This window comes from Arthrobacter globiformis, assembly GCF_030817195.1.
Taxonomy (GTDB): domain Bacteria; phylum Actinomycetota; class Actinomycetes; order Actinomycetales; family Micrococcaceae; genus Arthrobacter; species Arthrobacter globiformis_D.
Genome location: NZ_JAUSYZ010000001.1, coordinates 56,119 through 112,754 on the forward strand (window position 1 = coordinate 56,119; position 56,636 = coordinate 112,754).

The 56,636-nt window shown below is 67.1% G+C and carries 53 protein-coding genes and 2 pseudogenes (2 of these 55 only partly in view); 29 read left to right on the top strand and 26 right to left on the bottom strand.

Annotated elements, in window-relative coordinates; translation table 11 throughout:
• The 9 genes from QF036_RS00275 to QF036_RS00315 all read left to right on the top strand — a co-directional run.
• A protein-coding gene (locus tag QF036_RS00275; RefSeq protein ID WP_307098160.1) for an asparaginase crosses the window boundary here: on the top strand, positions 1-67 show its end. 995 nt of this gene lie to the left of the window's left edge; the window shows 67 of its 1,062 coding nt (coding positions 996-1,062); its start codon lies beyond the left edge, outside the window; it ends in the stop codon at positions 65-67.
• Between the two features lie 12 nt (positions 68-79).
• Positions 80-1,531: an aspartate ammonia-lyase gene (locus QF036_RS00280; RefSeq protein ID WP_307098162.1), complete on the top strand. Its 1,452-nt coding sequence runs from the start codon at positions 80-82 to the stop codon at positions 1,529-1,531.
• A 110-nt stretch (positions 1,532-1,641) separates the two neighbouring features.
• The gene (locus QF036_RS00285) at positions 1,642-3,183 is read left to right on the top strand and encodes an amino acid permease (RefSeq protein ID WP_307098164.1); all 1,542 of its coding nucleotides are present in this window, start codon (positions 1,642-1,644) and stop codon (positions 3,181-3,183) included.
• Between the two features lie 188 nt (positions 3,184-3,371).
• Positions 3,372-3,620 (top strand): SCO4226 family nickel-binding protein, encoded by a 249-nt coding sequence (locus QF036_RS00290; protein WP_307098166.1) that lies wholly within the window; start codon positions 3,372-3,374, stop codon positions 3,618-3,620.
• Between the two features lie 243 nt (positions 3,621-3,863).
• Entirely contained in the window at positions 3,864-5,234 is a 1,371-nt protein-coding gene (locus QF036_RS00295; protein WP_307098168.1) for an MBL fold metallo-hydrolase, read from the top strand.
• 65 nt (positions 5,235-5,299) lie between these two features.
• A complete protein-coding gene (locus QF036_RS00300) occupies positions 5,300-5,788 on the top strand; it encodes a universal stress protein (RefSeq protein WP_307098170.1) in 489 nt (162 codons plus the stop codon).
• A 109-nt stretch (positions 5,789-5,897) separates the two neighbouring features.
• Positions 5,898-7,214, top strand: a complete 1,317-nt coding sequence (locus QF036_RS00305) for an ATP-binding protein (protein WP_003805722.1) — start codon at positions 5,898-5,900, stop codon at positions 7,212-7,214.
• Positions 7,215-7,346: 132 nt separating this feature from the next.
• Complete coding sequence (locus tag QF036_RS00310) at positions 7,347-7,964, top strand: transmembrane-type terpene cyclase (protein ID WP_307098172.1); 618 nt, start codon at positions 7,347-7,349, stop codon at positions 7,962-7,964.
• Between the two features lie 3 nt (positions 7,965-7,967).
• Positions 7,968-9,218: a low temperature requirement protein A gene (locus QF036_RS00315; protein WP_307098174.1), complete on the top strand. Its 1,251-nt coding sequence runs from the start codon at positions 7,968-7,970 to the stop codon at positions 9,216-9,218.
• A 9-nt stretch (positions 9,219-9,227) separates the two neighbouring features.
• On the opposite strand, the gene gluQRS is transcribed toward QF036_RS00315, so the two are convergent.
• Complete coding sequence (gluQRS, locus tag QF036_RS00320) at positions 9,228-10,109, bottom strand: tRNA glutamyl-Q(34) synthetase GluQRS (RefSeq protein ID WP_307098176.1); 882 nt, start codon at positions 10,107-10,109, stop codon at positions 9,228-9,230.
• 371 nt (positions 10,110-10,480) lie between these two features.
• On the opposite strand from gluQRS, the gene QF036_RS00325 reads away from it, so the two are divergent.
• Both QF036_RS00325 and QF036_RS00330 read left to right on the top strand, forming a co-directional pair.
• Positions 10,481-10,939 carry an Lrp/AsnC family transcriptional regulator gene (locus tag QF036_RS00325; protein ID WP_307105708.1) on the top strand — a complete coding sequence of 153 codons (459 nt, stop codon included), beginning with the start codon at positions 10,481-10,483 and terminating at the stop codon, positions 10,937-10,939.
• Between the two features lie 185 nt (positions 10,940-11,124).
• Positions 11,125-13,839, top strand: coding sequence for an FG-GAP-like repeat-containing protein (locus tag QF036_RS00330; RefSeq protein WP_307098178.1), 2,715 nt, complete (start codon positions 11,125-11,127; stop codon positions 13,837-13,839).
• 112 nt (positions 13,840-13,951) lie between these two features.
• Here QF036_RS00330 and QF036_RS00335 read toward each other — a convergent pair whose 3' ends face one another.
• The gene (locus QF036_RS00335; RefSeq protein ID WP_307098179.1) at positions 13,952-14,407 is read right to left on the bottom strand and encodes an Lrp/AsnC family transcriptional regulator; all 456 of its coding nucleotides are present in this window, start codon (positions 14,405-14,407) and stop codon (positions 13,952-13,954) included.
• 104 nt (positions 14,408-14,511) lie between these two features.
• On the opposite strand from QF036_RS00335, the gene QF036_RS00340 reads away from it, so the two are divergent.
• The gene (locus QF036_RS00340; RefSeq protein ID WP_307098181.1) at positions 14,512-15,159 is read left to right on the top strand and encodes a LysE family translocator; all 648 of its coding nucleotides are present in this window, start codon (positions 14,512-14,514) and stop codon (positions 15,157-15,159) included.
• Positions 15,160-15,192: 33 nt separating this feature from the next.
• Here QF036_RS00340 and QF036_RS00345 read toward each other — a convergent pair whose 3' ends face one another.
• The 6 genes from QF036_RS00345 to QF036_RS00370 all read right to left on the bottom strand — a co-directional run bounded on the left by QF036_RS00345 (position 15,193) and on the right by QF036_RS00370 (position 20,853).
• Positions 15,193-15,552: a nuclear transport factor 2 family protein gene (locus QF036_RS00345; protein ID WP_307098183.1), complete on the bottom strand. Its 360-nt coding sequence runs from the start codon at positions 15,550-15,552 to the stop codon at positions 15,193-15,195.
• A 63-nt stretch (positions 15,553-15,615) separates the two neighbouring features.
• Complete coding sequence (locus QF036_RS00350) at positions 15,616-16,578, bottom strand: tetratricopeptide repeat protein (protein ID WP_307098185.1); 963 nt, start codon at positions 16,576-16,578, stop codon at positions 15,616-15,618.
• Positions 16,579-16,604: 26 nt separating this feature from the next.
• The gene (locus tag QF036_RS00355; protein ID WP_307098186.1) at positions 16,605-17,108 is read right to left on the bottom strand and encodes a DUF456 domain-containing protein; all 504 of its coding nucleotides are present in this window, start codon (positions 17,106-17,108) and stop codon (positions 16,605-16,607) included.
• A 156-nt stretch (positions 17,109-17,264) separates the two neighbouring features.
• Positions 17,265-18,470 (bottom strand): NAD(P)-dependent malic enzyme, encoded by a 1,206-nt coding sequence (locus QF036_RS00360; RefSeq protein ID WP_307098188.1) that lies wholly within the window; start codon positions 18,468-18,470, stop codon positions 17,265-17,267.
• Positions 18,471-18,761: 291 nt separating this feature from the next.
• A complete protein-coding gene (locus tag QF036_RS00365; protein ID WP_307098190.1) occupies positions 18,762-19,343 on the bottom strand; it encodes a TetR/AcrR family transcriptional regulator in 582 nt (193 codons plus the stop codon).
• Between the two features lie 208 nt (positions 19,344-19,551).
• Positions 19,552-20,853, bottom strand: coding sequence for an MFS transporter (locus tag QF036_RS00370; RefSeq protein ID WP_307098192.1), 1,302 nt, complete (start codon positions 20,851-20,853; stop codon positions 19,552-19,554).
• 146 nt (positions 20,854-20,999) lie between these two features.
• On the opposite strand from QF036_RS00370, the gene QF036_RS00375 reads away from it, so the two are divergent.
• The 4 genes and pseudogenes from QF036_RS00375 (at position 21,000) to QF036_RS00390 (ending at position 26,118) form a co-directional block, all read left to right on the top strand.
• Complete coding sequence (locus QF036_RS00375; RefSeq protein WP_307098193.1) at positions 21,000-22,127, top strand: thermonuclease family protein; 1,128 nt, start codon at positions 21,000-21,002, stop codon at positions 22,125-22,127.
• Positions 22,128-22,165: 38 nt separating this feature from the next.
• Positions 22,166-22,654, top strand: a complete 489-nt coding sequence (gene rraA, locus QF036_RS00380; protein ID WP_307098195.1) for a ribonuclease E activity regulator RraA — start codon at positions 22,166-22,168, stop codon at positions 22,652-22,654.
• A 105-nt stretch (positions 22,655-22,759) separates the two neighbouring features.
• A complete protein-coding gene (locus QF036_RS00385) occupies positions 22,760-24,412 on the top strand; it encodes an MDR family MFS transporter (RefSeq protein WP_307098197.1) in 1,653 nt (550 codons plus the stop codon).
• A 268-nt stretch (positions 24,413-24,680) separates the two neighbouring features.
• Positions 24,681-26,118: pseudogene (locus tag QF036_RS00390) on the top strand (sugar porter family MFS transporter).
• 115 nt (positions 26,119-26,233) lie between these two features.
• Here the strand turns inward: QF036_RS00390 and QF036_RS00395 are convergent.
• The 3 genes from QF036_RS00395 to QF036_RS00405 form a co-directional block, all read right to left on the bottom strand.
• The gene (locus QF036_RS00395) at positions 26,234-27,460 is read right to left on the bottom strand and encodes an MFS transporter (RefSeq protein WP_307098199.1); all 1,227 of its coding nucleotides are present in this window, start codon (positions 27,458-27,460) and stop codon (positions 26,234-26,236) included.
• A gap of 43 nt (positions 27,461-27,503) precedes the next feature.
• On the bottom strand, positions 27,504-27,947 hold the full coding sequence (locus QF036_RS00400; RefSeq protein WP_307098201.1) for a MarR family winged helix-turn-helix transcriptional regulator: 444 nt from the start codon (positions 27,945-27,947) through the stop codon (positions 27,504-27,506).
• A 143-nt stretch (positions 27,948-28,090) separates the two neighbouring features.
• A complete protein-coding gene (locus QF036_RS00405) occupies positions 28,091-28,471 on the bottom strand; it encodes a winged helix-turn-helix transcriptional regulator (protein ID WP_307098202.1) in 381 nt (126 codons plus the stop codon).
• Positions 28,472-28,568: 97 nt separating this feature from the next.
• Between QF036_RS00405 and QF036_RS00410 the strand changes: the two genes are divergently transcribed.
• On the top strand, positions 28,569-29,441 hold the full coding sequence (locus tag QF036_RS00410; protein WP_307098204.1) for an SDR family oxidoreductase: 873 nt from the start codon (positions 28,569-28,571) through the stop codon (positions 29,439-29,441).
• 500 nt (positions 29,442-29,941) lie between these two features.
• Here the strand turns inward: QF036_RS00410 and QF036_RS00415 are convergent, their stop codons facing one another.
• The 3 genes and pseudogenes from QF036_RS00415 to QF036_RS00425 form a co-directional block, all read right to left on the bottom strand.
• Positions 29,942-31,105, bottom strand: coding sequence for a mannitol-1-phosphate 5-dehydrogenase (locus tag QF036_RS00415; RefSeq protein ID WP_307098206.1), 1,164 nt, complete (start codon positions 31,103-31,105; stop codon positions 29,942-29,944).
• A pseudogene (locus QF036_RS00420) lies at positions 31,105-33,127 on the bottom strand (PTS mannitol transporter subunit IICBA). The gene QF036_RS00415 and the pseudogene QF036_RS00420 overlap by 1 nt, the downstream one beginning before the upstream one ends.
• Before the next feature lie 53 nt (positions 33,128-33,180).
• Positions 33,181-33,909, bottom strand: coding sequence for a TetR/AcrR family transcriptional regulator (locus tag QF036_RS00425; protein ID WP_307098207.1), 729 nt, complete (start codon positions 33,907-33,909; stop codon positions 33,181-33,183).
• Between the two features lie 163 nt (positions 33,910-34,072).
• Between QF036_RS00425 and ptsP the strand changes: the two genes are divergently transcribed.
• The gene (gene ptsP, locus QF036_RS00430; RefSeq protein WP_307098209.1) at positions 34,073-35,758 is read left to right on the top strand and encodes a phosphoenolpyruvate--protein phosphotransferase; all 1,686 of its coding nucleotides are present in this window, start codon (positions 34,073-34,075) and stop codon (positions 35,756-35,758) included.
• Positions 35,759-35,851: 93 nt separating this feature from the next.
• Here ptsP and QF036_RS00435 read toward each other — a convergent pair whose 3' ends face one another.
• Positions 35,852-36,691, bottom strand: a complete 840-nt coding sequence (locus tag QF036_RS00435) for an alpha/beta fold hydrolase (RefSeq protein ID WP_307098210.1) — start codon at positions 36,689-36,691, stop codon at positions 35,852-35,854.
• Between the two features lie 48 nt (positions 36,692-36,739).
• Between QF036_RS00435 and QF036_RS00440 the strand changes: the two genes are divergently transcribed.
• The 3 genes from QF036_RS00440 (at position 36,740) to QF036_RS00450 (ending at position 37,955) form a co-directional block, all read left to right on the top strand.
• On the top strand, positions 36,740-37,174 hold the full coding sequence (locus QF036_RS00440; protein ID WP_307098212.1) for a helix-turn-helix domain-containing protein: 435 nt from the start codon (positions 36,740-36,742) through the stop codon (positions 37,172-37,174).
• A gap of 32 nt (positions 37,175-37,206) precedes the next feature.
• Positions 37,207-37,512, top strand: coding sequence for a winged helix-turn-helix domain-containing protein (locus tag QF036_RS00445; protein ID WP_307098214.1), 306 nt, complete (start codon positions 37,207-37,209; stop codon positions 37,510-37,512).
• A 143-nt stretch (positions 37,513-37,655) separates the two neighbouring features.
• Positions 37,656-37,955: a hypothetical protein gene (locus QF036_RS00450; protein WP_307098215.1), complete on the top strand. Its 300-nt coding sequence runs from the start codon at positions 37,656-37,658 to the stop codon at positions 37,953-37,955.
• A 9-nt stretch (positions 37,956-37,964) separates the two neighbouring features.
• Here QF036_RS00450 and QF036_RS00455 read toward each other — a convergent pair whose 3' ends face one another.
• Entirely contained in the window at positions 37,965-39,182 is a 1,218-nt protein-coding gene (locus QF036_RS00455; protein ID WP_307098217.1) for a PucR family transcriptional regulator, read from the bottom strand.
• A gap of 235 nt (positions 39,183-39,417) precedes the next feature.
• On the opposite strand from QF036_RS00455, the gene ald reads away from it, so the two are divergent.
• Entirely contained in the window at positions 39,418-40,536 is a 1,119-nt protein-coding gene (ald, locus tag QF036_RS00460) for an alanine dehydrogenase (protein WP_307105709.1), read from the top strand.
• Positions 40,537-40,606: 70 nt separating this feature from the next.
• Here the strand turns inward: ald and QF036_RS00465 are convergent, their stop codons facing one another.
• A complete protein-coding gene (locus QF036_RS00465; protein ID WP_307098219.1) occupies positions 40,607-41,671 on the bottom strand; it encodes a Gfo/Idh/MocA family protein in 1,065 nt (354 codons plus the stop codon).
• Between the two features lie 100 nt (positions 41,672-41,771).
• Entirely contained in the window at positions 41,772-42,404 is a 633-nt protein-coding gene (locus QF036_RS00470) for a TetR/AcrR family transcriptional regulator (RefSeq protein WP_307098221.1), read from the bottom strand.
• 123 nt (positions 42,405-42,527) lie between these two features.
• On the opposite strand from QF036_RS00470, the gene QF036_RS00475 reads away from it, so the two are divergent.
• On the top strand, positions 42,528-43,094 hold the full coding sequence (locus QF036_RS00475) for an NAD(P)H-dependent oxidoreductase (RefSeq protein ID WP_307098223.1): 567 nt from the start codon (positions 42,528-42,530) through the stop codon (positions 43,092-43,094).
• A 213-nt stretch (positions 43,095-43,307) separates the two neighbouring features.
• On the top strand, positions 43,308-44,255 hold the full coding sequence (locus tag QF036_RS00480; protein WP_307098226.1) for a GerMN domain-containing protein: 948 nt from the start codon (positions 43,308-43,310) through the stop codon (positions 44,253-44,255).
• 26 nt (positions 44,256-44,281) lie between these two features.
• On the opposite strand, the gene QF036_RS00485 is transcribed toward QF036_RS00480, so the two are convergent.
• Complete coding sequence (locus QF036_RS00485) at positions 44,282-45,172, bottom strand: isocitrate lyase/PEP mutase family protein (RefSeq protein ID WP_307098228.1); 891 nt, start codon at positions 45,170-45,172, stop codon at positions 44,282-44,284.
• 124 nt (positions 45,173-45,296) lie between these two features.
• Between QF036_RS00485 and QF036_RS00490 the strand changes: the two genes are divergently transcribed.
• From QF036_RS00490 to QF036_RS00500, 3 genes are all read left to right on the top strand, one after another.
• A complete protein-coding gene (locus QF036_RS00490) occupies positions 45,297-46,592 on the top strand; it encodes an aminotransferase-like domain-containing protein (protein ID WP_307098230.1) in 1,296 nt (431 codons plus the stop codon).
• A gap of 56 nt (positions 46,593-46,648) precedes the next feature.
• Complete coding sequence (locus QF036_RS00495) at positions 46,649-47,080, top strand: universal stress protein (RefSeq protein WP_307098233.1); 432 nt, start codon at positions 46,649-46,651, stop codon at positions 47,078-47,080.
• A 162-nt stretch (positions 47,081-47,242) separates the two neighbouring features.
• Positions 47,243-47,584, top strand: coding sequence for a hypothetical protein (locus tag QF036_RS00500; RefSeq protein WP_307098234.1), 342 nt, complete (start codon positions 47,243-47,245; stop codon positions 47,582-47,584).
• Between the two features lie 74 nt (positions 47,585-47,658).
• Here QF036_RS00500 and QF036_RS00505 read toward each other — a convergent pair whose 3' ends face one another.
• The 5 genes from QF036_RS00505 to QF036_RS00525 form a co-directional block, all read right to left on the bottom strand.
• Positions 47,659-48,288 carry a phosphatase PAP2 family protein gene (locus tag QF036_RS00505; protein ID WP_307098236.1) on the bottom strand — a complete coding sequence of 210 codons (630 nt, stop codon included), beginning with the start codon at positions 48,286-48,288 and terminating at the stop codon, positions 47,659-47,661.
• A gap of 78 nt (positions 48,289-48,366) precedes the next feature.
• A complete protein-coding gene (locus tag QF036_RS00510; RefSeq protein WP_307098238.1) occupies positions 48,367-49,884 on the bottom strand; it encodes a dihydrolipoamide acetyltransferase family protein in 1,518 nt (505 codons plus the stop codon).
• A gap of 85 nt (positions 49,885-49,969) precedes the next feature.
• On the bottom strand, positions 49,970-50,950 hold the full coding sequence (locus QF036_RS00515; protein WP_307098239.1) for an alpha-ketoacid dehydrogenase subunit beta: 981 nt from the start codon (positions 50,948-50,950) through the stop codon (positions 49,970-49,972).
• Entirely contained in the window at positions 50,950-52,176 is a 1,227-nt protein-coding gene (gene pdhA, locus QF036_RS00520; RefSeq protein WP_307098241.1) for a pyruvate dehydrogenase (acetyl-transferring) E1 component subunit alpha, read from the bottom strand. Before pdhA ends, QF036_RS00515 begins: the two co-directional genes overlap by 1 nt.
• A 148-nt stretch (positions 52,177-52,324) precedes the next feature.
• On the bottom strand, positions 52,325-53,443 hold the full coding sequence (locus QF036_RS00525) for a histidinol-phosphate transaminase (RefSeq protein WP_307098242.1): 1,119 nt from the start codon (positions 53,441-53,443) through the stop codon (positions 52,325-52,327).
• Positions 53,444-53,501: 58 nt separating this feature from the next.
• Here QF036_RS00525 and QF036_RS00530 point away from each other — a divergent pair, with 58 nt between their 5' ends.
• Positions 53,502-53,930 carry a phage holin family protein gene (locus tag QF036_RS00530; protein WP_307098244.1) on the top strand — a complete coding sequence of 143 codons (429 nt, stop codon included), beginning with the start codon at positions 53,502-53,504 and terminating at the stop codon, positions 53,928-53,930.
• On the opposite strand, the gene QF036_RS00535 is transcribed toward QF036_RS00530, so the two are convergent.
• Positions 53,884-55,416 carry a hypothetical protein gene (locus QF036_RS00535; protein ID WP_307098246.1) on the bottom strand — a complete coding sequence of 511 codons (1,533 nt, stop codon included), beginning with the start codon at positions 55,414-55,416 and terminating at the stop codon, positions 53,884-53,886. The genes QF036_RS00530 and QF036_RS00535 overlap by 47 nt on opposite strands.
• Positions 55,416-55,913: a hypothetical protein gene (locus QF036_RS00540; RefSeq protein WP_307098249.1), complete on the bottom strand. Its 498-nt coding sequence runs from the start codon at positions 55,911-55,913 to the stop codon at positions 55,416-55,418. The genes QF036_RS00535 and QF036_RS00540 overlap by 1 nt, the downstream gene beginning before the upstream one ends.
• 50 nt (positions 55,914-55,963) lie before the next feature.
• Here QF036_RS00540 and purB point away from each other — a divergent pair, with 50 nt between their 5' ends.
• Positions 55,964-56,636, top strand: partial view of an adenylosuccinate lyase gene (gene purB, locus QF036_RS00545; RefSeq protein WP_307098250.1) — the 5' end (the start) only. It continues 770 nt past the right edge of the window; 673 of the gene's 1,443 nt are visible here — the first part of the coding sequence; its start codon is at positions 55,964-55,966; the stop codon falls past the right edge of the window.

The window sequence follows — 56,636 nt, forward strand, 5'->3', positions numbered from 1 at the left end:
CCGCCAAGTGGGCCTGCTCCAGGCCGCAGACTTTTCTTCCCTGTCCCCGACCGACGACGTTCTTTAAGGACCGCACCACATGACCGAGACCCAAACCCTGCCGGATGCCCAATCCCTGTCCGACGGCCAGACTCTTCCTGGCGTCCGTTCCGAGCATGACCTGCTCGGGGACCGCGATATCCCCGCCGGCGCCTACTGGGGCGTCCACACGCTGCGCGCAGTGGAAAACTTCCCCATCACCGGGCAGCCGCTCTCATCCAACATGCACCTGGTCCGCGGCCTCGCCGCCGTGAAACTGGCGGCCGCCCGCACCAACCTGGAACTCGGGCTGCTGGACGCCGAACGCGCCGCGGCCATCGAACAGGCCTGCACCGATGTGATGAACGGCGAACTGAGCGAGCAGTTCGTGGTCGACGTGATCCAGGGCGGCGCGGGAACGTCGTCGAACATGAACGCCAATGAGGTCATCGCCAACCGCGCCCTGGAAATCCTCGGCCACCCCAAGGGCGACTACGCCCGGCTGCACCCCAACGACCACGTGAACCTTAGCCAGTCCACCAACGACGTCTACCCCACCGCGGTCAAGCTCGGCACCATCTTCGCCGCCCGCGAGCTGCTCGCCGCGCTGGCCGAGCTCGAGGAGGCGTTCGCGGAAAAGGCCATGGAGTTCCGCACGGTCGTGAAAATGGGGCGCACCCAGCTCCAGGACGCCGTACCCATGACCCTGGGCCAGGAATTCGGCACCTACGCCGTGACCATCGGCGAGGACCGGCAGCGGCTGGCCGAGGCGGACCTGCTCATCCACGAGATCAACCTCGGCGCCACCGCGATCGGCACCGGCCTGAACGCCCCCGCCGGCTACGCTGACGCCGCCTGCCGGCATCTGGCCGAAATCACCGGCCTGCCCCTGGTCACCGCCGTCGACCTCATCGAGGCCACCCAGGACGTGGGCGCCTTCGTCCACCTCTCCGGCGTGCTCAAGCGCGTGGCCGTCAAGCTCTCCAAGACCTGCAACGACCTCCGCCTGCTCTCCTCCGGACCGCGGGCCGGATTCGGCGAGATCAACCTTCCCGCCGTCCAGTCCGGATCCTCCATCATGCCCGGCAAGATCAACCCGGTGATCCCGGAAGTGGTCAGCCAGGTGGCCTACGAGGTCATCGGCAACGATGTCACCATCACCATGGCCGCCGAAGCCGGGCAGCTCCAGCTCAACGCGTTCGAACCGATCATCGTGCACAGCCTGCACAAGAGCATCTCGCACCTCGAAGCAGCCTGCCGCACGCTCACGGCCCGCTGCGTTCGCGGCATCACGGCCAACACCGAACACCTCCGCCTCACCGTCGAACAGTCCATCGGACTGGTGACCGCCCTCAACCCGCATCTCGGCTACGCCACCGCGACCGCGATCGCACAGGAAGCCCTCGCCACCGGCCGCGGCGTGGCTGAACTCGTCCTCGAACACGGCCTGCTCACCGAAACCCAGCTGCAGGAGCTCCTCAGCCCCGAACGCCTGGCAAACCTCAGCAAATAATCCCCGACCGCCCGACCGCAGATCTCGACAAGCTCGACCGGCGAGCACCGCTGGTTGAGCCTGTCGAAACCACCGCTGAACCTCCCAAACCGGAAACCAAAGGATCCCCCATGTCCAATTCCCCACAGGGCGCCGCCTCGAACGCGGCAGTCACTGACCATACGGTCCCGGCCCAGGCGCATGCCACCCAAAATCTTCTTCACGCCGAGGACAAGGGCTACCACAAGAGCCTGAAGCCGCGGCAGATCCAGATGATCGCCATCGGCGGTGCGATCGGCACCGGCCTGTTCCTCGGCGCCGGCGGCCGGCTCAACGCCGCCGGCCCGTCCCTGGTCATCGCCTACGCCGTCTGCGGCTTCTTCGCCTTCCTGATCCTGCGCGCCCTCGGCGAACTGGTCCTGCACCGGCCCTCCTCGGGCTCGTTCGTCTCCTACGCCCGCGAATTCTTCGGCGAAAAGGCAGCCTTCGTCTCCGGCTGGTTCTACTGGATCAACTGGGCCACCACCACCATCGTGGACATCACCGCCGCCGCCCTCTACATGAACTTCTTCGGCAACTACATCCCCTGGATGGCCGACGTCCCCCAGTGGGTCTGGGCCCTGACCGCCCTCATCGTCGTCCTGGGCCTGAACCTCGTCTCGGTCAAGGTCTTCGGCGAAATGGAATTCTGGTTCGCCATCATCAAAGTCGCCGCCCTCGTCGCGTTCCTGCTGATCGGCACCTACTTCGTCATCTTCGGCACCCCGGTCCCCGGCCAGGAAACCGGCTTCAGCCTGATCACCGACAACGGCGGCATCTTCCCCAACGGCCTGCTGCCCATGATCATCCTCATGCAGGGCGTCCTGTTCGCCTACGCCTCCATCGAACTCGTCGGCACCGCCGCCGGCGAAACCGAAAACCCGGAAAAGATCATGCCCAAGGCCATCAACTCCGTGGTCTTCCGCATCGCCGTGTTCTACGTCGGCTCCGTCATCCTGCTCGCCCTGCTCCTGCCCTTCACCTCCTACCAGAAGGGCGTCAGCCCCTTCGTGACGTTCTTCGGCTCCATCGGCATCCAGGGCGTGGACGTCATCATGAACCTCGTCGTCCTCACCGCCGCCCTGTCCTCCCTCAACGCCGGCCTCTACTCCACCGGCCGGATCCTGCGCTCCATGTCCGTCGCCGGCTCCGCCCCCAAGTTCGCCCAGCGCATGAACAAGGCCGGCGTCCCCTACGGCGGCATCGCCATCACCGCCGGCGTCTCCCTGCTCGGCGTCCCGCTGAACTACCTCGTCCCGTCCCAGGCATTCGAGATCGTCCTGAACATCGCCTCCGTCGGCATCATCGTCACCTGGGCCACCATCGTCCTGTGCCAGATCCAGCTCAAGCGCTGGGCCGACAAGGGCTGGCTCAAACGACCCTCGTTCCGGATGTTCGGCGCACCCTACACCGGCTACCTCTCCCTGCTGTTCCTGGTCGGCGTGCTGGTCATGGTCTTCATCGACTCACCCCTGACCCTTCTGGTCACCCTCATCGCCATCGCCCTCATGGTCGCCGGCTGGTACGCCTGCCGCAAACGCATCCACGAAATCGCCGAAGCCCGCGAAGGCTTCACCGGCATGTCCCCCGTCATCGCCAACCGCCCCGGCCCGGGCGCCGCGGACCGGATCTAGCCAGCCCTTCACCTCCGCAACATAGCGCGAACGGACACTTGGGCCCACTCCGCGGGGCCCAAGTGTCCGTTCGCGCTTTTGTCCGTTGCGCCTAGCCGCGCGCCTTTCCCTGCTTCTCTTGACGCCCGGTTGGGGCGGGTCTAGTCTCAAGCCGCATCCACCCACGAGCAGCTCAAGGGAGAGTCATCATGCCGGAATTCATGGACGTCCACCGCAACATGAAGGGGATCACCAAGGAGGATCTGCTGGCAGCCCACAATGCCGACCTCGCCATCCAAGACGACGAGAAGGTCAACTTCAAGTCAGCCTGGGCGGACCCGGAGTCAGGGCTCGTCTACTGCCTCTCGGAGGCGCCCTCTGCCGAGGCTGTGCAGCGCATTCATGAGCGGGCAGGGCACCGCGCAGATGAGGTGCACCCCGTTCCGCTCAGGGTCTGAGCCATAATCCCGGCGCATCCGTAGCCCTTGTCACGCATTTCTGCACCGCTTTCCCTCCTTGCGGACGCCGCCGCCGCGACAGCCCGGGCGCCAGCAGCTGAGCGCCCCGGGAAAGTGGCGCAGAACTGCGCAGAACTCAGGTTCAGCAGGCTACATCTGAACTCAATCGGCCTACCATGGAGGCATCCGGGGCGAGGCCCGCGATGAGCGGCGCCTCTCCGGTGCGTCGAAGGGGCCGGACCAGTGGACGTCGTTGTCATCGAAACCCCGCAACTCGGGGACCGCAGCTACCTGGTCCATGACGGCCGTGTGGCGCTGGTGGTAGATGCCCAGCGGGACACGGACCGCGTCGAGGAGGCCGCCCGGAAAGCCGGCGTGCAGATCACCCACGTGGCAGAAACCCACGTCCACAACGACTACCTCACCGGCGGCCTGATCCTCGCCCGCGCGCACGGCGCCAAATACCTGATAAACGCCGCGGACCATGTGGCCTACGAGTGTGAGCGGGTTGAGGACGGCCAAACCATGCAGATCGGCGCGCTCACGCTCCGCGCGGTGGCCACTCCAGGGCACACCCGCACGCACCTGTCCTACATCGTCACGGACGGACGGGTGCGGGCCGTGTTTTCCGGCGGCAGCCTGCTCTTCGGCTCCGTGGGCCGCACCGATCTCCTCGGCCCCGGAGACACCGCCGGGCTGACGCGGGACCAGTACGCGTCCGTCCACCGGCTCGCCGATGAAGCGGGGCCCGATGCTGCCCTCTATCCCACCCACGGGTTCGGCTCGTTCTGCTCGATCGGGCCCGCCACGCGTGCGGAGGCGTCAACCATCGCAGAGCAGCGCGAAGCCAACCACGCGCTCACGGACCCGGATCCCGAGCATTTCGCGGCCGAACTCATGGCTAATCTGTCCGCCTACCCTTCCTATTACGCCCACATGGCCCCCATCAACATGACCGGCCCCGAGCCTGCGGACCTGAGCATGCCGGAGTCCCTCGGCGCCGGTGAACTGACGGAGCGGCTGGCGAGGGGCGAGTGGGTGGTGGACCTGCGCCACCGCGTGCTGTTCGCCAGCAACCACCTGCAGGGCACCGTCAGTTTCGAATACGGATCGGGGCGAAGCTTCAGTTCCTACTTAGGCTGGGTCCTGCCCTGGGGCGAGAAGCTGACGCTCGTCGGCGGCCGCGAGGATCTGCAAAACGCCATCCGGGACCTTTCCCGCATCGGCGTCGACCGCCCAGATGCCGCGGTGGGAACGGAACCTGGCGAACTCGCGCCGGGAGCCCCCGTCGCCTCCTACCCCCGGGCGGGCTGGCCCTCGGTCGTTCATGAAAAGCCCGACGGCGACGCCGTACTGGACGTTCGGCGCTCGGACGAGTTTGCCGCCTCCCACGTCGCCGGCGCCATCAACGTGCCGCTGCACGAACTGCTGGACCGTCTGGGCGAACTGCCCGCGGGGTGCCTTTGGGTCCACTGCGCCACCGGCTACCGTGCCGGCGTCGCGGCCAGCCTGCTGCAGCGGGCCGGGCGGGACGTGGTGCAGATCGATGCCCGCTTCCGGGACGCCGCGGCCGCCGGCGTCACCCTGCAGATGCAGCCGCTGCAGCGGCGGTGACCGTCCTGTCCGTGACCGAAAATCCGGTCGAAGTTGCAAAGTCTAGGTGGCAAAGGAGAACAACAATGGATGGAGAAGGCAAAGTGGTTGTGGGCGTGGACGGTTCGGACTCCTCAGTGGAGGCCCTCCGTCTGGCGGCGCGGGTAGCACCGGGCCTGGGGGCCCGCGTCCATGCCGTGGCTTGCTGGCACTTCCCGGAAATGTACGCCGGGTACATCCCGCCGGATTTCGAGGCGTTCGAGACATCGACCGCCAAGAACCTTGCCGAGGCCATCCAGAAGGCGTTCGGGCCCGACGTCCCGGAGACCCTGACCAGTGAACTCGTGCGGGGCCCGGCCCCGGCCAAGCTGGTGGAGGCCGCCGCCGGAGCGGCGATGCTGGTGGTGGGGCGAAGGGGCCACGGCGGATTTATGGGCCTGCACCTCGGCTCGGTGAGCACCGCCTGCGTCGCGCACGCCGAATGCCCGGTCCTCGTGGTGCACACCAAGGATGACCACCACAACAACCATCACTTCCGCAGGGGCGCAGCGGCCAAAGACGCGGCCAAGGGCTGACCGCCGCACGTAACGCAACGCACCTGCAACCCCGTGCCGGCGCGCCATCGCCTATGCTCGGCTGAGCAGCTCAGAACTGGCTCAACGTCGAACCACGGGAGACAACCTCATGACCAACTGGCGGATCCGGGACTTCCACTCCGCGGACCTTGACGGCATCCTGCACCTCTGGGAATCGCTGAAGGCCACCAATGTCGAGCCGGTCTATGCGCTCTCCGAAGTGCTGGCCTCCTGCGAAAAGGACCACGCAGTGGTGGCCGTCCTCGGCGACCAGGTGGTGGGCGCCGCGGTCGGACGTGCAGCGCATGACCAGGGCTGGATCGTCTTCCTGGCCACGCTGCCCGAATTCCGCGGCCGGGGCATCGGCACTTCCCTGCTGGCCGCCGTCGAAAACCGGATGGCGCCGCACGGGCTGAACAAGCTATCCGCCCTGATGCCCGAGTCGGAGACCCGGGTGGAGGCCTTCCTGAGCCGCGGCTTCGTGCTCAAGAAGAACCTGCGCTACTTCGAGCGCACCATCCCCGTGCAGCGCCAGGAACTAGAGCCCCTGGGCCTGCTCGGCGGCCGCATCCTGGCCCGGGACCTGTGGGAGAACGTGGCCGGCATGCGCCGGGAGAAGGAGCTGCTGGAGCGCCGCCTGGTCCTGCCCCTGGCCGAGGCCGACCTCGCCGACGAGTTCGGCGTCGTGCCGCCGCGTGCCGTGGTGCTGTTCGGGCCGCCCGGCACCGGCAAGACCACCTTCGCCAAGGCCATCGCCTCCCGGCTGGAGTGGCCGTTCGTCGAGGTCTTCCCCTCCCGCCTTGCCGCCGACCCCAAGGGTCTGGCCGGCGCGCTGCGGGAGACCTTCCTGGAGATCTCGGAACTCGAGCACGCCGTCGTCTTCATCGACGAAGTGGAGGAGATCGCCTCCCAGCGCGCCGGGGACCCGCCGTCGCCGCTGCAGGGCGTCACCAACGAGCTGCTCAAAATCATCCCGGCCTTCCGCGAACAGCCCGGCCGCCTCCTGGTCTGCGCCACCAACTTCATCCGCGCCCTCGACTCCGCCTTCCTGCGGCACGGCCGGTTCGACTACGTCATCCCCATCGGCCTCCCCGACCGGCAGGCCCGCGAAGCAATGTGGCAGCGCTTCATCCCCGCCGCCGTGGTGGACGATGTGGACGTGGAGCAGCTGGTGGACCGCACCGCGGGCTTCTCCCCCGCGGACATCGAGTTTGCCGCACGGAGCGCCTCCCAGCGGGCGCTGGAAAAGGCAGTGTACGACGACGGCGGGCTGGCGTCCGGTGGCGGCGTGTCCGTCCGCGAGGCGGTACGGAAGGGACCCGCCACCCAGGACTACCTCGACGCCATTGCGGACACCCGCACCACCGTCAGCGACGAGGTGCACCAGGAGTTCCTAGAGGACATCGACGCCCTGGGCAGGGTGTAGCCGGCCGGTCCCGCGCGTTCGCTGGCCGAACTCGCCGGAGCGGTGCGGGTTCGCGGGAAGTTTACGGCGACCCCGCACCGTTCCGGCGAACTGGGCGGCGCATTGGGGCGGCAAGTCCGGGAAGGAAGAAACGTGATCCTGTTTCTCACGATCGTCAGCGGAGTGGCCTGGACCATCGTGTATGCCGAGGCGATCCGGCTGGGCATCCGGGAGCGCACCTACGCCATCCCCGCCGCGGCCCTGGCGCTCAACTTCGCCTGGGAAGCCATCTACGCCGCGCGGTCCGTGGCCACAGGAATATCGGCGCAGGGCGTCTTCAACGTCGTGTGGGGCATGGCGGACGTCCTGATCATCTACACCTTCTTCAGGTTCGGGCGGGCCGAGCTGCCGCCCTGGGTCACCCGGCCGCTCTTCCTGGCCTGGGCCGTGCTGCTGGGCATCACGTCGTTCACGGTGCAGTTGCTGTTCGTGGCTGAATTCGGCTGGGACGACGCCTCCAAGTACGCCGCGTTCCTGCAGAACCTGCTGATGTCCAGCTTGTTCATCGCGATGTTCGTCTCGCGCGGAAGCGGCCGGGGCCAGTCGCTCGTCATCGCGGTGGCCAAGTGGGTCGGCACCCTTGCCCCCACCATTGTCTACGGCGGGTACGGAAATACGGTCCTGATCCTTGGGCTCGGAGCGCTGTGCAGTGTGTTCGACCTGGCATACATTGCCCTGCTCTGGCGGGCACGCAGACGCGCTACTGTTTGACCCATGCCTTCTAATCCCCTCCGGCACGCCGTAGCCCGAATGGGCGGCCGGGATCCTCACCAGCCCCACCGGACAGCCACCCCGCTGGAGCTCTTCTTCGACCTCACGTTCGTGATCGCGTTCGGGGTGGCCGGCAGCCAGTTTGCCCATGAGATCGCGGAGGGACACTTCGGCGCCGGGCTGCTCGGCTTTTCCTTCGCGATGTTTGCTGTGATCTGGGCCTGGATCAACTTCACTTGGTTCGCCAGCGCCTACGATACCGACGACTGGGTATTCCGGGTGGTCACCATGGTCCAACTGGTGGGCGTCCTGATCCTGGCGATGGGGATCGAGCCCATGTTCCACTCCCTCGTGGAGGGGAAGCACGTGGACAACACCGTCATCGTGGGCGGCTACATCATCATGCGCCTGGCCCTGGTCTCCCAGTGGCTGCGGGCCGCCCGGCAGGACCCGGCCCGCAGGAAGACGTGCCTGCGCTACGCGGGATACCTGGCGGTTGTCCAGCTGGGGTGGATCGCGGTGCTGTTCATCCAGGCGGACGTGCCCACCACGTTCCTGATGATTGCACCGCTGTATGTCCTCGAACTGGCCACCCCGTATGCGGCCGAGCGGAATGCAACCACTCCCTGGCACGCCCACCACATCGCCGAACGCTACGGACTGCTGGCCATCATCGCCCTGGGCGAATGCCTGATCGGCGCCGTCGAGACACTCCGCGCCATCGTGGCCAACCATGGCTGGTCACTTGATGCCGCTCTGGTGGGCTTCGGCGGCACCGCGTTGGCCTTCGGCATGTGGTGGATCTACTTCATCCTGCCCGCCGGCCGGGCCCTGCACCTGCAGCGTCACCGTTCCTACTTCTTCGGCTACGGCCATATCCCCGTCTTCGCCGCGATCGCCGCCACCGGGGCGGGCCTGCACGTCGCCGCGTACTACATCGACCATGCAGCACACATTAGCGGCGCCGTGGCAGTGGCCAGCATCGCCGTTCCCGTGGCGCTGTTCAAGGTCTCGCTCACGGCGCTCTTCAGCGTCATGACGTGCGTCGACCGCACCCTCATCGCCGTCACCACCGGAGTGGTGTGCGTCCTCGCCGGAACCGTGGCCCTGGCGGCGGCGGGCGTTTCGGTTCCCGCCTGCCTGCTCATCATTGTTGCCGCACTCGGGGCCTCGATCGTTATTGATGAACGCCGGAGCACGGACCTGCTCCACGCGTCGCTGGAGAAGCTGGAACAGCGGGCCAAGAACGCGTGACGCCAGCCGCTATGCCCCGGGCCACACCCATGGCTCACGAGGCAGGCGGGCGGGCGAAAACCCTTGCAGGGCGGCCTGCAGGGATTCGCCCGGCAGGCCCAGTGACTGCAGAATCGTCCTCTGGACGGCTTCCGCGGGATGTCCGACGGCGGCCAGGTCACTGAGGGTGACCGCGCCGTCCCGCTTGGCCAGCCGGGCGCCGTCGGCATTCACCACCAGCGGCACGTGCGCATATTCCGGAACGGGCATATTCAAGAGCGAGGCGAGATATGCCTGCCGGGGCGTGGACGGCAGCAGGTCGTTCCCTCTAACCACCTGGTCTATGCCCTGCTGAGCATCATCCACGACGACGGCCAGGTTGTACGCCGTCACGCCGTCGTTCCGGCGCAGGACGAAGTCGTCCACGACTCCAGTGAACGTCCCGTGCAGCACGTCTTCGACAGTCCATTCGGCCACGGAGGAACGCAGCCGGATGGCCGCCGGGCGGGTGGACCGCCTGAACTCGAGCTCCGCCGCCGACAGTCCCCTGCACGTTCCGGGATAGGCGCCCTGGGGCGCGTGCGGCGCGGAGGGTGCCTCCTGGATCTCACGGCGGGTGCAGAAGCATTCGTACGTCAGCCCGGCCGCGGCTAGCCCTTCGATGGCCGCCGTATACAGCGGTTCGCGGTCCGTCTGCCGCACCACCGCACCGTCCCAGGTCACCCCGACGGCGGCCAGGTCCCGCAGCTGCGCCGCTTCAGCCCCGGCCCGTGCCCGGTCGAGGTCCTCGACCCGCAGCAGGAACCGCCGCCCGGTGGAACGGGCAAAGAGCCAGGCCAGGATTGCCGTCCGGAGGTTTCCCACATGCAGCTCACCGGACGGGCTGGGGGCGAAGCGGCCAGCGTGAGTCATGCCCTCCAGCCTATGCCGAACACCACAAGAGCCCCTCAGCTACCGCGCACTCCGGGCGTTGGCCGGGAATCGGTGGCTCAGGGGCTCTTGCCGTGCCTGCCCCGGACGGAGCTCCGTACGGGAATCGAGGCACTTCTTGCGGAAAGACGAATGCGTGAACAAGTGTCAATCAGCGGCTGCCTCCTTGCCGGAAGCGTGGTCCAGGGGGCCGGGTGGTGTGCCGTGATCCTGTAGCCTGCCGGCGGTGGGGGTAACCGTCGCCTGCGTTGCCACTATCTGAGCAGAAGACCTACAGTAGGCGCAATGGGCATGGCATGGACTGGTCAATCTGACCGGTCCTGTACCCGGGAACCGGAGAGGAAGTGATCAGATTGCAGCAGCTCGACGCCACGGACCGGCGCATCCTGGCCGCCCTGGATGAGGATCCCCGGCTGCCCATCATGGTCCTGGCCCAGCGGCTGGGCCTGGCGCGCGGCACTGTACAGTCCCGCCTGGAGCGGATGACGGCGTCGGGCGCCCTCCGGCCCAACAGCAGCCGCGTGCTGCCCGCGGCCCTGGGCCGGGGCGTTGCGGCGGCTGTCAGCGCCGAACTGGACCAGAGCCATCTCAACGAGGCCATCGCCGCGCTGCGCGAGATCCCCGAGGTGCTGGAGTGCCACGCCCCGGCCGGCGACACGGACCTGCTGATCCGGGTGGTGGCCACCAGCCCCGACGACCTGTACCGGGTTTCCGAGGAGATCCGGCTGTGCCCGGGCATCGTGCGGACGTCCACAAGCATGTTCCTGCGCGAGGTGATTCCGTACCGGACCACGGGGCTGCTAGAGCACTGATGCCGGTCTTGCGGAGCGCCACTCCGATATTGCGCAAATCATTGGGGAAAACTGCGGATATTCCGGCGGCTGTCCTGCGGTGGCGACTGTAACCTGATTCAGCATCTGCCGCAGCGCTGGGCACGCAGCAGGTGCAGTGTTCACTCAGGGTCTCCGCCGGGGGGTCGGTCTCAATAAGGAACTCAATGCGCTCTTTTTCCCGTTCAATCGCGTCGGCCACAGGCTTGCTGGTTTTCGCCGCTGGCCTCGTCTCGCTTCCCGCTACCGCAATGGCAGCCACGGATCCGGCCGGCAACGGCACGTCACTGCCGGTCGAGTCCGGTTCGGAACAGGTGCACCACGGATACGAATCCGCGCCGGGCGTTCCCGCGGACGGGCCGCCTGCGGGCCTGGCCCTCCAGACCGAGGCGGGCGGAACGGCCGCCGCTGCCCTCACAGTCAAGGTCGTCGTCGCCACGCTGATGGACAACAAGGCCACCGTTCCGATGGCCCAGGCCGAAGCGGCCGTGGCAGCCTCCAGCAACTACTGGAAGGCGATGTCCGGCGGCCGCATTTCCATGACCGTGACAGAACGCGCCACGCTGGCGTCCAAGACAGCCAGGTCGACGGACTCCTACTACGACATGATCAACAAGATCACCACCGAGCTGAAGTGGACCTATGGCACCAACAAGGCGCTGGTGGTCTTCGTTCCCAGCGCCACGCTCTCCGGCGGCGCCCTCGGTGCCGGCTACAGCAGCACCGGCAACAGCGGACGGGTTCTGATGCCGCAGATCAGCGGCTTCACCAACAGCGTGATCGCCCACGAGTTCGGGCACGTCCTGGGCTCCATGCACGCCGACGCCCTGCAGTGCAGCAGCGGCGTGTCCGACGTCGGCACCACGAGCACCGGCCAGTTCACCGACTCCTCCTGCTATATCCGCGAATACGGCGACAGCACCGACCTGATGGGGCTGTCCAGCTACAACATGCCGGTGATCAGCTCGCCCTTCTGGGACGCCAAGGGCCTGGGCGCGGCTACCGACATCCGCGACCTCGGCGTGGCATCCGGCGTGAAGAGCTACACGCTGAAACCCTGGGGCGACACGAAGCTGGCCTACCGCGCGGTGAAGTTCACCGATCCGGTCAGCAAGGAGGTCTACTACCTGGAGCTCCGGCAGCCTGCCGGCTACGACGCCTACCTGGCCAGCGGGCCCGCGGGCAACCGGGGCGTGAAAGTGGTCCAGCGGGGCGGCGCCACCCCCTGGTCCTCGCTGGCGCTGATGCCGTCCACCGTTCCGTTCAGCGGGTACTACGCGACCAACCACACCTGGCAGGCCGGCCGCACATTCATCACCCACGCCGGAATCCGGGTCACGATCAACACCGTGACCGCCACCTCGGCCACTGTCACCATCGACGCCGACCTCGCCCTGCGCACCAAGATCCAGTTCTCGGCCGGCGACTTCAACGGTGACGGACGCTCGGATATGGTCTCCCGCGAAGCCGACGGTTCGCTCCTGCTGTTCGCGGGCCTGGGCGGAAACAAGCTCGGAACGGCCGTGAAGATCGGGACGGGCTGGAATATGTTCAACATGGTCCTCGGCAACGGCGACTTCAACGGGGACGGGAAGACGGACCTCATTGCCCGGACGTCCAACGGAGCCCTGTGGCTGTACCCGGGCAGCGGAACCGGCGGGTTCCTGACACGCAAGCAGATCGGGTCCGGCTGGGAAGGCTTCAAGCGCATCATCGCACCCGGTGATTTCAACGGCGACAAGCGGGCCGACCTGCTGACCATGCGCGCCGACGGAACCCTGTGGCTGTACCCCGGCAACGGAACCGGCGGTTTCCTGGCGGCCAAACAGGTGGGCTCCGGCTGGCAGGGCTTCACCGCCGTCACGGCAGCGGGAGGGCTCGCCACGGGCCCCGGTCTGCTCGCCCGCTCCAGCACCGGGACCGTTTACCTGTACCCCGGCAGCGGTACCGGAGGCTTCCTGGCACGCCGCACGCTTGCCACCGGATGGGCCAGCACGGAGCTGATCGCCGGCCAGGACTTCACCTCCGACGGGCACACGGACATCCTCTCAGCCAGCACCAACGGGGCCATCACCGCATACGCGGGCAACGGCGTCGGCGGTTTCGCAACCAAGCTGAAGATCGGCACCGGCTGGGCTGGCTTCAGCCAAGTCTGGGAAGCCGGTGATTACGACGGCGACGGCAAGCCCGACATCCTGGCCCGGACGGCCCAGGGCGTCCTGCGGCTCTACTCCGGCAACGGCTCGGGCGGGTTCCGCACGTCCCGGCAGCTGGGCACCGGCTGGCAGGCCTTCGACCAGGTAGTGTCCGCCGGGAACTTCAACGGCGCCGGCGGCCCTGATCTCCTGGCCCGGAAGCCCGACGGCTCGCTCTGGCTCTACCCCACGAACGGAACGGGACTCTTCCAGGCAGCGAAGAAGATCGGCACCGGCTGGCATGCCTTCGCGCGGATCATCGCCCCCGGCGACTTCTCCGGCGACGGAAAGACGGACATCATTGCGCAGGAGCCGGACGGCAAGCTGTGGCTCTACCCCGGAAACGGAGCGGGCGCCTTCCTTGCCCGGAAGCAGATCGGCTCCGGCTGGGCGGGCTTCAGCCAGGTTGTTGCGGGCAACGACTTCAACGGCGACGGAAAGGCCGACCTGATGGCCCGCGCGTCGGACGGCACGCTCTGGCTCTATCCCGGCAGCGGCTCCTCCGGCTTCCTCGCCCGCACGCAGCTCGGCACCGGCTGGAACGCCTTCACCACCTTCGCCAGCGTGGGCCGCTTCGCGGGTACGGGCAACCCGAACGTCGTTTCCGTATCGGCCGATGGAGCACTCTGGCTCCACACCGGCACCGGGAAGGGCACCTTCCAGAACGTCGTGCTGAACCCCCGCTGAGCAGGGAGACAGTCCAGCGCGAGCGAACACTTGGGGCCCCTGATCCACCCGGATCAGGGGCCCCAAGTGTTCGTTCGCGCTTTTCCGAGGGCCTGCGCTGCCGGAAGGAAAGTCAGACGGGCGGGCCGGCGTTGGATTTCAGGTTCTTCATCACCAGCGTTGAGGTCAGCCGTTCAACCCCGGGCAGCACTGTCAGCTCGCTGTCGTAGAACCGCTGGTAGGAGGGCAGGTCCGCCGCGATCACCTTGAGCAGGTAGTCCGGGGAACCGAACAGCCGCTGCGCCTCCACGATGTTCGGGTTCTCCGCCACCCGGTTCTCGAAGATCTCCATGGTCGGGCGGTCCACCTGCCGGAGGGTGACGAACACAATCGCCTCAAAGCCCAGCCCGACGGCGGCCGGGTCAATGTCCGCTTTATAGCCGCGGATCACGCCGGACTGCTCGAGGTCGCGGAGCCGGCGGTGGCAGGGCGCCACGGTCAGCCCCACCTTGGCGGCGAGGGCCGTGGCAGTCATTCTGCCGTCCTCTTTGAGGTGGCGCAAAATACTTCTGTCGATATGGTCGATCACGCAAAAATCTTACTCCTGCGGCAGCGATCCGCGCGAAATTTGAGAGCACATCTGGGGCCATTTTGCCTAGGCTTTTCTTACAGCCAAACACGCAGGAGCCCGCCATGAATCCCCAGCTTTTCCTCGCCTTTATCGTGGTCGCGGCCGCCCTCGCCTGCACCCCGGGGGTGGACTGGGCCTACTCCATCACGGCTGGCCTCGGCCGCCGCAGCTTTGTCCCCGCCGTCGCGGGCCTGTGCAGCGGATACGTCCTGCACACCCTCCTCATGGTGGCCGGGCTCGCCGCCGTCTTGGCAAGCATGCCGGGCCTGCTGGGCTGGATCACGGTGGCCGGGGCTGTCTACCTGCTATGGCTGGGAACCGTCACCATCAGATCATGGCGGGGTGCGAGCTTCTCCGCAGCGGCCGCCGTCGGACATCCGGGGCAGAACCAGCTCCGGTCCTTCCTTCAGGGCATGGGGACCAGCGGCATCAACCCCAAGGGGCTGCTGTTCTTCCTGGCCCTGGTGCCGCAGTTCGTCAGCGCTGACGCCCCGCTGCCCGTGCCGGTGCAGTCCGGACTGCTGGGGCTGACCTTCGTGCTCCTCGCGGCCCTCGTCTACACGTGCGTGGCGCTGCTGTCGCGGAAACTGCTGCAGTCCCGGCCGAACGCAGCCCGCAGGGTCACGCTGACCAGCGGCATCATCATGGTGGTCCTTGGCGCCGCTCTGCTCTCGGAGCAGCTGTTTCCGGCCCTGGCCCGGTTCGTATAGGAGCTGGCTCGTCTAGGAGCCGGCCCGGCTGGCTCAGACTTGGCGCTCCATGAACCACTCGGTGAAGCTCGACGCGCGCCCGTCGGAATCGAGCCGGATCACCCACAGGTTCTCGTAGCTCGGGCGGTCATCAAGATACGTGGTGCGGCCCTGCACGAACGCGAGATCTCCGTCGGACCCCAGCAGGGACCATTCGAATCTCCAGTCCCCGGGCTGGTCCGCAGAGCCGATCCACCGCTCCACGATCTGTGCCCGCCCGCGCCACGGATCGGGATCGTAGGGCCGCGTGGCGTACACCGCCTCCTCCGTGAAGAGCGCCCCGATATCCTCGGGGTCGTTCGTGGTCCACGCCGCGATGTACTTGTCCATCCACTGCCTGATTGCGTCAGTCATGGGTCCGTTGTATCGCGGCCCTGTAGTGGCCACAAGAGCCCGCCGCCCACAAGGGCGGCCGCCTCAGTCACCGCCGAACTGCTTCCATTTCTGTTCCCACGCCCGGCGCGCCTCGATGTCCTTGCGGATGACCTCGAACGTTTCGAGCTCCCCCTGCTTGCCGCGCTGCCAGTCCCGCGGATTGAGGGACTTCCGGCCGTTGTCCAGGAGCATCAGGGCACGGTCCGTCAGGGCGTCGTTGCGCAGGGACATGCTGGTCTTCTGCCGCCGCAGGACTTCCTTGAGTGCCTGCTGGGCCTGGCTGTACGCGCCGAGGCGGCGGAGGGAGCGTGCCCGCACCAGAAGCAGCGCCGCCGAGAGGTCGTCGGCGTTCAGCAGGCCCTCCGTCCAGACCACCACCTCCTGGTCCCTGCCCAGGGCGGCAGCCAGTGCGCACCTCGCCAGTGCGGTGGGCAACGACGGCGGCAGCCTGACCAGGGTTTCCAAAGCCGCCTCGGTCTGGCCCGTTTCCCGGAGGGAATGGGAGAGCGCGAGGAAGACCGACTCCTCGCTGAACAGCACCGGCACCACGATGCGTTCGGCCACCTCGACCCGGGTGACCACCCGCGTCAGGTAACTGGCGGCGAACTGGTTGGCTTCGTCGTCGTTCCTGATGGAGAGCCCGCGCTGCAGCAACTCCGCGGCCCGTAGGTAACCGCCCTGCTTGTAGGCGAGGAGCCCGGCCATCACGCAGCAGAGCCCGGCCCAGCCGGGATAGGCGCGGCCGGCGGCGATGAGCCGGTTGGGGTCGGTGCTGGAGAAGATGGCGTCGTACACGGTCCTGGCAGCCTTGCCGGGCAACAGCTTGAGCCGCGGAACGCTGCCGTCCACGCTGATCCGGGAGTCCCCTCCCCCGAGCACGCCGTGGATCAGCCCGCCCATGCCCTCGGCTATTTCGCGCACCGGGGTGCGGACCCTGCCGCCGCCGAAGGGGGTAAGGTCGCGCGTGTCGCGGTAGATCGGTCCTGGAAACTGCCCCGCGCTCATTCCTCCATGCTAATGGCGGGCCGGAACTAAGCCGAAGCGGCGCCTACCCAGACGCCCACAACCCAGGTGCTGGCCGCCAGGCAGGCCAGGCCGAACTCCACGAGCATTCCCAGCCCCGTGGCCTTCAGGGCCGCCCAGCTGGAGGTCAGCGCCGCCCGGAAGCTTCGCGTGCGCTGGACTTCGCTGAGCAGCAGCCCCGCGGCGAAGCCCACGAACAGGCCCACCACGGGAATGACGAACATGCCGGCAATGCCCAGTACAACCCCGACGGCGACGCTCCGGTTGGGAATACGGTGTTCCTTCAGTTTGCGGCCGGCGAGGAAGGCGCTGGCCGCCATGCCCGCCAGCACAAACACCATGCCCACGGCGAAAACCACCCAGCCGGTCGCACCCTCACCGCCCCAGACTGCCCACGCCAGCAGGCTCAGGCCGATCAGGAAGCTGCCCGGCAGGACGGGGATGACGGTGCCGGCAACGCCAACCAGGATGGCCAGGCCGCAGAGGACGGTCACGAGGGTTTGGGCGTTCATGTCCCCAGTCTAGGGTCCGGGCGGGGTGAGGGTCCGCGGAACGCGGACTTTGCCGGGAACGACGACGGCGGCGCCTCCCCAGCACGGGAGGCACCGCCGTCGGGCCTTCAGTCAGCCCAATCAGGCCAGCGCTCAAGCCGGACTTAGTTGTCCGGCTTAGTTGGCTTCGACTTCGACTGCCGCGGCAACGGCGGCCGTGACGGCCGGGGCAACGCGCGGGTCCAGCGGGCTGGGCACAATGTAGGACGCGGACAGCTTGTCATCGGCCAGTTCGGCAATGGCGCGGGCCGCGGCAACCTTCATGGCGGGGGTGATGCGGCGCGCGCCGGCGTCCAGGGCGCCGCGGAAGATGCCGGGGAACGCCAGGACGTTGTTGATCTGGTTGGGGAAGTCGCTGCGGCCGGTGGCCACAACCGCGGCGTACTTGGACGCGACCTCGGGCAGCACTTCGGGGTCCGGGTTGGACAGTGCGAACACGATGGAGCTGTGGTTCATCAGCTTCAGGTGCTCTTCGTCCAGCTTGGACGAGGAAACGCCGACGAAGACGTCCGCGCCCAGCAGGGCTTCCCCGGGGCCGCCTGAGATGCCGCGCGGGTTGCTGCGCTGCGCCATCTGGGCCTTCTTGCTGGCGGGGTCGGCGGCGATGTCGGCCCGCTCGGAGTTGATCACGCCGCGCGAATCCAGCAGCACCACGTCATCGATGCCCGCGGTGAGGAGAATTTCCGCGATCGCGATGCCTGCGGCGCCGGCACCGGAGATCACCACGCGGAGTTCCTCGAGCCCGCGGCCGGTGACCTTGGCGGCGCCGGTCAGCGCGGCGAGGACCACGACGGCGGTGCCGTGCTGGTCATCGTGCATGACGGGGCAGTCGAGGGCTTCGATGAGCTTTTCTTCCAGCTCGAAGCAGCGCGGAGCGGCGATGTCCTCGAGGTTGACGGCACCGAAACTGGGGCGCAGCCGGACGAGGGTCTCCACGATCTCATCGACGTCGGTGGTGTTGAGGACCAGCGGGATGGAGTCCAGCTCGCCGAAGGCCTTGAAGAGGGCGGACTTGCCCTCCATAACGGGCAGCGAGGCGCTGGGACCGATGTTTCCCAGGCCGAGGACGGCAGTGCCGTCGCTGACGACGGCCACGAGGCGCTGGGCCCAGGTGTGGCTCTTGGCGAGTTCCGGGTCAGCGTGGATGGCCCGGCTGACCTGGGCAACGCCCGGCGTGTAGGCGATGGAGAGGTCGCGCTTGTTGCTGAGGGGAACGGTGCTGGCGATGGAAAGCTTGCCGCCCTCGTGGGCAGCAAAAATTTCCTGGTCAGTCAGCTCTGCGGCTGCGCTGGTGTCATTCGGAGCGATAGTTTCAATGGACACGTCGTTGTCTCCTGTTGCTAGCCGTGGGCGCACGGCACAGTATGGCTCAAGCATTCGAGGCTCAAGATGGTCAGAAACGCGCTTCCGCTGACGGCCCAAGGGTGGCGGGTTCCGTCAGAAAGCCCGTGGAGCTGCTGGGTGCTGGCCACTCCGCTACTGCCATGTTAGACAGGACAAAAGCCCAGCCGGTGCCAGATCGGGCCGGTTTGACGGAATAAAGCAGATTTTGAGTCAAGTTGTGGCCCGTATCACCGTTTTTCGAGCCTTTTATGACCTGCCGGTCTAGACCAGTTACGCGGTATTCCGCGCCAGCCGCGGTGCCGGCATCAGCAACGTGCACGCCTTCTTCAGATCTTCCTCCGCCTCAAACAGGGAAAGCCGGCGGCAGCGCACCGACTGGACTAGACCGGTGACCGTTGGCAAAAGGACGCGGGCGACGGCCGCGTCGCCGCACGCGGCGGTGACGGCCCGTTCGGCCAAGGAGTCGATCTCCCGCAGCAGGCCGGTGGTGTCCCGGTCCTTGAGGTACACGCCTTGGCTGAGGCACTGCTCCACGGCAGGCTGCATGACGCGCATGTGGAAGATTTCCATGGCCACGCCGGAGAGTGCATGGATGCGGACGGTGCCCGGCCCGGTCCCCGTCTTGAGCTCGCCGAGCTGGTGCCGGTAGAGGGCCAGCATCAGATGGGTGGCGGAGGGAAAGTAGCGGTACAGGGTGCCGAGGGGAACGTTTGCCTGGGCGGCAACCTCGGAAAGGGTGACGGACTGGAGGCCCTTGCGCGCGAACGCGGCAGCCACCTCGAGGATGCGGTTATAGCGGCGCTGCTGCCGGGGAAGGGAGGGCGGGGCGGCCATGGGCGGAAGATCAGGCATAGAGTCAAGCATCATCAGTCCGGAGGTTGAGATTCCTGGTGCAGTTAGGGAGAGCCCCATTCCCGGTCCTGCCGCGATTCGCACTCCACTATACGGCACAGGTCTCCGGGTTCCCTGGGAGCCGGAGGGGTTCCCCGGAAGCCGGACGTGCCCCCGGGGTTATTGCAAGGGCCGTCCCAGTGCCCGGCTGATTTGGACCGACCAGGTCCTAGGCAACGCCCTTGATCTTCACCACGAACACGGCACCCAGCAGGCCGATGACGGCGGCGGCGACATAGAGGGAGACGTAGCCGCCCCAGAGGGTGACGAATGGCCACGCCAGCGCGGGGGCGATGACCTGGGGCAGGGAATTGGCGATGTTGATGACGCCCAGGTCCTTGCCCCTGTCGGCAGCGCTGGGAAGCACCTGGGTGATGAGGGCGAAGTCCACGGCGAGGTAGGCGCCGAATCCGATCCCCAGAACGCTGGCACCCACGATGCCGCCCACCCAGGTGGGGGCGAAGGCGAGGATCAGCGATGCCAGGGCGATGATCACCGATGATGCGATCACCAGCGGCTTGCGCTTGCCCATCCTGTCACTGAGTCTGCCGCCCACCACGCTGGTGATGATGACGAACACCGCGTAGAGGCCGGTCAGCACCAGCACGCCAAAGGCGGGTTCGAGGCCCGTGGTCTCCTTTAGGTGCACGGCATCCGCCAGGAAGAACAGCAGGTACAGGGTGACCATGTGGTTGCCGATGTTGACCAGCAGCCGGGTGATCCAGGCCCAGGCGAAGTCCGGGTGCCGCAGGGGCCTGATGAACCCGAGCAGGAAGCCGGCCCAGTTCAGCGCCTGGGCAGGCCTTGCCGGAAGCGGAGCGTCGTCGCTTTTGACCAGGTACATCACCACGCCCGCCACGAGGGCAGCCGCGCAGATGATGTAGCCCAGCACGAAGTTTCCGCTGACGACGGCGGCAATCACCGCGCCGACGAGAATCCCGGCCGTCTGCCCCATCGCCGCCAGGCCACCTACGGTGGCGCGCTGCGGGACGGGCACGCGGTCGGGAACGGCAGCGGTGATCGCGGCGTAGGCACCGTTGCAGCCAGCCTGCACGAGGCACCAGAGGACCGTCATCACTGCGACGTTCGGTGCTCCCGCCAGGCCCACCAGCGCGGCCGCGCCGAGGACGGCGCCGGCCAGCACCCACGGGACGCGCCGGCCGAACCGGGACGCCGTGCGGTCGCTGAAGGCGCCAAAGAGCGGATTGGCGACCAGGGACACCGCTGCGCCGGCACCGGTGACGAGGGCGAGGATGGCTTCCTTCTGCCCGGGGTCGAAATGTTCCGCCTGCTGTCCGAGGAGCACCTGGATAGGGCCGAAAAATGCCGCGTTGATGCCGAGGTTGACCAGCACGACGCCCGTGACCCACAGGGACCTGGCCCGCTCCGTCGGTTCAGCGAGCGCGGCGGATGACCGGGTGCCCACCAGGCCGGGGTCTGGTACCGCACCGGGTATGTCTGACAGGCTCATGGTGGTCTCCCCCTGGAACATCGTGATGATGGAATCAGACTATCCGCAGGACGTGTAAAAGTTCGTTCGTTGCGGCGATAGAATGCCCTTCCTGCCTACCTCTTGCCACTGGGGTATTGCACGCAGGGACACCTATCATTCGTTCCATGGGGGAATGCACTTTGTCGCCAAAAAACCTCGGCCATCGCGCCCTGCTCAAATCCGCCTCTGTAGCACTCGCCGCCGCCATAGCGCTCACGGCTTGTACCACCAACAACACACAACTGACATCAAGCTCCAGCCAGAACGCTGCAACCAACGAGGCCACCGTAAGCCGCGTTATTGATGGTGACACCTTTGTAGCAACGACCAGTGAAGGCGAGAAGACCATTCGCCTGCTCAACGTCGATACTCCGGAAACCAAGGACCCGAATGCTCCCGTAGAGTGCCTCGGACCCGAAGCTACCACCGCTCTGGAGCAGCTCCTTCCAGCCGGGTCAGTAGTCCGTCTGGAACTCGACGAAGAGCCAACCGACAAGTATGGACGCACACTCGCCGGCGTTTTCAATTTGTCAGGAACTTTGATCAACGCGGAGGTCGCCCGTCTGGGCATGGGTGTTCCGATGCTAATTGAACCGAACCGAAAGTTTTATCCCGCGGTTCAGGAAGCATTCGAAGAGGCCCGGACTCGGGCTGTTGGACTCAACTCTACGGAGCCTCCGTGTCTGCCTGCCCAACAGGTTGAGAAAGCGGTCGCCGCAGTGGAGGCGATCACTGCAGTTCCGCTCTCAGAATCGACGTCAGCACTCGATAAATCAAATGCGGGGCTTGTAACCGCCCTTGCGACGATCGCAGCGCTGAAGGCGGCCTCAGAAGCGCAGGGCAAGGTCCATTGGGCTGCCTACCAGCCAGCCAAGCTGGCTCAGCTCGTTTCACGGCTGACCACTTCAGCCTCAGCGGCGACGGCCCGGCAAGCAGCAATCAAGGGTAAGAAGAAAAGCCTCGCCGATGCAGCAGCGAATGCGGCCCGGGCGAAGGCTGAAGCCGCAGCAAAGGCGGCAGCTGCGAAAGTGGCGGCTGAAGCGGCCGCAGCTGCCAAGGCCAAGGCTGCGGCCGCGGCCGCCGCCGCCGCAGAGGCCGAGCGGATCAGGAACCTTCCTTCTGTCTATGTTCCGCCGGCTCCGCCTGTCTACGTGCCGCCGGCAGCTCCGGCACCAGTCACCGACCCTTACCCTGGCTATACTGGCCCGCGCTGCTACGCGCCCGGCGGTAAGACGTGGAGGCCTTGCGGATAATTAAACTGGCATGGCCACCACCACCCCGAGGAGAACCAATGACCGCTTCGCCTGCCAACGCCGCCGTCAACACCGCAGACCTCTACGATGAGCGCGGCGACGAACTGGACTCCATCTCCCTGCAGTTCCAGTCCCTGGGCGGCCACACGCATTTCAGCGGCCCTGTCCGGACCGTGCGCTGCCTGGAGGACAACGCCCTCGTCAAGGCTGTCCTCGCCACCCCCGGCAACGGAGCCGTGCTCGTCGTCGACGGTGCCGGCTCCCTGCGGACCGCCCTGATGGGGGACATGATTGCGGCGAGCGCCGTGGCAAACGGCTGGGCCGGCGTCGTTATCAACGGTGCCATCCGCGACCGCGGGGCCATCGCGGAACTGCCGCTCGGTGTCAAGGCGCTCGGCAGCAATCCGCGCAAGAGCGCCAAGGCCGGGGCGGGAGAAACAGACGTGGACCTGCTGATCGACGGCGTGACCATCCGCACCGGTGCCACGATCTGGTGCGACCCGGACGGCATCCTCATCGAACGCTGAGCCGCAGAAGAATTTCGGCTGCTCCGGGGAACAAAGCAGGAAGTAACATAGTTACTGAAAGCAACTATCAAATGCGATCCCCCTTTCTCTGACCCTGGAGCAGCCATGTCCAAAACCACCGCCGGACCCGCGCCCGGAGAGGCCCTGACGCAGCGGCAGACCATCACCGTCATGGTGGGGCTGATGCTCGGCATGTTCCTGTCCTCGCTGGACCAGACCATCGTGTCGACGTCCATCTACACCATCGCCAATGACCTGGACGGGCTCTCGCTCCAGGCGTGGGCGACCACCGCGTACCTCATCACGTCCACGGTCACCACGCCGCTGTACGGAAAGCTCAGCGACATCTTCGGCCGCCGCCCGCTCTACCTCGCAGCGATCATCATCTTCCTCGCCGGCTCGCTGTATGCCGGGTCCGTGCACTCGATGACCGAACTGGCAATCGCCCGCGGCATCCAGGGCATGGGCGCTGGCGGCCTGCTGGCTCTGGCGCTGACCATCATCGGCGACATCGTCCCGCTCAAGGACCGGGCCAAGTTCCAGGGCTACTTCATGTCCGTGTTCGGCATCTCCTCGGTCCTCGGCCCGGTGGTGGGCGGCGCCTTTGCCGGTTCGGAGAGCATCCTCGGCTTCGACGGGTGGCGCTGGGTCTTCTTCATCAACCTGCCCATCGGCCTGGCCGCGCTGGCCGTGGTGTTCCTCTACCTCCACCTGCCCGCCAAGCACGTCAAGCAGCGGATCGACTACTGGGGCGCCGCAGCCATCACCCTGGCGATCGTGCCGCTGCTGCTCGTCGCCGAACAGGGCCGCAGCTGGGGCTGGACCTCGGCCAGCTCCGTCATCTGCTACGGCCTGGGCATCGTCGGCATCGTTGCGTTCCTGCTGGCCGAACGGCGTGCCGGGGACTACGCGCTGATCCCGCTGCGCCTCTTCCGGAATGTCACGTTCGGGCTGTCCTCGCTGCTGAACTTCATCATCGGCATCGGCATGTTCGGTGCCATCGCCATGCTTCCCATGTACCTGCAGCTGGTCAAGGGCCTGACTCCCACCGAAGCCGGCCTGATGATGATCACCTTCACGATCGGCATCCTGACCGGCTCCATCACCGCCGGACGGACCATCTCATCGTCGGGCACCTTCCGGATTTTCCCGATCCTCGGCACCGCCATCCTGACCACGGCCGCCATCATCATGGGTCTGTCGCTGGGCGCTGACACCGAGCTCTGGGTCCCCGGGCTGATTGCGGTCTTCTTCGGCCTGGGCCTGGGCTTCTGCATGCAGCCGCTCACCCTCGCGATGCAGGTCTCGGTGCCCGCGAAGGACATGGGCGTGGGCACCTCCACCGCCGCCTTCTTCCGTTCCATGGGCGGCGCGGTGGGCACAGCGGTGTTCATTTCCATGCTGTTCAGCATGGCCGCGGACAAGATCGCCAACGGCATGAAGGACGCCATGCAGAACGCCGACTACGTGAAGGTCCTCCAGGACCCCGCCGTCGCCGCCGACCCCGCCAACGCCAAGCTCTACGACTTCTTCAAGAACGGCGCCAGCAACGACTCCCTCAATGACACCAGCTGGCTGCACACCGCGAACCCGGTGCTTACCCGGCCCATCACGGAGGGCTTTGCCCAGTCGATCGACGCGGTCATGCTCACCGCTGCCGTCCTCACCGGCATCGCCTTCCTCATCAGCTTCGCGCTGCCGAAGACGAAACTGACGGACCCCAAGGCAGCGATGAAAGAGCCCGCGGCCGCCCACTAGGCACCGCTTAGGGTACGTCTGCAGCTGCGTTACGGCGGGCACCTTCCGGGGTGCCTGCCGTTTCGTTTTCCGCGGAAATCCGCCGTAAACGGCACCAAACGGACGACGACGGCGGGACCGGCCGCCGTCGTCGTCCTCCGTCGCGGAGTGGATCAGCGGGCGGTGACGTGGCACACTGTTAGGCGCGTGTGCGCCGGCCGACAGGGCCGGTTTCCGCAGCCGACGACGTTTGCACCGCATCCACCCACCCCCGAGCCAAGGGAGAACCATGTCCACCGACAAGCAGACAACCGCCAAGATCCCCAGGCGGGTGATCTGGCTGGCGCTTGCCGGCGCCGTGGGCGGCTTCCTGTTCGGCTTCGACTCCTCCGTGGTCAACGGCGCCGTGGATGCCATGAAGGACGAATTCGCGCTCAGTGAGGCCGTCACCGGTTTCGCCGTGGCAGTAGCATTGCTGGGCTGCGCGGCCGGCGCGTACTTGGCCGGCAAGGTGGCGGACCGTTACGGCCGCATCCCCGCGATGAAGCTTGGGGCACTGCTGTTCCTCATCAGCGCCATCGGCACCGGCTTCTGCTTCAGTGTCTGGGACCTCATTTTCTGGCGCCTGGTGGGCGGACTCGGCATCGGCCTGGCCTCGGTCATCGCCCCGGCCTACATCTCCGAAATCTCGCCCCGGCACGTCCGCGGCCGGCTCGCATCGCTGCAGCAGCTGGCCATCACCACGGGCATCTTCGCCGCCCTGCTGTCGGACGCACTGTTCGCGACCTCCGCCGGCGGCGCGCACCAGGCATTCTGGCTGGGCATCGAGGCCTGGCGCTGGATGTTCCTGGCCGCCGCTGTTCCGGCCGTGCTCTACGGCGTCATCGCGTTTACCCTGCCCGAGTCCCCGCGCTTCCTGGTGGTCCAGGGCAAGGAGGACCTGGCACGGAAGGTCTTCGACTCCATCGCCCCGGATGAGGACACCGACCGCCACTTGCGCGAAATCCGGGAGGCCATCGAGGAGGACCAGCTGGCCGGCAGGAAGGGCTCCCTCCGCGGCAAGGCCTTCGGACTGCAGGCTGTGGTCTGGATCGGCATCACCCTGTCCGTCCTGCAGCAGTTCGTGGGCATCAACGTGATCTTCTACTACTCCACCACGCTCTGGAAGGCCGTGGGTTTCCAGGAGAAGGATTCGCTGACCATCTCGGTGGCCACGTCCATCACCAACATCCTGGTCACGCTCGTGGCCATCGCCCTCGTGGACAGGATCGGCCGCCGCCCCATCCTGCTGGCCGGCTCCATCGGCATGGCCGTTTCCCTCGGCGCCATGGCCCTGGCCTTCGCCTCGGCCACGGGCACCGGCTCCGCCATCACGCTGCCCGGCACCTGGGGCCCCGTAGCCCTGGTGGCAGCGAACGTGTTCGTGATCAGCTTCGGCGCCTCCTGGGGACCGCTGGTGTGGGTGCTGCTGGGCGAGATCTTCCCGGCCCGCGATCCGTGCCCGCGCCCTGGGTCTGGCCGCCGCCGCCCAGTGGATCGCCAACTTTGCCATCACGCTGAGCTTCCCCGTAATGGCCGCAGGCTCGCTGCCGCTGACGTACGCCATGTACGCACTCTTCGCGGCGGCCTCGTTCTTCTTCGTCATGTACAAGGTGCCGGAGACGAACGGCATGTCGCTGGAACAGGCTGAGACCCTGTTTGTTCCGAAGGGGTCCGTCAAGGTCTGACCGGCTCTTGGCTCCTCCGGCATGAAACGGAAGACGCCCACGTTCCCTACGACTGTGTCCGGGAGTGTGGGCGTCTTTTGTTTTGTGCGTGCCGTCGCGCTGACGGGCTCGCGGCTCAGACCACGTGCGGTTCGTGGGCCGCGAGGTAACGGCGCCCGCCGGCCACCACGGCCATGGCCACAATCATTGCCACGGCACCGGCGAAGAACGGCACCTGCGGCCCGAAGTGTTCACCCAGCTGGGCTGCGGCAAACGGCGCCAGGGCGCCGCCCATCCAGCGGACGAAGTTGTACCCCGCCGAGGCCACCGGGCGCGGCGAGTCCGAGACTCCCATGGCCAGTTCGGTGTAGATGGTGTTGTTGATGCCCAGCAGCGCGCCGGAGACCACCACCAGCGCAACGACGGCGGGCACGGAATGGCCCGCGGCCAGGCCAAGGCCCGCCAGGTCCAGCATCAGCAGCCCAAGCGTGCCGAGGAGCACCTTCGTGGCGCCGAAGCGGTTCTGGAGCGCCGGGGCCACGAAGACCGAAAAGACGGCGACGGCGACGCCCCAGCCGAAGAACACCCCGCCGATGCCGTACGCGTCCATGCCCAGGATGAACGGGGTGAAGGCGAGCACGGTGAAGAAGCCGTAGTTGTAGAACAGGCCGCTGGCCGCCGTCGTCCGCAGTCCCTTGTTGCCCAGGGCCCGCAGCGGATCGGCCAGGCTTACCTTGCGGGCGGGCAACGGGGTCTTCGGAAGCAGCGCGGTCAGCGCAATGAAGGCCGCCGCCATCAGAGCGGCCGTGCCGAAGAACGGGGCCCGCCACTGCCAGCCCCCGAGGAGGGCGCCGAGGAGCGGCCCGAGCGAGATGCCCAGGCCCAGTGCCGCCTCATAGAGGATGATCGCCGTCCCGGCACCGCCGCTGGCCACGCCCACAATGACCGCGAGCGCGGTGGCCACGAAGAGTGCGTTGCCAAGCCCCCACCCTGCGCGGAATCCAACCAGTTCGCCGACGCTGCCGGACAGGCCGGAGAGCGAGGAGAACAGCACGATCACGGCCAGCCCGGCCAGGAGGGTGCGCTTTCCGCCGATGCGCGAGGAGATGAAGCCGGTGACGAGCATGGCCACCGCGGTGATCAGGAAATAGCTGGTGAAGAGCAGTGAGACCTGGCTGGGGCTGGCGTCCAGGTTCTTGGCGATGGCCGGCAGGATGGGATCCACCAGGCCTATGCCCATGAACGCGAACACGGCCGCGAGCGCGGTGGCCCAGACCGCCTTGGGCTGCTTGAGGAATGAGGCCTTCTCAGCCTCGAGGGTGGTTTGTGGTGCCGGCAGGGTGTCTGCGAACTGGCCGTCCATGGAGGGAACTCCTAAGTGTCGCTGTGTCAGTTTGAATCGCTTGTCAGTTTTGGATGGTGCCGTTGATTTTTTCGATGACCGGGAGGGCGGCGGCGAGGGCACGCCTGTCGTCATCGGTGAGGGATTCGAGAATGCCGGCCATCACGGCGTTCCGGCGCCGGTTGGCGGATTCGACGGCGTCGCGGCCTTCCGGGGTCAGCACAACCCGGACCGCGCGGGAGTCGTCCGGATCCGCCTCTCGGCGGGCCAGTCCTGCCCGCTCAAGTTTGATGATCTGCTCGGTGGCACTGGGCACCCTGACGCCGAGGTTCCTGGCCACCTCCCCCACCCGAACGCCGTCGTCGAGCAGCATCTTGAGCGTGCTCAGCTGGGCGGCGCTCAGTTCACCGTCCGCATCGAGGCGGCGGACCAGGTACACGCTGTGCCGCAGCGCCTCGCGGAAGTCCTGCGCAAGGGCCTGCAGTGCAGGGGCATTCTTGGATGTCATACTTAGGCATCCTAATAGTTAGGTAGCCTAATATCAAAGGTTTACCGAAGTCCCGCTTTAGCAGGAACTTGTAGTCGTCGGGTCCGGAGCCTTTGAACACGCCGCGGCCGGCATCGCCTGAGACTGCAGCCTGGGGCTGCCGCCTAGGACTGCGGGCGGCTCACGATCGCCTCGGCGTGCTCGGCCACCCAGGCGACCAGGGGCAGCAGCAGGGCGCTCAGTTCCTCCCCGCGGCTGGTCAGGCTGTAGTCCACGCGCGGCGGAATGACCGGCTGTGCGTCGCGGCTGACAAACCCGTCGGCTTCGAGGGTCTTCAGTGTCTGGGCGAGCATCTTCTCGCTGATGCCTTCGGCCCGGCGGCGGAGTTCGCTCCATCGCTGGGGCCCCTCGGACAGCGCAACAAGGAGCAGCACGCCCCACTTGCTGGTGACGTGGTCCAGCACGGTCCGGCTGGGGCATCCCGCGGGGAAAATCCCGTCGGCGAACGGGAAAGCGGGGACCTTGGCTGGGGTACTTACCTTCATGACAGTACCTTACCTGAAAGTGCGTACTCTCTTTTGGGAAGTAATCGGGAAAGTGCCGGGTTGGCACCATTGACAGTCGCCTCAGAAAGGACAATCAATGACCATCGTCATCACCGGAGCCACCGGCCAGCTCGGCCGCCTGGTCGTCGAAGCACTGCTCGACAGCGGCCTGCCCGCGGAGCAGATTGTGGCCGCAGGCCGGACCGTGGACAGGATCGCTGACCTCGGCCAGCGCGGCGTCCAGGTCCGCACCATCGACTACAGCCAGCCCGAGTCGCTGCAGCAGGCGTTCGCCGGGGCGGACAAGGTCCTGCTGGTTTCCGGCAGCGAGGTGGGCCAGCGCGTCGAGCAGCACAGGAATGCGATCAACGCAGCCAAGGAATCCGGCGTCGGCCTGATCGCTTACACCAGCGTCGCCAACGCGGACACCACCGCCATGCAGCTGGCCGCCGAGCACATTGCCACTGAAGAGATCCTCCGGGACTCCGGCGTCCCGTTCGTCCTGCTCCGCAACGGCTGGTACCTGGAGAACTACACAGGCCAGCTCCCGGTTCAGGTCCAGCACGGCGCCGTTCTCGGCAGCGCCGGCGAGGGCCGCGTAAGTGCCGCCGCCCGGGCCGATTACGCGGCGGCGGCAGCAGCCGTGCTACTCCGGGATGACCAGGGCGGCAAGGTCTACGAGCTGGGCGGCGACGACGCCTTCACCCTCAGTGAGCTGGCCGGGGAAGTCAGCGCGGCGTCCGGGAAGCCGGTGACTTATACGGATCTGCCGGCGGAGAAGTACGCCCAGGTCCTGGTAGAAGCCGGGCTGCCGGAACCTTACGCGGCAATCCTGGCGGACAGCGACCTCGGCATCGCGCGCGGCGACCTCCTGGTCACCAGTGGAGACCTCAGCGCCCTGCTCGGCCGCCCCACCACGCCGCTGCGCGAGGCGGTCCAGGCTGCCGCCGTGAGCCTCAAGGCAAGCTAGCCAAACCAAACCCTCCCGCCCACCAACCCTTCCTCACGTCCTGCAGGTTTCCGGACAACCCTTCCTCACATCCTGCAGGTCACCGGGCAACCCTTCCTCACATCCTGCAGGTCACCGGGAAACCCTTCCTCACATCCTGCAGGTCACCGGGCAACCCTTCCTCACATCCTGCAGGTCACCGGGCCCGCTTCCCCACATGGCGAAGGCGGGCCCGGGTCTGGCATGACCCGGCTTCAATTGCGGGAGCGTTGCGGCGAAGGCCGCAGGACCTGAGGACGCGTCGGGAAAAAAGCGACAGGATCTGAGGACGCGTCGGGAAGAAGGCGACAGGACCTGAGGACGCGTCTGTGGGGGCCCGTTAAACGCACGACGCCGGAACTCGGTTGAGTTCCGGCGTCGTGCATTGCACTGTGTTCGGCTTCGCTGAATTCAGTTCGGTCATGCAGCATGCCGCGGTTCCCTCCCGCAGCAGGGGCAGCAGGGCAGCGGCTGCGGGCTGGCTAGGCCGGGGCGGCGACGTCCTCTGCTTTGCGCTCCTCGACGAGGCCGCAGACCGCGGCGAAGAGCGGGTGGTCCTGCGCCAGCCCGGTAATGCGCTCCGTGGCGGCAGCGGGGTCGGAGTCCGCCAGGATCTGGCCCAGCTCCACGGCCTCGGCGTCGGCGGGGTCGTTGAACCGCAGGGCGGCCGCGATCGCCCCGAGCAGCGCCTCGGGGACAATCCCACGTTCGGCCAGTTCCGCCGCCGGGCCGATGAAGCGCTCATGCCGGCCGAGCTTGCGCAGCGGCGCGCGCCCCACCCGGTGCACGGTGTCCGGCAGGTGCGGGTTGGTGAAGCGCGCCAGGATCTTCTGGACGTAGGCTTCCTGCTCGTCGTAGCTGAAGCCATGCTTGGACACGAGCAGCTGCTTGGTCTCGTCGAGCACGGCCCGCACGTCGGCGGCAACATCCTCGTCTGCCATGGCATCGGAGATCTTCTCCAGCCCGGCTTCGAAGCCGAAGTACGCCGCGGACGCGTGCCCCGTATTCACCGTGAACAGCTTGCGCTCGATGTAGGGGCCGAGCTCGTCCACGAAGGTGGCGCCCGGAATCACCGGGGCGGCACCGCCGAACGGCGTGCGGTCGATAACCCACTCATAGAACGTCTCCACCGTCACGTCCAGGCCCTGGCCCGGGTCCTGGTTGGGCACGATGCGGTCCACTGCCGTGTTCGCGAACACGGCAGAGTCCGCCAGCGACCCGGCGGCCTCGTCCCAGGACGAGACGATCGATTCGCGCAAGATGTCCGTGGCGTTGATGGCGTTCTCGCAGGCCATCACCTGCAGCGGCGGCAGCCCCGGGGCCCGGGCGGCAATTCCCTTGGCAATCGCGGGGGCCACGAACTTCAGGATGTGCGGACCCACCGCGGTGGTGACGATGTCCGCCGTCGCGATTTCCTCGATCAGCTGCGCCTCCTGGGTGCCGGAGTTCACCGCCCGGAAGTTGTCCACCGTGCGCACGGCGGGGTTCTCCCCCACCTCGTGCACGCTGTAGCTGTCCGCCGCGGCGAGCTGGGAAATCAGGGAGTCCGCGACGTCGGCGAACACCACCTCATACCCGGCCTCGTGCAGCAGCAAACCGACGAACCCCCGGCCGATGTTCCCGGCCCCAAAATGTACAGCCTTCACTATGCGTTGACCTTTCCGAACAGTTCCAGGACTTCGTCCACGGATGTAGCCGCCTCAAGCTGCGCCACCTGCGCCTTGTTCGTGAAGACCTTGGCGATCGAGGACAGGATGTGCAGGTGCTCGTTGTTGATGCCGGCCACACCCACCACGAACTTGACCTGCTTGCCGTTCCAGTCGATGCCTTCCGGGTAGCGGACCACGGAGACGGCCGACTTCTTGATGTGGTCCTTCGCGGCGTTGGTGCCGTGCGGGATGGCCAGGAAGCTGCCCATGTACGTGGACACGGACTCCTCGCGTTCATGCATGGCGAGGATGTAGTCGTTGTCGACTGCCCCGCGTGCCAGCAGCAGATGACCCACCTCGTCGATCGCCGCGTCCCGGGTGGAGGCGGAGCCGTTCAGGACCACGCTCTCCGGCACCAAGATGTCCGACGGCGCTGCGGCGGCTGCGGGGGCAGCAGCGGCTTCGGGGGTGGTGGCGTCAGCCGGGGCTGCCGCGGTAGCAGCCCCAGCGGCGGGCGCCGCCGTTCCTTCGGTATTGCTGCGCTGGACCATTTCCACGATCTCGTCGTAGCGCGGACTGTTCATGAAGTTGTCCACGGAGACGTGCACGGCGCTGGAGGTGGCCGGCTTGGCGCGTTCGGTGAGGTCCTGGTGCGTGACCACAACGTCGTAGGTGTCGTGAAGGTTGGCGATGGACGCGTTGGTGACATTGACCTCCGGGAACCCGGCTGCCTTGATCTTGTTGCGCAGCACGGAGGCGCCCATGGCACTGGAGCCCATGCCGGCGTCGCACGCGAACACGATGTTGCTGATGGGGCCGGTCAGAACGCCCACGCCACCGCCGGCGCCCGCCCCGGTGAGGGTGGAGGCGACGGAGCTCTTCTTGCCCTTCATCTCCTCCATGCGGCTGGTAGCAGCGCCGAGGTCGCCCTCGTCGTCGCGGTTCTTGGACGTCCGCAAGATCACCGAGGCGACAAGGAAGGAAACCGCCGTTGCGAGCAGAACCGAGAGCGCGACGCCGAAGTAGCTGTCACGGGAGGTCTGGGCGAACACCGCGAAGATTGATCCCGGAGCTGCCGGGGCAACCAGGCCGGAGTTGGTGATGGCGAGAGTGGCGATGCCGGTCATGCCGCCGGCGATCGTTGCGAGGATCAGGAGCGGACGCATGAGGACGTACGGGAAGTAGATCTCATGGATGCCGCCGAGGAACTGGATGATGGCCGCGCCAGGAGCCGAGGCCTTGGCAGCGCCCCGCCCGAAGAACATGTAGGCGAGCAGGAGCCCGAATCCGGGCCCGGGGTTGGCCTCGAGCAGGAACAGGATGGACTTGCCCTGTTCCAGCGACTGCTGGACGCCCAGCGGGGTCAGCACGCCGTGGTTAATGGCGTTGTTCAGGAAGAGGACCTTGGCCGGCTCGATGAAAATGGAGGTCAGCGGAAGCAGGCCGTTGCTCACCAGGAACTGGACGAAGTTGCCGGCGGCTGTGCTGAACGCAGTCACCAACGGCGAAATGCCGTAGAAGCCGAGCATGGCCAGCAGAGCGCCCCAGATACCGGCGGAGAAGTTGTTCACCAGCATCTCGAAGCCGGGGCGGATCTTGCCATGCCAGATCGCGTCAAGCTTCTTCATGGTCCAGCCGCCGAGCGGGCCCATGATCATCGCACCGATGAACATCGGGATACCGGCACCTACGATCACGCCCATGGTGCCGATGGCACCAACAACGCCGCCGCGGACGTCATAAACCATCCGGCCGCCGGTGTAGGCAATCAGCAGGGGGCAACAGGTAGGTGATCATGGGACCCACGAGGCCCGTGTTCGGGGCACCTGCGGCGTTGGTGCCAAAGCCGCCAAGCTGCGGTACGGGAATCCAGCCCTTCTCGATGAAGAGCGCGGTGATGATGCCCCAGGCGATGAACGCACCGATGTTGGGCATGATCATGCCGGACAGGAATGTCCCGAACTTCTGGACGTGCACCCGCGCACTGGTTTTGGGTTTTGCAACTGTCTCTGTTGCCATGTGATTTCCTAACGTGGTCCCTGCTGCACCGCAGGATGGTCCGATAGTTTCGTCTAGCCGGTGGAACTGGTGGAGATCCGGTGGAGCCATTCGAGGAAGAGCTTGAGTTCCGAACTGGTGAGCTGGTCCGAGTGCGATGCCTGCAACGCCGCGTTCAGCGCGATGGCAGCCACCACCACCGATGACTTCCCGGAGTCCTCGGCTGCTGCATCCGGCCCCTGGTCCCTGGACACCGCAAAAATCATGGCGTCCCGGGTCATGGTGGAGAGCTCGAGGTTCCGCTCCGCAACCGGTTCCGCGATCAGCATGAGCGTGACGCCCACGTTGGCAGCCAGGATGCTCCTGGCAGCTTCCCGTGGCTGGACGCTCAGCTGCCCCGCCGCGGCGGCCTTGTTCAGCATTTCCTCCAGGAGGCCCTCCGCATCGGCAACGATGGCGGGGCGGCTCTCGGGGCGGATGTTACCGAACATGACCAGATAAAGCTCCGGCTGATTAAGCCCGAACTGCACGTGGTTGTCCCACATCCGCCGGATGTCCACCAGCGGCTGTCCGGACGGGGCGAAGTCGCGTTCGCCCGCCACATATTCTTCGAAGCCCGCGGCGACAACTGCGTCAAACAGGCCCTCCTTGTCACCGAAGTGGTGATAGAGGGTGGGTGCTGTAACGCCGGCCAGCTGCGTGATCTGGCGGGTCGAAACAGCCGCCCCCGCGGATTTGGCCAGCAATTCAGCTGCCGCACGCAACAGCCTCATCTTGGGCGGAAGCTGGCCATCGAAACTCATAACCGCTACCCTAGCACCTATAGCAACGCTATATGAACTGAATCACATACAATTTTTTCAGGCACCGCAACCGCATCATCGGACGTAGCAGTTCCGACCTTCCGGGCTTCCGCCCGGGCAGATACCGGCGGGCCTGGCTACCGGCAGAGAACGAGGACCTTCAGTGCAGAACTTCCCAGGAGTAGGCGTCAGCCCCGGCCGCATCATCGGCACGATCCGCCAGATGCCCAAGCCCATCAGTGAACCTCCGGCGGGCGAGCAGCTGGCTGGGGGGACCACACCCGAAGAGGCCACGGCGGCACTGAAGGCCGCGGCGGGTGCCGTCCATGATGAGCTGAAGGCCCGCGCTGACCACGCCACCGGTGATGGCAAGGCCGTCCTGGAAGCCACAGCCCTGATGGCCAAGGACACCATGCTGATCAAGGGCGCCGCGAAGCTGATCGCGCGCGGTTCCTCACCGCAGCGGGCCATCTGGGAATCCGGCTCCTCGGTTTCGGAAATGCTGCACAACCTCGGCGGCTACATGGCGGAGCGCGCCACCGACGTCCTGGACGTCCGCGCCCGCATCGTGGCCGAACTCCGCGGCGTGCCCGCCCCGGGCATCCCGACGTCGAACGAACCGTTCATCCTGGTGGCCGAGGACCTGGCCCCGGCCGACACCGCCACCCTCGATCCCAACAAGGTCCTTGCACTCGTGACGGCCGGCGGCGGTCCGCAGTCCCACACGGCGATCATCGCCCGCTCACTCGGCCTGCCCGCCGTCGTGGCCGCCGTCGGGGTGGACGAACTCCCGGACGGCACCGAGGTTTACGTCGACGGCGCCGCCGGTTCCATCACGGCCAACCCGGACGACTCACTGCGCGCAGCCGCCGAGGCCTGGGCCGCCACGGCGTCCCTCCTGGCCGAGTTCAGCGGTACGGGTTCGACGGCGGACGGCCACCTGGTGCCCCTCCTCGCCAACGTGGGCGGGGCCAAGGACGCCCAGGCGGCGGCCAAGCTCGGCGCCCAGGGCGTGGGCCTGTTCCGCACCGAGTTCTGCTTCCTGGAGCGTGACACCGAGCCGACCGTCGAGGAACAGGCCGCCGCGTACAAGGGCGTGTTCGATGCCTTCCCCAGCAAGAAGGTGGTGCTCCGCACCCTGGATGCCGGCGCGGACAAACCGCTCCCGTTCCTCACCGACTCCACCGAACCCAACCCGGCCCTGGGCGTTCGCGGCTACCGCACCGACTTCACCACTCCGGGCGTCCTGGACCGGCAGCTGGAGGCAATCGCGAAGGCCGAAAAGGAGTCGGAGGCTGACGTTTGGGTCATGGCTCCGATGATTTCGACGGCGGAGGAAGCTGCCCGTTTCGCCACCATGTGCGCCGAGGCCGGCATCAAGACGCCGGGCGTGATGGTGGAGGTTCCGTCCGCCGCCCTCACGGCCGACACCATCCTGCGCGAAGTGGCGTTCGCCAGCCTGGGAACCAACGACCTCACGCAATACGCCATGGCCGCCGACCGCCAGCTGGGTCCGCTCGCAGGGCTGAACACGCCGTGGCAGCCCGCAGTGCTGCGCCTCGTCGGCCTGACCGTTGAGGGCTCCAGGGCCGAGGGACACAACAAGCCGGTGGGCGTCTGCGGCGAGGCAGCTGCGGACCCGGCCCTCGCCGTCGTGCTGACCGGCCTGGGCGTCACCACCCTGTCCATGACCGCCCGGTCACTGGCGGCCGTGGCCGCCGTGCTGAAGACCGTCACACTGGCGGAGGCCCAGGAGCTGGCCAAGCTGGCCCTGTCCGCGCCGAGCGCCGTCGAAGCGCGGGCCTGGGTCCGGGAGAAGCTGCCCGTTCTTGAGGAGCTCGGACTGTAGTTCTGCTGGCCTGAAAACCGCCGATCCGAATCAGGCAGGCGTCCGGATTCCGGGCGTCTGCCTGCATTTCGGGGTTCCTCCGGCGTATTCGGTTCAGGCCGTGGAGCCGCCGGCCGCCGCGGAGCCCTCGGCTGCGGTGCCTGCCCAGCGCCGGATGGCCTGTGCAACCTCCTCGGTAGCGGTGTCCTGCACCACGTGCCCGCGCCCGGATACCTCGGCAAAGGCACCATCCGTTGCCTGCGCCGCGAGATATTCACACCACGGCCGGCGTGCGATCGGATCCCGCCCACCGCGGAGCACCAGTACCGGCTGCGCCACGCCCCGGACCCGGTAATCCAACGGATACTCCATCATCACGGGCAGTTCGGTCAGATACCATCGCATGCCGGTCCGGAAATAGTCGGTGAAGACCACCACGTTGGTCAGCGGAGGCTCGCTGAACAACGAGTCACGCGTCAGCGCGAGCGCATGCCAGGCGGCGCTCCTGCGCGCGGGGTCCACCACCGGCCCCATGAGCACCGTCCGGGTCACCAGCCCGGGTACCTGGAGCGCCAACTCGACCGCGAACTGCACACCCATGGAGTGGCCGATCACGATGCAGGACTCGACGCCGCGCTCCGCCAGGACGGCGGCAACGAAGGCTGCGTATTCGCCTACCGTCACCTGCCGGCCGGGGCGCGGCGTGCCTCCGAATCCCGGCAGGTCGAACGAATAGACAGCGGCGCCACGGTCCAGGCTCTCTGCTTGCGGGCTTTGGGGTGCCTCCGTGCCTTGGGCCAGTTCGACGTGCAGCCGGGCGAGGTAGCGATGCGAGACGCCGATGCCGTGGAGCAGCACATAGGCCGGCTCGCCCGCGGCCGAAGGCGCGTTCGACGTGTACAGGCGGCCCGTCAGGCCGTTCGCCGTCACAGCAACTCCACCGGCAAGTCTCATCCGCCGAGCATACCCCGCTCACTGTGCCGCAGCGGCTAGGCTTCTGCCATGGCACTGATCGCTCCCAGGGTGGCGCCCGCCCTTCCCGCCGAAGACGCGCTGGCGCTGCAGCGCGCGCTCGACGGCGGCACTGACATCACCGTGTTCGTGGACGGCACTGTCCACCGCCTCCCGCCGCAGGCGAGGGACGCCGTCGTCGACCTTCTGGCGAGGTTCAGCCGCGGCGAAGCGGTGACCGTAAGCAGCGTGGAGGAAATGCTGACCACTTCGCAGGCGGCCGAGCTGGCGGGCATCTCCCACACGTACCTGCGGAACATGACGGACCGGGGCGAAATACCGGTGGAATACCGCGGCACACACCGCCGCATCAGGCTGGCCGCCATCATGAGCTGGCTGGAGGGGCAAAAAAAGCAGCGGGCGGCGGCCGAGGCTGCCGGGGAAGCCGCCGACGGCGGTACCTCCGGCGGCGAATCCGGAAAGTAGCGCCTGGGCGCGGCAGTGGCCGAAAAAAGTAAATGTACAAGCTCCTCCGCGGAAGCGAGCCGGAGGGGCCGGGCCGGGCCGACCAGGTCTCCTACCAGATCGAAACCGCCATTCTCATGGGCATCCTCACCGAAGGCGACAGGCTGCCTACGGAATCCGTGCTTGCCGGGGAACTGGGCATCTCCCCAATCACCCTCCGGCAATCCCTGGCCGCCCTGCGGACGAAGGGCCTGATCGAAACCAGCCGGGGACGCAGTGGCGGCAGTGTGACATGGCACGGGCCGACATCTCAGTGGACGTTTCGCCCGCCAACCCCGCGCGCCTGCCCTGGAAGCTGATCACCCTCCGGGACTAGGCTTCTTGCTCGTTGGGTGGGCCGTAAATCACCGCTGCGCACGCAAAGATGACGCGGTGATAAGGATCAAGCAACGATCGCCCGGAACCAGGGTTTCCGGCTGGCGCACGGGGTTACTCTTTATTCGTGGTGAGATTCAGGGGGTTGCACATCGTGGCGGGCATCGCCGCAATGGGTGTGGCGGCTGCCCTGGGAATCATCATGGGCCTGAACAACACCGCCGTTTTTACGTCCAGCTGCGTAGTCTTCGTGGCAGTCTCCCTGTGGGTCCAGAGCCGCGTCGCCAAATTCCGCACCCGGCTCCAGGGACTCCCGCAACCTCTTCGCGACGGCGTCTCGCTGGAACGGACCGTCGAACGGACCACGGAGCGTCCTGCCGAACGGCCCGCCGAGCAGTTGCCCAGCGGCGAAGGCAACGCCGCCTAGCCGCTTCCTTTAGATTCTTGGCCTTGATGCCCACCGCCGTGCCTTCAGGGCGGCGTGCAGCTCCAGCCGCACCATCCCCTTAAGCGGATCGACGCCCAGCAGCTGACGGATGCGGCCCAGCCGGTTGTAGATGCTGCTGCGGTGCAGGTGCAGTTTTTCCGCAACATCCTGGACGGAACCGTCATTGTCGTAGAGCAGTTCCAGCACGGGCAGGAGTTCCCCGTTCCGGTCATGGTCCTCAAGGGCCCGGAAATTCACCGAACTTGCATCGCTCCAGACCCCGGCCCCGCCGCCGGCCGATGCCAGGAGCTGGTAAACGCCCGTGGCCCGGCAATCCACAAGCTCGCCGAGCCGCGGATCAACCGCTGCTGCCAGGGCGGCAACCTTGGACTGCCGGTACGCCTCGGCCAGGTCTTTGATCCGGCTGAATCCCTCACTGGTTCCCAGGATGATCCGCTCCACCGACCTGCCGGAACGCTTGGCAAGCTCCAACTGGTAGTGCACCAGAACCTGCGCCTGGCTGGCGCGCCCCGTGGACTCCCGGAAAAGGACCACCGAATGGGTCTCCGCGCCGGCGCTGAACAGGACGGCATCCACACCGATGGTGGCCTGCAGCGCCGCAGCGCGGTGGATGAGAGTCGAGGCGATCGGATCCGGACCAGCCATCCAGCCATCAGCATCAAGGACGGTAACCAGCTGCCAGGGCCCGCGGTCCTGTACTTCCTTCCAGCCCGCCACGGCAGCAACCGCATTGGCCTCCCCGGCGCAGGCTGCCAGGAACTCCCGTTCGCGGCTGCGCCTGAACTCGGATTCCGCGGTGTTGGAGTCCAGCAGGAGCCCGGACAGCACGTCCAGCTCGTCCCGGACGTCGGGCAGTTCGGCGAGGATCGCCGTCGCACTTTGGTCTTCCACGTCCAGCTGTACCCACAGGTAACCTACCCGGAACCCACGGACCAGCAGCGGGACGCAGACGCGCCCAAGCATCCCCAGCTCCTCGTTGGCGGGCACCACCACGGGCCGTACGGCGGTGGCGATGCCGTGCGAGAGCTGCCAGTTTTTGACGTCCAGCGGCACCCGCTTGCTGAGCAGGAAGTTAACCCGGACCCGGTCCGCATGCGACTGGTTGGAGCTGTAGGCGAGCAAAAGGCCGTCAAGGTCCTCCAGGGAAAGCCCGCGGCCCAGCTTCAGTGCCACCCGCTCGACGAGCTGTTCCACATCCTGCTGCATGGTGACAGAGTACGTCCCGCAGGGGGTCCCGGGCGAACGGACATCAGGCGACACCTGACGCCCGAGCGGTCGACATTAGTCGATCCGCCGGACTGAAAAACCCCGGAAACACGCGGTTTAGCCCCGGGCGAGGTGGCGGATTCCTGTAGTGCGCCTCACAGCCGGACCTATTCTGGAATCACAACTTCCCCCACACATTCCGGCCTTGCAGCCATCGAATCTGGAGCCCAAAAAAATGATCATCGGTGTCCCCAAAGAGATCAAGAACAACGAATTCCGCGTCGCCATCACGGCTGCCGGCGTTCATGAATTCCGCACCCACGGCCACACGGTCCTGGTGGAGCGCGGCGCTGGCCTGGGTTCCGGCATCACCGACGAGGAATACGCCATCGCGGGCGCCGAAATCGTCGCCGACGCCGACGAGGTCTGGTCCCGCGCGGACATGGTCATGAAGGTCAAGGAACCCATCAAGGCCGAGTACCACCGCTTCCGCAAGGGCCTGATCCTCTTCACGTACCTGCACCTGGCCGCCGAGCCCGAACTGACCCAGGCCCTCATCAACTCCGGCGTCACCGCCATCGCCTACGAGACCGTTCAGGAAGGCCGCACCCTGCCCCTGCTCGCCCCCATGTCCGAGGTTGCCGGCCGGCTCTCCGTCCAGGTCGGCGCGACCTCCCTGATGGCGCCCTCCGGCGGCAAGGGCGTGCTCCTCGGTGGCGTTCCGGGCGTCCGCCCCGCCAAGGTCGTGGTCCTGGGCGCAGGCGTCGCAGGCACCAACGCAGCGGCCATGGCGCTGGGACTCGGCGCCGACGTCACCATCCTGGACATCAACATCAACCGGCTGCGCGAACTCGACGCCCAGTATCAGGGCAGGCTCAAGACCGTGGCATCCAACAAGTACGAGATCGAGAAGTCCGTGGTGGACGCCGACCTCGTGATCGGGTCCGTCCTGATCCCCGGCGCCAAGGCACCCAAGCTGGTGACCAACGAACTGGTGGCCCGCATGAAGCCCGGCTCGGTACTCGTGGACATTGCCGTGGACCAGGGCGGCTGCTTCGAGGACACGCGCCCCACCACGCACCAGGAACCCACGTACAAGGTCCACAACACGATCTTCTACTGCGTGGCCAACATGCCCGGCGCCGTCCCGAACACGTCCACCTACGCGCTGACCAACGTCACGCTCCGCTACGGCGTGGCCCTGGCGAACCTCGGCGTCAAGGCCGCCTTCGAGAAGGACCCGGCACTCGCCGCCGGCCTGAACATCGCCGGAGGCCACGTGGCACACCACTCCGTCTCCGAGGCGCACAACCTGCCCCTGGTAGCGGACTGGCACGAGCTGGTCTCCGCGTAAAAGCGATCGGCTGCTCCGTAATTGCCCTTTTGAGCCCTCAGAACGGCACTTACGGAGCAGTCGATGGTGCTTAAGCCAGTTCCCGGGCCTGCTCTATCAGCTTGAGGACTTCGACGGGGCCGGCCGGGTCGACGGGGAGCGGCAGTGACGAGGCCGTACCGCCGTCGGAGATCTTGGCGGCGAGGATCCGGTAGAACTCAGGATAGGCGCCGCGCTCGGTGGACAGCCGGTCCAGGTGGCCGTCGCGGCCCAGCTGCCCGGCCCACTTGGGGTCCTCCACACCGTACTCTTCGTCCAGCGGACCTCCGCCCGCGACTATGTAGGGTTCCTGCGGGTCGACGCCGTGCTTGGTGTAGCCGGCCTCGGATCCGAGCACGCGGTAGCGGGGACCCTGCTGTGCGCAGAGCATGTTCATCCAGTGGTGGCTGACCACGCCGCTCCCGTGCCGCAGGACCACGAAGCAGTCGTCGTCCACTTTTTCCCCCGGACGCCGGGCCTGGAGCTCGGCATGGACCACCGTGCCCGGCCCGAAGAGCAGCAGCGCCTGGTCGAGCAGGTGGGTGCCGAGGTCGAAGAGGACCCCGCCGCCGTCGGCCGCCGTGGCCTCCGCCTTCCAGGCCTTGGACACCTCGGGTGACCACCGCTCAAACCGCGATTCGAACCGCATCACCTGGCCCAGCGAGCCGCCCTCCAGCAGCGCCTTCACGGTCAGGAAGTCCCCGTCCCAGCGCCTGTTCTGGAACACCGTCAGCACCCGCCCCAGCCGCTCAGCGAGCGCGATCAGTTCCTGCCCCTGGGCGCTCGTCACGGCGAACGGCTTGTCGACGACGACGTCGAGCCCAGCCTCGAGCGCGGCCTTCGCGAGCGGGTAATGGGTGGCCGGCGGCGTCCCCAGCACCACCAGGTCAAGGTCAGTGGCGAGCGCAAGGACGGCATCGCCGTCGGGCACTGTTTTCACGCCCGGGTACTGCCCGGAAGCAGCGGCCTGCCGGCCGGGGTCCGAGGTGGCGATCACGTCCAGCGAATAGCTGGGGTCCGCAGCGACCAGCGGCGCATGGAAAACCCGGCCGGACAGGCCGAAGCCCACCACGGCGGTGCGAATGGGAGCGGGGGACGTCGAGGAATCGGTGCTCATGGTGCCACGCTACCCCCTGGGCCGGTCCCACCGCCCGCAAGCTCCCGCAAGCGCCCGGTTCAACCGCTTCAGCTCTTCAACCGGCCCGATTATCAGGCCTTCAGCCCGCCAAACCTCCGGCGACGCGGGTGACCAGTTGGCGCCAGGACTCCTCCAGCCGTTCCGGCGAAACGTGCTGCACGCGGACGGCGTGCAGCAGCCGGTCGGGATCGAGGGTTGCGCTGAGGGACATGGCCATCAGCCACGGGTCCGCATCGAAGCCCGCCGAGCGCAGCAGGTGCTCGATGTGCCGGTGCCACAGCACCGCCGGGGGTGCCTCGAACCTGTTGTGCAGGGACGCTTCGGCGGCCCTCGCGAGCTCACCGTATTCCAGGACGTAGCGGATGCGTTCGGCACCGAAGGCGATCAGCCGTTCCAGCGGCGGCGCCCCGGGACCAAGCGGCGGCGGCCCGAACATGAAGCGGCCCTGGAATTCGGCCTCGGCGTCGCTGAGCAGGGTCATCATGAGGCCTGCGCGGCTGCCGAAGCGGCGGAACACAGTCCCCTTGCCCACGCCTGCGCGCTCGGCCAGCTTGTCCATGGTCACGCCGTCGGCGCCGCACTCCTCCACGAGCTGCCGGGCAGCACACAGGAGGAGCTCCCGATTCCGGGCAGCATCACTGCGTTCCGTTCCGGAGCCGGACGAGGACCCGGGTCCGGACGAGGACCCGGAGCGGATTGGGATGAGGCTCACACCAAGCATTCTAGACCCGGGAATAATATCCGGACCGTAGTCCGTTTAGTCTGGATGAAGGCACCAAACGCCTCCAGAACCACTCGCCACGGAGCGTTCCGCGGCAAGACCTAAGGAGTTCACATGTCCAAGAGCACCGTCCTCGCCCTGGTGGGAAGCCTGCGCGCCGACTCCCACAACCGCAAGCTTGCCGAAGCCATCCAGCTGAACGCCCCGGAAGGCGTCGAGATCGTGATCCACGAGAGCCTGGGCAACATCCCGTTCTACAACGAGGACATCGACGTCGAAGGCCAGGTCCCGGCAGCCGCCACCGCACTGCGCGAGGCAGCCGGCCAGGCAGATGCCCTGCTGCTGGTCACCCCCGAGCACAACGGAACCATGCCCGCCTCGCTGAAGAACGCCATCGACTGGCTGTCCCGCCCGTTCGGTGCCGGCGCCCTCGCCGGAAAGCCCACCGCCGTCGTCGGCACCGCCTTTGGCCAGTTCGGCGGCGTCTGGGCCCAGGACGAGGCCCGCAAGGCCGTCGGCATCGCCGGCGCCCGTGTCCTGGAGGACGCCAAGCTCGCCGTCCCCGGCTCCATGGTCCGCTTCGCGGAAACCCACCCGAAGGATGACGCCGAGGTCGTTGAGCAGATCAAGGAACTCTTCGGCGCCCTTGCCGCCGTCGAGCCGGCCGGTGCATCTGCCTAGGCAGTTTCGCTCCTCCGCGTGCCCCCGGCCGTCAGCGGCCGGGGGCACGCGCATTCTTCCGGTCTCTGCGTGCCGGCCGTCAGCGAGGGCAGGCTGCAACCAATCCGTGACTGAGCTGCGGCCAAACTGACACCCGGGCACCGTTCCCCGGCCCGTCGCCCCGCCGTAACGTTGATGTACGGGACGTGCCGGGGCAGGGAGTGCGGTGCAGTCATGAAGTTGAGCTGGGGAGTCAGACCGCTGACGACGGCGGTTGCCGCCTTCTGCCTGACGCTCCCCTTGTGGGTCACCTCCTGCACCCCCCTCCAAAATGCGTACGACGCCGGGGCCGCCCCTGCAGCAGCCCCCGAACCCCGTCCGGCACCCCCAGTGAGCCCGCCCGAGGAAGCCGGCGCACCCACCGCCTCCGGATCGGGCCTGGGCTCAGCACTGGGAGCCTCCGGCCCGGGTGCTGGCCAGGGCACAACAGCTCAGGGCACAACAGGTCAGGGAACAGCGGCCGGGGTTTCCGAACCCGTCCCGTCGGCCGGTTCGGCTCCCCCGTCCGCGGGCTCAAACCCGGGCGGCCCGACTGCTGGCGAGCCGGCCGGCGTCGCCGGCCCGGGCACCCAGGCGCAGCTGCCGGGCGGAACCGGTGACCAGCCCGCGCCCGCTTCCGGCGCCGCAGCCGGCCCCGCTTCCCCCGGGCCCACAACGGGCCCCAACGCGCCGGGTTCCACGCCACCGGGTGCCGGTACGGGCGAGGCTTCCGGCGCTGCCAGCGCCGGCACCGCGGTCTACTACGTTGCCCTCGACGACGGCGGCCGGTCCGGCGTGCGCTTCGGCTGCAACGACAGCCTGGTGGCAGTGCGCAATGCCGACTCCACCATCAGCGAGCCGCTGCAGGCCGCCATGAGCCGGCTGTTGTCCGGCCCGGGCGCGCCGCCTGCCAGCGGGCTGTACAACGCGCTGGCGGCTTCCTCGCTCCAGTACGTCTCCGGCTACCTCGACGGCACCACTGTGGTGGTGAACCTGACGGGCGCGGTGCAGCCCGGCGGCGTCTGCGATCTTCCGCGGATTGAAGCGCAGCTCACCCATACAGCCGTCACGGCCGTGGGTGCCGTCCGGGCGGAAATCTATGTCAGCGGGGTGCCGCTGGCCGACGTTCTCGGCCTCCGCTAGACCGGCTTCGACATGAGACCCGGACGCTAGGCGCCCGGCGTCCCGAGAGAGCCCGCTGACCCGGTGAACAGGGCATCCATGTCAGCGTGGCTCGGCGAACCGGCAAGTTCGGACCAGTTGCCGTCGCCCAGGATTTCGGCTGCCACGCGGGAGACCGTTGCATACGCCGCCTTCGCCGCATTGCCGCCGATGCTGACCCGCCGCACGCCGGCGTCGTGCAGTTCGCCCACGGACGCCGACCCGATGCCGGCAAGGGCATTGAGCGGCGCCGCTATCCGCCTGCTGAGTTCATGCAGGATATGCAGATCCGTCACGCCGGGAACGAAAATTCCGTCGGCCCCCGCGGCGAGGTAGCCCTCCGCACGCTCCAGCGTTTCCTCGAAGGCGGAGTCCCCGAACTGCCCGGAAAGGTACGTGTCCGTCCGGGCATTGATGAAGAGAGGAACACCGGACTCCGCCGCGATGCTGCGGATCAGACTGATCTTGCGGGCCTGCTCGTCCAGGGCCGTGAGGGACGTGCCGCCTGAGTCTTCGATGTTCACGCCCACCGCGCCGGCCTCCAGTACTGCCGTCACAGTCTGCCGGAGCAGGCCGTCGTCGAAAGCGCCGTCCGCACCTGCGTACCCGGCTTCGATATCAGCAGTGACCGGAACGGTTGTGGCCGCGGTAATCCTGCGGAGCGCGTCGAAGGCCAGGCCGGGCGGCACGTGGCTGCCATCCGGAAACCCGAGGCTCCACGAGATGGCCGAACTCGAGGTGGCTATGGCGCGCGCCCCGGCCTTCTCAACAAGCCGGGCCGACGCGGCATCCCAGACATTCACGAGCACCAGCGGAACAGGGCCGCCCCCGTGCATCTGGCGGAAGGCGTCGGCCTTGGCGGGCTGGGACAGTGCGGGCGTAGGCTCGAGTAACGTCATGGCTCCATTCCATGCCCTGCCCTGCCGGACGTAAAGGCGTCCGCAGGCACCAGTTCAGATTCCTCTCGGGATTCGAGTCAACAGCTGTTGCCTAGTCAGCAACCAATGGCTGTACTCTGGGGGTGTGACACACGAGACACTCGACGCCGCCGCAGCCGTCCTCCCCGCCGAAGCCATTGACGCCATCGAGCGGGCCGCGACATCAGCCCACCGCCACGACGAACTCTTCTCGGAGCGCGCCGCGAACATCAAGCAGTCGGCGGTCCGGGATGTTTTCGATATCTCCATGCGGCCTGGCCTGGTCTCGCTCGCCGGCGGCAGCCCCTTCCTGCAGTCCCTGCCCCTTGAAAGGCTCGCGCAGACGGCCGCGCGGATCATCGCCGAGGACGGCCTCACGGCACTTCAGTACGGCGGGGGCCAGGGCACCGAGGAACTGCGCACGCAGATCTGCGAAGTCATGGCCGCCGAAGGCATCCTGGACGCCCGGCCAGAGAACGTGGTGATCACCGCGGGATCGCAGTCCGCGCAGGATGTGGCCACCAAGGTGTTCTGCAACCCCGGAGACGTGGTCCTGGTGGAGGAACCCACGTACGTGGGGGCGCTGAACACGTTCGAGGCGTACCAGGTCCAGGTGGAGGCCGTCCCCATGGACGACGACGGCCTGGTGCCTGAGCTTCTCGAGGCCCGGATCGCGGCGCTCCAGACCGCCGGGAAGAACATCAAGTTCCTCTACACCATCCCCAACTTCAACAACCCGTCGGGCATCACACTGGCGCGGGATCGCCGGCAGCAGATCGTGGACATCTGCCGCCGCGCGAACATCCTGGTTCTGGAGGACAACCCTTACGGCCTGCTGCGGTTCGACGGCGAGCCGCTGGCCCCGCTGCGGGCAGGCAACCCCGACGACGTCATCTACATGGGCTCGTTCTCGAAGATCTTTGCCCCGGGACTGCGCATCGGCTGGGCCCTGGTTCCCGCCCACCTGCAGCGCCGCTACTACCTCGCCTCCGAGGCAGTGACGCTCTGCCCGCCCACGCTGAACCAGATGCTTGTCTCGGCCTACCTCAGGGACTACGACTGGAAGGGCCAGATCGAGACGTACCGCGGGCTGTATGCCGACCGCTGCCACGCGATGCTGGCGGCCCTGGAGAAGTACATGCCCAAGGGGCTTAGCTGGACCCGGCCGCAGGGCGGATTCTTCGTTTGGGTGACGCTGCCGGAGGGCGTGGACACCTATCCCCTGCTCCGCAAGGCGATTGATGCCGGCGTCGTCTTCATTCCCGGCGCGGCCTTCACACATTCGGACTCCCCGTCGAACAAACTCCGCCTGGCGTTCAGCGCCGTTCCGCCGGAGGCCATCGCCGAGGGCGTGCGGCGCCTGGCTCCGGTGCTGCAGCAAGCCATAGACGCGCTGGCCTGAGCTGCGGCCACGTACGGGGCATCAGATGAGTCACGATAACCAAAGGAGATAAGGCCATGGCGGGAACAATTGTGGTGGGCGTGGACGGAAGCGGTACCGCACGCAAGGCAGCGGAAGTGGCGCGGGACCTGGCTGCGGCGCTGGGCGCCAGGCTACATGTTGTGTCCGCGTTCGATACCGACCGGACCGAAGTCTTCGGCAGCGGCAGTGACCGGTGGATCGTCTCCGACGCCGGCGAAGCGGAAAAGGTGGCCCGGGATGTAGCGGCTGCCCTGGCGGGCGGCGAGCTCCAGGTCACCTATTCCTCCGCGCGGGGCAAGCCGGCAGAAGCCCTGGTCAGGGAGGCGGACCGGCTCGACGCAAGCATGATCGTGGTGGGAAACCGCCGCATGCAGGGCCTTGGGCGAGTGCTGGGCAGTGTGGCGAACAGCGTTGCCCACAGCGCGTCCTGCGACGTCTACATCGCGAATACCTACGGAGCCGATTAGCCGGAGCCGACCAGGCACAGTACCGCCTGACTTGACGCGGATCACCCGGGCTGGTGGGCAGTCTCACCCCGTTATCGGGCAGTCCGGCATGTCCTGAAAGATAAAATTGGAGGTGCCCCCGATGGTGCGGACAAACCCAAATCTACCTTTCAGGGGAACACTGTGCTTACACTCCAGCGTCGCCACCTCGTCGGTCACGACATCCTTCTTGCCCGCCACGGCAACCACATCAGCGCCATGCGCGTGGACCGTTCGGCCGGCCGCGTGATCGCCCTCCTCGACGACGGCTCGGTGGACAGCGCCCCGAACCTCATCTCCCCCGACCTGCAGCTGCCCGACACGCTGAAGAGCGTCGTGCGCGAGGACTGGAAGTTCCTCACGCTCGTGAGCTGCGGCATCGCCGCCGTATCTGGCGTCATGCTGGCCGCTGCGGTGAGCATGGCAGGCATGTCCGCCGATCCGGCCATGGCCCAGCTGCTGGCCAACTCCTACGCCGCGTACTAAGGCCAGCTTCCGCCGTCGGGCCCAGGGCCCCGGTCCCGGCACCCCGGGCCCGGGCATCTGCCCACGGCCCGGCGTCAGCCGATCCGTACCAGCAGCTCGCGGAGCAGCCACCAGAGCGCGGCGGTGACACCGCCTCCCACCAGGGCACCGACAACAACCTGTGCCACCGTATGGGCGCGCAGCACCACCCGGGACCACCCGACAGCGGGTATCAGCAGCAGCAGCGGAATCCACGGCGCGCCCAGGATCAGCACGGTGATGACAGTCGTCAGGGCGATGGCGCCGGCGTGGCCGCTGATTTTCCAGAACAGGCTGATAACGGCGAGCACCATCACACCGCCCACTATGGCCAGCACCACCACGATGACGCTGTACGGGGCGTTGATGGCCAGCAGGACTCCCAGCCCCGCGAGCAGTGACACCACCGACATGGCGAGCACCGGGAAGCGTTGCTTGCGGTCGCTGACGTGGCGGTCCGTCACCTTGCCCATCCGGACCAGGACGACGACGGCGGCCAGCGGCAGCACGCACACAAACAGCACCGCCACGGCGCCGAACCAGACGGTGCCCGGAAAGCCGGGTTCCATTGCCGGGCTGAGGAGCAGCAGCAGAGCCACGGTGATGGGCGGCTGAAGGGCTTCCGTGATGGTCCGGGCCACGCGGTTCTTCACGCGGATGCTGATGATCCCGCGATCCTCACCCATGGGAACCCCGTCCCTGCCTGTCCGGTCCTTCCCCCTTTCCCCGGAGGGTACCCCTCCGGGGACCGTCAGTCGAGCAGGTCAGTCGAGCAGCAGTGCCGGCTCTTCCAGGATGGAGGCGACGTCGGCCATGAAGCGGGCTGAAAGGTCGCCGTCTACGACCCGGTGATCGAAGGATCCGCCAAGCGTGGTGATCCAGCGGGGAATGACCTCGCCGTCCAGGACCCACGGCTTTTGCTTGATGGTGCCGAACGCCACGATGGCCACCTCACCGGGGTTGATGATGGGGGTTCCGGTGTCGATGCCGAGGGCGCCGATGTTGGTGACCGTCAGCGTGCCGCCCTGCATCTGGCCCGGCTGGGTCTTGCCGGCGCGCGCGGTGGTGGCGAGGTCGTTGAGGGCAAGCGCCAGTTCCTTGAGGGACAGGTCCTGGGCGTTCTTGATGTTCGGGACCATCAGCCCGCGGGGCGTGGCCGCGGCGATGCCCAGGTTCATGAAGTGCTTGATGTGGATTTCGGCGGTGTCGCTGCCGTCCGGGTTGTCCACCCAAGTGGCGTTAACGCTCGGGTTCCGTGCCGCCGCCCAGATGACGGCCTTCGCGAGGATCAGAAGAGGTGAAACCTTGATGCCTTCAAAGTCGCGGGAGGCCTTGAGCCGCTTGACGAATTCCATGGTCCGGCTGGCGTCCACGTCCACGAAGATGCTCACGTGCGGCGCGGAGAACGCCGACTCCACCATGGCCTTAGCGGTGGCCTTGCGGACGCCCTTGACGGGGATCCGTTCGACCCGCTGCTCCTGGGGACGGCCTGACGTGCCCCAGAAGGTGTCCGCCTTGTCCAGTTCCGCATCGCGCTGAGCCTGGTAGCTGACCAGGTCCTCGCGCGTCACCTCGCCGCGCGCGCCCGTGGCCACCACGTCGGCGAGGTCAATCCCGAGGTCGCGCGCGATCTTGCGCACCGGCGGCTTGGCCAGGACCCTGTTCATGAGCCCGGAAATGGCCCCGCCAAAGGTCGGCTTGTCGCTCTCGATTGTTGGAGTCCACTCGGGCCGCCTCGTCACGGCAGACGCGGCCACCGGCCCGGCGCTGGCCGGACCATCCGAGAGCACTTCCTCGGCAGATCGTGGCTGGACAGGCTCGACCTCCGGAGGCCCATGCGTTACGTCTGCCGGAATCGCGGGCCGCGTCAGGCGCGGGCGCCGCTTCACGGCGTCGGCCTTCGGACCGGAACCCACCAGCGGACCGGCGGCAAGGCCGCCGTCGGCAGTTCCGTCATCGGCCGGAAGCTTTCCGTACATCAGCGCCGGCTCAGCCGAGACCGCAGGCACGGGTGCGTCGGCCGGTGTGGGGTCGCCGGACATGGTGTCAGACACGCTGATGATGGCGGTCCCGACGTCGACAGTTACCCCTTCCGGAACCAGCAGCTCGGTGACGGTACCGGCGAAAGGCGACGGGAGCTCAACGAGGGACTTGGCCGTCTCGATTTCGCACAGGACATCGTTGATGGCCACCTCGTCGCCGGGCTTGACCTTCCACGAAACGATCTCTGCCTCGGTCAGGCCCTCACCGACGTCGGGGAGGTTGAACTTGTTAAGCGTCATGGGATCCTCGGGTTCGAAAGCTCGGGCGCTCCGGGAGGTGCGGAGGCGGTAGGCGAAAGAGTCAGCAGGCGCTGGCGCAACGGCGTCAGTACGCGAAGGTGCGGTCCAGCGCCTCAAGGATGCGGTCGATGTCCGGGAGGTAGTCCTCTTCGATCTTGGCCACGGGGTACGGCATATGGAAGCCCCCTACCCGGATGACCGGCGCCTCCAGCGACAGGAAAGCCCGTTCGCTGATCCGGGCAGCGATTTCGCCGCCGATGCCGCCGAAGGTGGGAGCCTCGTGCGCCACGACCAGTCGGCCCGTTTTCTTGACCGAGGCCTCGATGGCATCGAAATCGATCGGCGAGATGGAGCGCAGGTCGATCACTTCGATGCTGCGCCCGTCCTCGGCTGCGGCGTTGGCGGCGGCGAGGGCCACAGGGACGAGCGGGCCGTAGACCACCACGGTTGCGTCGGTCCCCTCGCGGACCACGTTGGCCTTGAACGGATCTTCAGCCGAGCCGGCCGATTCGGTGTCGACCTCGCCCTTGAGCCAGTAGCGGCGCTTCGGCTCGAAGACGATCACCGGGTCCTGGCAGTTCACGGCCTGCTGGATCATCCAGTAGGCGTCGTGGGGGTTGGACGGGGTGATGATGCGCAGGCCCGGGGTGTGCGCGAACAGCGCCTCCGGCGATTCCGAGTGGTGCTCGATGGAGCCGATGCCGCCGCCGTAGGGGATGCGGATGACCACGGGCACGGTGAGGTTGCCGTTGCTGCGCGAGTGCATTTTTGCCAGCTGGGTAGTGATCTGGTTGAAGCCGGGGAAGACGAAGCCGTCGAACTGGATCTCCGCAACGGGCAGGTACCCGCGGAGCGCCAGGCCGATCGCCGTGCCGATGATGCCGGATTCGGCGAGCGGGGTGTCCACCACGCGGTCAGGACCGAATTCGCCGATCAGGCCGTCGGTGACGCGGTAGACGCCGCCGAGAGGGCCGATGTCCTCGCCCATGAGGAGCGACTTGGGGTTGTGGCTGAGCGTGGCGCGCAGGCCCTCGTTGATGGCCTTGGCAATGGTCATGGTGGTCATCAGCGGCCTGCCCCTTCTCCCTCGTCCCCGCCGGCAAAGCCTGCGCTGTACTCTTCGAACCACGCCAGTTCCTCGGCCACGAGCGGATGCGCCTCGACGTAGGTGTTGGCAAAGGCCGTCCTGATGTCCGGGGCGTCCGACGCGTAGGTGGACTTGCGGATGTAGGCGGCGAGTTCATCGCCCTCGGCAGCAACCTTGGCGAAGAAGGCTTCGTCGGCCATGCCCTCGGCGCGGAGGTACTTCTCCAGGCGGTCCAGCGGGTCCTTTTCGCGCCACAGGGCCTCTTCTGAGGACTCGCGGTACTTCGTGGGGTCGTCGGCTGTGGTGTGGGCTCCCACCCGGTAGGTGAAGGCCTCGATCAGGACCGGACCGTTGCCCTGGCGTGCGTGTTCGAGCGCCCATTCGGTGACGGCGTGGACAGCGATGACGTCGTTGCCGTCAACGCGGATGCCCGGGAAGCCGTAGCCCTTGGCGCGGTTGGAGAGCGGGATGCGGGTCTGCACAGCGGTGGGCACGGAGATGGCCCAGTGGTTGTTCTGGCAGAAGAAGACCACCGGGGCGTTGTAAGAGGAGGCAAAGACCATGGACTCGTGGACGTCACCCTCGGAGCTCGCACCGTCGCCGAAGTAGACCATGACGGCGGCCTTCGGCTCGGCCGAGCCTTCCACACCCTGAGCCTCTGCCAGCCGCTGGTCGCGCTGGATGCCCATGGCATATCCGACGGCGTGCGGGGTCTGCGCAGCCAGCACCAGCGTGTACAGGTGGAAGTTGGTGTCCTTGGGGTTCCAGCCGCCATTGGAGACGCCGCGGAACTGCTTCAGCAGTTCGGCCAGGTCCACGTTGCGGGTCAGGGCGACGCCGTGCTCGCGGTAGGTGGGGAAGATGTAGTCCTGCGGCTGGCTGGCCCGCCCGGATCCGATCTGGGCGGCCTCCTGGCCTGTGAGCGGAACCCATAATGCCAGCTGGCCCTGCCGCTGCAGGGCCGTGGCTTCCTGGTCGAAGCGACGGATGGCCGCCATGTCCGCGTAGAAACCCCGGAGCTTTTCCGCGTCGAGACGCTCGACGTACTCGGAGAACACGGAGTGCGTGCCCAGCGTGCCATCGGGGCCCAGAAGCTGCACCATTTCAGTCGGAGGCACGCCCAAGGCAGCCTCGGCCTGCGCCTCGAGCTGGTCGTCCAGTTCCGTTCCATCGAACTCGGTGGAGGGCAGATGTGTTGCGCCCATACCGTCTCCTTGCCTGCCGCATCCGGATGCGTTGCAATGTCGCTGGGATATATGCCTCGCGGGGAATGCATTCCCGGCGAGGCATATATATTTGGCTTACTGTTCCTTACTTTATCCGGCGTAGGTAACGCCGGCTGTTTGTTAAGCGCTAGGAACGGCGTGGCGGTTTTGTGTAAACCGCACAGAGTTCCAGGAAGCGCGTATTCGCTTCCGCTTCGCCGATGCTGACCCTGACGCCCTCATTTCCGAAGGCGCGCACGGACAGTGCCCGTTCCCCGGCGAGCTGGGCGAACTCCGCGCTGTTCTCGCCCAGATCAAGCCAGACGAAGTTCCCCTGCGCGTCCGGAACGAACCAGCCGAGGTCCCGGAGACCTGCTGTCACGCGGTCCCGCTCCTCCACGAGGCTTTGTACCCTTTCTACAACCTGGTCAAAATTCTGCAGGGACACCACCGCGGCCTGTTCGGCGATCTGCGAGACCGCGAACGGGGTGGCGGCGACGCGCAGGTGCTGGGTGAGCTGGGGCTGGGAAACGCTGTAGCCGACGCGGAGGCCAGCGAGGCCGTGCGCCTTGGAGAACGTCCTGAGCACCACCACATTGGGGTACCTGCGATACATCCGGATGCCGTCCACGGCGTCTTCTGCCCGGACGAACTCCTGGTAGGCCTCGTCGATGACCACTACAACGTCCGAAGGCACGGACCTGATGAACCGTTCAGTTTCCGCGGCCGTCAGGATGGGGCCGGTGGGGTTGTTGGGGGTGCAGAGCAGGATCACGCTTGTTCGCGCTGTCACGGCTGCGGCCATGGCGTCGAGGTCATGGCGCCCGTCGGCCGTCAAGGGAATCCGGACGCTTTCTGCCCCGGCCAGTCCGACGCAGATGGGGTAGGCCTCGAAGGACCGCCACGCGTAGATCACTTCGTCCGGTTTGCCGTCGTCATTCTGGCCGGCGAACGCAGCCAACAGCTGAGTGAGGGCGCCGAGGCTGCCGGCACCGGTGACGATGTCCTCGGCCGGGACGTCGAGGAACCCGGCGAGCGCGGTGCGCAGCTTGGTGCTGAGCGGGTCGGGGTAGCGGTTGAAGTCGGTCTGGGCGGCAATAGCCTCCACCACGGCGGGGATGGGCGGCAGCGGGTTCTCGTTGGACGACAGTTTGTAGCTTTCAAGGCCGTCGACGGCGACGGGCGGCTTGCCGGCAGCGTAGCGGGGCAGCCGGTCCACCACCGGTCGGGGCCTCAGGCCCCCCGCCATAGTCTCTGATGAAGTCATGCCACCTAGCCTATGCCCCTGACTGCCTGCCTGGCCGTGGGTGTGAAAGCATGAGCGCATGCGGTCTTTCATCATGCGCGTGATCATTAATGGGCTGGCGCTGTGGGTTGCCAGCTGGCTTCTGCCCGGCCTGGACATCTCCACCACAGCCACCACGGAAGCCGTAGCCACGACCGGGGTGAACCAGGGAACCGACGCCGCCGGCATTGTCCTCGCGTACCTGTTCATCGGGCTGATTTTTGGCCTGGTCAATGCGTTTGTGCGGCCGGTGGTCAGCTTCCTCTCCCTGCCCATCACCATCCTGACGCTGGGGCTGTTCACGGTGGTGATCAACGCCGCGATGCTCTATCTCACCTCCTGGATCAGCGGCTACACGCCCGTGCACTTCACCATCGATTCGTTCTTCTGGACCGCAGTGCTGGGCGCCATCATCATCACCGTCATTTCGCTGGTGGCAGACCGGCTCCCTGGCGCCCGCCACCGCTGACACCCCCGCCACGGCTGACGCCCCCGCCGCTGACGCCCCCGCCGAGGGGAAGGATTCCCCTGCCCGGGCCGGGCAGTGACGGCTGCAGGGCGGGCGCGGGCGGCCTTGGCGAACGGACCAGCTGGAAGCGCGTGGCCCTGGCCGTTCCTCCGGCACCCACCACTCCGGCAAGCGCGGCGGTCGACGCCACCAGCGAAGGATCCGGGCTGGCGGAAACTGCCCGGGCCCCGGCCTCGTAGTTGGTGAGCCTGTGCCCGGGACCGAGCCCGGCGTCCTCACCATCTGGCGTCCTGACCACTCCGTTCAGCGTTACAGTCACGCGGTCCCTGGTGTCCGGGTTGGGAAGGCCTTCGCTGCCCGGAACCCAGTCCTGCCGGTGGTCCAGATGCAGGCTGCTGACGCCGGGTTCCGGAGTTATTGTGCCGACCGGCGATCCTGCGGTCAGCACGTACTTGAGGTTGTACTCGGCAAGGAAAGCCTTGTCCTGGCTCAAATTCATTGCATGGATGCCGCCCTGGCTGTAGCCCACAGCCACCACCTGGTCCCCGGCCTCCGCCCCGGCCTGGCGAAGGGCTGCCCGGATTGCTGCGGCGGTGTACGCGGACCCGTACCCCAGCGCTTCGCCGACGCCGGCCTCGTCGAAGGGGTTAGGGCCGCCGGCGTTGCCGGGCTGGGTCCCGGGAATGATCACGATGAACGCGTCGCGTCCCCCCGTGGTTGTCCGGATGATCTCGATGTGGCCCGGGCCGGCGTCTTCCACCTTCCCTGCCCGGCTGAGGAGGCCTGCCGGGGAGGCGTCCAGATCAATGTCCGCGGAGCCCTGCGTCAGCGCCCGGACCGGCCGCGGCTTCAGTTCGGGTTTGACCCGGTCCAGCAGCATGCGGAGGATGACTGGCACGCTGGCACGCCCGCCAGAGGTCAGGGCCATCCGCGCTGCGGCATCAATCTCGCCGGACCTCGTTCCCAGGAGCGCCGCCAGGATGGCGCCGCCCAGGAGAGGGTCGCTCCCGGTGATCGCCTCGGTGCTCGCCCCATTCGGACGCCAGTCCCCAGACAGACCAAAGTCAACCACCTGCCGCCCCCATAGCCATGACGCATTCAGGCCGAGCTGCATCACCACCTGGTTTGCTGTCTCGGCGGTGCTGTACTCGAGCTGGCAGGCGCGCACGCCGCCGGCCAGGCGCTCCAGCTCCTCCCGCACCGCCGCCACGGAGCGCTGCCCTTCCCAGACCGCGGTCAGGGCCTCGGCGCCGCTAAGGGGATCATCCCGCTGGTAGCTTCCCGACGCCTCCCAGACCCTGTAAACGCCCAATTCCACCGACGCCAAATCCCGGGCGAGCGCATCCAGCTCCCGCGCCCCCGTATCCAGTTCCTCAAGCTGGAAGGAGATCCCGCCTATTCCGCCGCGCACGGAGAGGACACCGTTGGAGGCCGGTTCGGCGGGACGGAGCTGTCCGCCGCCTCCGCCCGGCACCGCTTCGGCCATCAGTAGCCCCCGGCAGCGGGGAGGGCGGACCCGGCGACGTGCACGGCGTGCCGGCGGAGGGCAAGGGCCGCGGCAAGCACCTTTTCCCGCGCCCCGCCCAGGGCTACGGCCTGCACCCGGAGCTTGGACCGGTACGCCAGCCCGGCGGGCGACCGCCAGTCCATGAGCTGGAGCTGCGAGAGCTTGGCCTGCACGGCTTCTATCTGTTCCGCGCAGGCCTCCACCCGTCCGGCCAGCAGCTGGACTTCGAAACTGCGCGATGAACATGCCGCGGCGTCGGCCGCCGTGACGTTGGCGCTCATCGCCGTGACGCCGGCGCTCATCGCTGTGAAGCTGACGCCCATCCGGATACCCCCATCCCCTGTGGGCCGGCCCCCGCGTCCGCCCTTTCCTTGGTTCCTACCCACGACGCTAAGGTGCCGGCCGCCGCCGACGGAACGGCCGGCGTCGTCCATGTGGAGAAGTGCGGAAGGGCGGGGCTGTGGAGGAGAGGTCACACGGAATCCCGTGCTTCAGCGGGCACAGAACTTCATGAAAGAATCAGGTCATGCCTGAAACTGCCGCCACAGCTGACACCCGTACGCCCTCCGGACGCCTCGCCCTCGCCGCGTCAGGGGAACAAATCGCGCTCGGCCCGCTGGACGGCCGTTACAAGTCCGCCGTCGCACCCCTCGTTGACTACCTGTCCGAGGCAGCCCTCAACCGCGACCGCGTCGCTGTCGAGGTGGAGTGGCTTATCCACCTGACCGGGGACAACGTCCTCCCGGGCGCCGGCCCCCTGACCGAGGACCAGCAGCAGCAGCTGCGGGCCATCGTCACCGAATTCGATGCCTCCTCCGTCACCGAGCTGGCCGAAATCGAAGCCGTCACCGTCCACGACGTCAAGGCCGTGGAGTACTACATCGGCCGCCGCCTGCCCGCCATCGGGATCGAGAACCTGACCGCCATGGTGCACTTCGGCTGCACCTCCGAGGACATCAACAACCTGTCCTACGCGCTGGGCGTGAAGGGTGCTGTGGAGGACGTGTGGCTGCCCGCCGCCCGGTCCCTCGTGGCCCAGATCGGCAAGATGGCCGAAGATAACCGCGCCGTTCCGATGCTGTCCCGCACGCACGGCCAGCCCGCCACGCCCACAACCCTGGGCAAGGAACTCGCCGTCATCGCGCACCGCCTGAACCGGCAGCTGGAGCGGATCGCCAGGACCGAATACCTCGGCAAGA

Bases quoted from the DNA above. Each gene is read 5' to 3' on its own strand.
- QF036_RS00280 (WP_307098162.1), top strand. From the start codon at position 80: ATGACCGAGACCCAAACCCTGCCGGATGCCCAATCCCTGTCCGACGGC.
- QF036_RS00285 (WP_307098164.1), top strand. From the start codon at position 1,642: ATGTCCAATTCCCCACAGGGCGCCGCCTCGAACGCGGCAGTCACTGAC.
- QF036_RS00290 (WP_307098166.1), top strand. From the start codon at position 3,372: ATGCCGGAATTCATGGACGTCCACCGCAACATGAAGGGGATCACCAAG.
- QF036_RS00300 (WP_307098170.1), top strand. From the start codon at position 5,300: ATGGATGGAGAAGGCAAAGTGGTTGTGGGCGTGGACGGTTCGGACTCC.
- QF036_RS00305 (WP_003805722.1), top strand. From the start codon at position 5,898: ATGACCAACTGGCGGATCCGGGACTTCCACTCCGCGGACCTTGACGGC.
- QF036_RS00315 (WP_307098174.1), top strand. From the start codon at position 7,968: ATGCCTTCTAATCCCCTCCGGCACGCCGTAGCCCGAATGGGCGGCCGG.
- gluQRS (WP_307098176.1), bottom strand. From the start codon at position 10,109: ATGACTCACGCTGGCCGCTTCGCCCCCAGCCCGTCCGGTGAGCTGCAT.
- QF036_RS00330 (WP_307098178.1), top strand. From the start codon at position 11,125: ATGCGCTCTTTTTCCCGTTCAATCGCGTCGGCCACAGGCTTGCTGGTT.
- QF036_RS00340 (WP_307098181.1), top strand. From the start codon at position 14,512: ATGAATCCCCAGCTTTTCCTCGCCTTTATCGTGGTCGCGGCCGCCCTC.
- QF036_RS00345 (WP_307098183.1), bottom strand. From the start codon at position 15,552: ATGACTGACGCAATCAGGCAGTGGATGGACAAGTACATCGCGGCGTGG.
- QF036_RS00350 (WP_307098185.1), bottom strand. From the start codon at position 16,578: ATGAGCGCGGGGCAGTTTCCAGGACCGATCTACCGCGACACGCGCGAC.
- QF036_RS00355 (WP_307098186.1), bottom strand. From the start codon at position 17,108: ATGAACGCCCAAACCCTCGTGACCGTCCTCTGCGGCCTGGCCATCCTG.
- QF036_RS00365 (WP_307098190.1), bottom strand. From the start codon at position 19,343: ATGCCTGATCTTCCGCCCATGGCCGCCCCGCCCTCCCTTCCCCGGCAG.
- QF036_RS00370 (WP_307098192.1), bottom strand. From the start codon at position 20,853: ATGAGCCTGTCAGACATACCCGGTGCGGTACCAGACCCCGGCCTGGTG.
- QF036_RS00375 (WP_307098193.1), top strand. From the start codon at position 21,000: ATGGGGGAATGCACTTTGTCGCCAAAAAACCTCGGCCATCGCGCCCTG.
- rraA (WP_307098195.1), top strand. From the start codon at position 22,166: ATGACCGCTTCGCCTGCCAACGCCGCCGTCAACACCGCAGACCTCTAC.
- QF036_RS00385 (WP_307098197.1), top strand. From the start codon at position 22,760: ATGTCCAAAACCACCGCCGGACCCGCGCCCGGAGAGGCCCTGACGCAG.
- QF036_RS00395 (WP_307098199.1), bottom strand. From the start codon at position 27,460: ATGGACGGCCAGTTCGCAGACACCCTGCCGGCACCACAAACCACCCTC.
- QF036_RS00400 (WP_307098201.1), bottom strand. From the start codon at position 27,947: ATGACATCCAAGAATGCCCCTGCACTGCAGGCCCTTGCGCAGGACTTC.
- QF036_RS00405 (WP_307098202.1), bottom strand. From the start codon at position 28,471: ATGAAGGTAAGTACCCCAGCCAAGGTCCCCGCTTTCCCGTTCGCCGAC.
- QF036_RS00410 (WP_307098204.1), top strand. From the start codon at position 28,569: ATGACCATCGTCATCACCGGAGCCACCGGCCAGCTCGGCCGCCTGGTC.
- QF036_RS00425 (WP_307098207.1), bottom strand. From the start codon at position 33,909: ATGAGTTTCGATGGCCAGCTTCCGCCCAAGATGAGGCTGTTGCGTGCG.
- QF036_RS00435 (WP_307098210.1), bottom strand. From the start codon at position 36,691: ATGAGACTTGCCGGTGGAGTTGCTGTGACGGCGAACGGCCTGACGGGC.
- QF036_RS00440 (WP_307098212.1), top strand. From the start codon at position 36,740: ATGGCACTGATCGCTCCCAGGGTGGCGCCCGCCCTTCCCGCCGAAGAC.
- QF036_RS00445 (WP_307098214.1), top strand. From the start codon at position 37,207: ATGTACAAGCTCCTCCGCGGAAGCGAGCCGGAGGGGCCGGGCCGGGCC.
- QF036_RS00455 (WP_307098217.1), bottom strand. From the start codon at position 39,182: ATGCAGCAGGATGTGGAACAGCTCGTCGAGCGGGTGGCACTGAAGCTG.
- ald (WP_307105709.1), top strand. From the start codon at position 39,418: ATGATCATCGGTGTCCCCAAAGAGATCAAGAACAACGAATTCCGCGTC.
- QF036_RS00465 (WP_307098219.1), bottom strand. From the start codon at position 41,671: ATGAGCACCGATTCCTCGACGTCCCCCGCTCCCATTCGCACCGCCGTG.
- QF036_RS00475 (WP_307098223.1), top strand. From the start codon at position 42,528: ATGTCCAAGAGCACCGTCCTCGCCCTGGTGGGAAGCCTGCGCGCCGAC.
- QF036_RS00480 (WP_307098226.1), top strand. From the start codon at position 43,308: ATGAAGTTGAGCTGGGGAGTCAGACCGCTGACGACGGCGGTTGCCGCC.
- QF036_RS00485 (WP_307098228.1), bottom strand. From the start codon at position 45,172: ATGACGTTACTCGAGCCTACGCCCGCACTGTCCCAGCCCGCCAAGGCC.
- QF036_RS00495 (WP_307098233.1), top strand. From the start codon at position 46,649: ATGGCGGGAACAATTGTGGTGGGCGTGGACGGAAGCGGTACCGCACGC.
- QF036_RS00505 (WP_307098236.1), bottom strand. From the start codon at position 48,288: ATGGGTGAGGATCGCGGGATCATCAGCATCCGCGTGAAGAACCGCGTG.
- QF036_RS00510 (WP_307098238.1), bottom strand. From the start codon at position 49,884: ATGACGCTTAACAAGTTCAACCTCCCCGACGTCGGTGAGGGCCTGACC.
- QF036_RS00515 (WP_307098239.1), bottom strand. From the start codon at position 50,950: ATGACCACCATGACCATTGCCAAGGCCATCAACGAGGGCCTGCGCGCC.
- pdhA (WP_307098241.1), bottom strand. From the start codon at position 52,176: ATGGGCGCAACACATCTGCCCTCCACCGAGTTCGATGGAACGGAACTG.
- QF036_RS00525 (WP_307098242.1), bottom strand. From the start codon at position 53,443: ATGACTTCATCAGAGACTATGGCGGGGGGCCTGAGGCCCCGACCGGTG.
- QF036_RS00530 (WP_307098244.1), top strand. From the start codon at position 53,502: ATGCGGTCTTTCATCATGCGCGTGATCATTAATGGGCTGGCGCTGTGG.
- QF036_RS00535 (WP_307098246.1), bottom strand. From the start codon at position 55,416: ATGGCCGAAGCGGTGCCGGGCGGAGGCGGCGGACAGCTCCGTCCCGCC.